This is a genomic window from Vibrio sp. MOR3 (assembly GCF_001557775.1).
Lineage (GTDB): Bacteria > Pseudomonadota > Gammaproteobacteria > Enterobacterales > Vibrionaceae > Vibrio > Vibrio jasicida.
Genome location: NZ_LNRD01000005.1, coordinates 230,686 through 288,356 on the forward strand (window position 1 = coordinate 230,686; position 57,671 = coordinate 288,356).

The following is a 57,671-nucleotide window of genomic DNA, read 5'->3' on the forward strand; positions in this document are numbered from 1 at the left end:
AGAGCGAAACTTTCTACAACCTGTGTGATGAATTAGGCCTGTTGGTTTGGCAGGACATGATGTTCGCTTGCTCGCTGTATCCATCCGATGACGATTTCTTGAAAGATGTGGAACAAGAGTTGCGATTCCAAATCCCACGTTTGAAAGAGCACCCTTCGATTGCACTTTGGTGTGGCGATAATGAAGTGATTGGTGCGATTGGCTGGTATGACGAATCCAAGCACAACAAAGTCAAATACACAGTGAATTACGATCGTCTAAATCGAATGATCGAACAAGTCATTGGTCAGCAAGACGATTCACGCCGTTTTTGGCCGAGCTCACCTTGTAATGGCGAGTTGGATTTTGGCGATGCGTGGCATGATGACAGTAAAGGTGACATGCACTTCTGGGACGTTTGGCACTCAGGCAAATCGTTTAATGCTTATCTAAACATTAACCCGCGTTTTTGTTCCGAGTTTGGCTTCCAATCTTGGCCGTCTTTTGCAGAGGCAAAGAAGTTTGTGCCAGAGCAAGACTGGAACGTCACCTCTCCAACGTTTGAGCAGCACCAAAAGAACCCTCGTGGTAACAGTATCATCACAGAGATGTTTACTCGTTACTTCCGCTTCCCATCAGGCTTCGAGGAGATGTTGTACTTAAGCCAAGTTCAGCAAGCGATGGCAATCAAAATTGCTTGTGACCATTGGCGCGCCATCTCTCCAATATGTCGTGGCATGTTGTATTGGCAGCTTAATGACAACTGGCCAGTGAGTTCTTGGTCTAGTTTGGAGTACAGTGGCCGTTGGAAGCAATTACATTACCATGCGAAACGCTTCTTTGCGCCCCAGTATTTGGTGTTCTCAGAGCACACCGGTAAGCTGAGCCTCCATTTGCTAAACGATGCCAAAGAACCCGTTGATGTGAGTGCGCAATTACATTGGGTGAACTGGCAAGGTGAAGTGAAGCAAACTTGGTCGCTAGAGCACACCGTTTCCAGTGACAGCAACATGGTTGTCTGGCAGTTGGATGGGCAGTTTGATTCGTCTGAATTGAAGTCAGGCTTCCTCTACGTAGAGGGACAAGCAGGCGAAGAGCGAATCACGAACACATGGTTTAGCACTCATGAACTGAAAACCCTGCCGATGCAGAAGGCGAACATCAAAGTGACGATAGAAGCCAACCAAATCACGCTGGTGGCAGATAAGCCAGCATTCTTTGTGCATCTAGAAGCGGACACGGATGGTCGATTCTCCGAATCCAGTTTGACGTTACTTGCTGAACAACCTGTAACCGTGACGTTTTTTGGTAAGGATGTGGCGGCGATGGCAGAGTCACTTCGTGTTTACCATTTAATGCAATAAGAAAGCTTAAGCGAGTCGAAGCACAATACACTCAGCAAAAGGGAGCTTACGGGCTCCCTTTATTGTTTCTTGGGTTTGCTAAAACAAATGACGCTTAGCCCAAGTTATGGCCTGCATTCTATTTTTGACTTCTAGTTTTCGAAAAATGCTATATAGATGAGATTTCACCGTGTGCTCGCTCACAAACAAAGAGTCTGCGATATCCAGGTTCGAACCTCCTTGACATAGTGCGGTCAATACCTGCATTTCTCGCCGCGTGAGCTCAATATCGAGCTTACTGTCTAACTCAGTAACGGTGTGATTTAAGTTCATCAAGTAGCCAATCAATCGATTAAGAATGTCTCGAGATAACCAGTTCTCCCCATTTAAGATTCCTTTAAGACCTTTGATTACTTTGTCGAAATCGTCTTCAAAATAAAATAAACCTTTTAGGTTAGACCAGCTGAGTAAACTCTCCACACCTAAGTTTGGTTCGGCATTGACTAATATCGTAGCGTCGACGTGGTGAAGCTCACTCAATGTGACTTTAACATCACAGAGGTCGGGTAGAGAGCTGTCAACGATCGCGACATAGTGTTCGTCATAGTGAACGGGTAGTTCCACATCCGCCCCTTTGGCTAATAAAACGGGTTGCCCTAAGCGCTGCTCGATTGCGGTTTGTAATCCTCTGCCTTGAATATTGTTGAAGGTGAACAATAAAATAGTGTTGTTGGTTGGATTGTCGTACATCATTAGTTTGCCTCCTGTCGAGACTGCATAAATTCATTTCCTACTTGGTGAAAGCGGTAGAGCACCAGATCGAGTAATCCGTCAAAGCAATGTTTCACCATGGGATTTTCAAATATCCTGGCAGCAGGCGCTTTAAAAAAGGTGACTCGCCGATGGTGGTAGAAATCCCGTATAAAAATGTCGAACAAAAGTTGTTTAATCACGGGCTCATGAACAGGAAAGTGGATGATCGCGTTGCCCATTACTTGAATAATGTCAGAGACCAAAAACTTCAAAATTGAGCGGCCTAAATGCCATAGGCTAAGAATCCTGAATTCAGATCTCAGCTCCTGATAAATCATGTGTCCGACTAACATACCTTTACAGTAATAAAGCCGAGCTTTACTTGGGGATTGGTCGAATTGGTTAAGTGTGTCTTCCACGCCTCCTGGCGTTATCAGTTGCTTATGTACAGCGTTGATTTGCTCGAATTCAGACACACTGATTTGGTTGAGGGAGCAACTTTTTACATCGGTAACTTGGTATTCGTACACAATGTCTTTAAAGCTCAAATAAATACTTTTACTTTGAGAAGCTTTGACTCTTTTATACTCGCTGGAGGTGTATTGATATTGTTCTCCGATGAAGTGTGAAAAGGCCAGTCGCTTTAATAGACTCGGTGTAACTTTACCGCTTTCCCACTGGCTTAATGTTGGTTGATTTAAGCTTTCGAAAGCGCTGTAACTCCTTGCTAACTCATCGGCTAACTGGCCTTGAGTCAAACCCCTTTCCTTTCGAATTGCAGCAACAGCATGCGAAAATTCTAACTTGCTAACCATATATCTACGTCCTGAACTCATTATATTTTTTGATTGCTTGAAGCAGCCCGAGATGGGCCAAATTTCTATGTTCTAGATTTTTTAGTGAGGTACATCATTTGGTCAGCATGCTGGATAAGCGCGTCACTGTTACTCCCTTCATGAGGGAAGCGCGCCATTCCGATACTCAAACCGATGTGAACGTTTTGAAAATGGATGAAAATAGGTGCACTACATGCGTGTTGTAGTAAAGACTGAAATTGTTCTAAATCCTTTGTACTTTCTAGGTTGGGAAGACAAAGGATGAATTCATCACCACCAATTCGTGTAGCAAATTGATCGTTACCCAGCAGTTGTAAGATCCGTTGGGCGGTGACTTTCAAAACCTTGTCGCCGGCATCATGGCCGAACTTATCATTCACGGCTTTAAAGCTATCTAAGTCGATGTACAACAGAGTAAACGGTTGAGCGCGTTGTATCTGATGTTCAATTAACTGATGGCCTTTAAAGCGGGAATAACACCCTGTCAGCTCGTCTATCTCGAGCAGTCTTTCTAGTTTTTCGACCTGTTCGTACTGCATTTGCCAAGCGTTTTGCCAATAACGCTCTATAGAAAGCAATCCTTTGTAAATAAAAAGGTTGAACAGGTACAGAAACGTACTCCGAATGGAGAACTCACTTAAACCCTGTAGTTTAAACGGGTCACTACCTGCAACTATCAAATCTATGTTAAAGCAAGCAGCCATTGATAGTGCGTATGCAATTAGCGACCAAAATACGCCAAATTCAATTAAGGCTAAAAGGAGATTGACCGTCACTAACGACGAAAAGAGAAAATGCCCGCCTAAAAAATAATACAGGTAAAAAGTGAGTGTGAATCCGAGGATAAGAGCAATAACCACCGCTTTGTTTTTTTGTTCGAGAACGAAAAAGCGCCCAGCCCAAAGATAAGTTAGGCAGGCGACAGCGGCGAACAGGTAAGGAAGGTATACAACAAATTCTACCCCTCTAATTGCACAAGCGAATAGGGTAATCAGAATGCCCAAACTCGTAGAGCGCATGTAATAGCGCGTAAAAATTTTGGTGAACTGTGTTCTGTCCATAGTTATGTCTCAAAGGAACAGCAAATAATGGGCAGACTAGGAGAGGATTCTGTATGGATTGAGTGTGGATGGATGACTTGTAAAGACGAAACGACTTACCCCGCATGAGTCTGTAAATGCCAGGCGCATGTGCTTTTTTGGGCGTTTTTCTCGTCTGCAAGCGACACTGCATTTCATAAAGTTGCTCGATACCTACTGCCGTTTTTATAAACTATTCTATGAGGCAGGGTTGCATAAAACTATACGGTTTTCGGGAAAATGCCCCGATCTCAATATGTCCGCATAAAAAGTGGGTAAACGGCAAATTTAGTGAGGTAAAACTAGTACTTACATCCTACTAGTGAATTTAAATTCAGTCTAAAGTATGAGGTGTCTACTTGAGTTTTTGATGGATACGGTAACCCATCGCGTAACCAAGATAAAATAGCGCAGCGAGTGTGAAAAAAGCGGATATATAAGCAACAAGATGATTCAACCCCAATCCGAAGGATAGAGTGAATGCGATACCATTTACGGCTTCTACTGGGATCTTGTACCACGCGGAATGCACAGTTGATCCAAATAGAATTAATGTACCAATTAAAAAAAGTGTGCCGACTGTTAAGCCAACCCATCTGCTGCTGTTCATGCGTCTTCTCAAGGGTTACGACGTTCGTAACAAAATATTACAAGACAAGCATTATACAACTGAGTGAGGGGCAAGGTGGTAGCAATATTTGCACGATTAAATCAAGAGGCCACCGAAGTGACCCCTTTTTAACCGGTTAGCATCTTAATTAGCCAATCCACCGGATGAAGTAAGGGATGATCAGCGCGTTCGCCAAATCGATAAAGAAAGCACACACCAAAGGCACAATAATAAAGGCTTGGTGAGAGTTACCGTATTTTTGTGCAACGGCCGACATGTTCGCCATTGCGGTTGGGGTAGAACCCAAAGAAATCCCCCCAAAACCAGAGCAAACAACCGCAGCGTCGTAGTTCTTTCCCATTAGAGGAAAAACGACGAATATGGCGATGCAAATAGCCACAAAGAACTGCGCGCCAAGAATGATAAAAATAGGTCCTGCTAAATCGACCAAAGCCCATAGCTGCATGCTCATCAGTGACATGGCTAAGAACGCGCCCAACGCCATATCCGCAATCAACGCAACCGCTGGTTTTCTTGCTGGCCAACGAGTACCTGTAAGGCGAGGGTAAGAGGCGGGAATAAGATTAGAAATCAAGATACCGGCAAACAAACAGGTCACAAACAACGGCAATTCCAGTCCTAAGCTGCTTACGCCTTCGTTTAAAATCGCGCCCAAGATGATACAAACATGGATCGCTAACATCGCATCTAAGAAGTCATAAGCATTGATAGACGGTTGCGGTTCATCCTGCGCCGTACCCACGTCCATTTCTTCCACTTTAGCTGGCTTTAGGTTGTGTTTGTTGATCAGGTATTTTGCAATCGGCCCGCCCATCAAGCTTGCTAAGATCAAGCCAAACGTTGCACTTGCGATGCCGATTTCCATTGCGGTATCAAGATCGAATATTTCAGCGATGCGAGGTGACCACGCAATCGCGGTTCCATGTCCGCCGATCAGAGATACCGTGCCGCTCAACAAGCCAACCGCCTCTGGCTGATCTAACATGGTCGCGATTCCAATGCCGGTTAGGTTTTGAATCAACATATAACCGATGGTGACCGAAAGCAGGATCAATAATGGCTTACCGCCTTTGAACAGATCTTGCAGACTGGCGTTGATGCCGATAGTGGTAAAGAAATACACCAACAACAAGTCTCGGGTAGCAAGATCAAATTGGACATCGATTTGAGTGACGTAATGGATAACGGCGAACAACACTGATACTAAGATGCCGCCGGAAACGGGTTCAGGAATACTGAATTCCTTTAAGAAACTGCTGGCTTGGGTTAGGCGCCTGCCTAAAAACAACACGATGATCCCGAGGGTCACCGCGAGAAAAGATTCGACCTGTAATACACCGTCGACAAAGTTCATAACCACTCCTGCTTTGGTAAAACATGATGAGAGAATTAATCGGTACGTTTATCTCTAAACATACTGACATGTTTGTATGACATCCAATTGCATACCAACGAATTTGAACCAAGTCGGATTGTGTTAAGAATCGTATTTTCGTAACCGATAGAAAAGAGGAGTAATACAAGGTCACATGTACCTATGCATGACTCCTCTTGCTTCGATTAAGAACTCGTTAGTGAAATAGCCAGTAGCTTTCTGGATTGTCTGGACATTGATAAGGACCACATTCGGCAAAAGTCCCAATAACATTGAGTGCCACAACAGAAATCGCCAGCAAACATGTGATGCGACCTAGGTTGCTCATTTCGTATGGTTCTGGAGACTCCTCTTTACTGGTGAGCATCAGAATAACGGCGACCGCGAAAATGGTGGCAACAAACAACACAAACGCCCAAGTGTAATAGTGCATCCCGAAGATAGGGCTACCGTATCCAGGCGTACCGGGAATCACGTGTAAAGAGACTTGTCTCAGTGACGTAGCGACGCCATAGAGTGCGCCGATAAGGACCACACCATAATGTCGAGACTGCGGCCCATACACCACGTTCAACAAGAAACCGAACATGATCATGATGAAGCCAATGCGCTGCAATAAACACAAAGGGCAAGGCAACTCGTTCAGTACAAATTGCAGAACAAAGCCAATCAGTAGAACGGCTGTCATGCCCAGTAAACCAAGGGTATTGAGCAAAGCCAGATAGTTTCGATTCATGTGCAATCCCCCTTACAACAAGATGGATAGAGGGTCGGTGGCGTGATGATTGAACCAATACAATCCAATGATCACCGAGGAAGCAAAGAAGGCATAGCCCACCGCTTTCTTACCTAAAAATGCACTGAGCATCGCAATCAATAACAGCAAAAAGATTAATGTCATCATGAGGGAGTTCCTTCCTTACTCTCTGATTTCAATCCTTTTAACTATAGGAAATGCGAGCTAATGCGCGACTTTATACCCAATAAAAAAGAGGAGGGGTTAGATTCGAGGTCCCCGTTGAAGCTAACCCACTCCCCAAAATCGTTACTTAACTCATTCCGTTTAACTTTGTGGAGATTGCTCTAATGCCCAGTCGCCACCCAGTGATTTGTAGAGTGCGACAGTGACCTGAGCCGTTTGCAATTTGGCTGCGATTTGTCGGTCTTGCATCATGCGTTGCTGGCGCTGAGCATCCAGCACCGACAAGTGGTCAATCAACCCTGCACGGTAGAGAGATTTGGCTTTCCCCACGGCTTTATCTGTCGCAACTAGAGCATCATCAATACGGCGCTGATTCTCTTGGCTTCTGCCATAGGCAAATAAGGTGGAATCCACTTCAGCAAAAGCCGAATCTACGGCGTGTTGGTAAGTCAGTGTTGCTGCGTCAAAACGAGCTTGGTTGATGTCTTCTAAAGAATCGCCACGACCGCCATCGAACACATTCCAACTGATGCCTGCCGCGCCAACCCAGCCGAAAGAATCACTGCTAAACAGGTCATCAAAGCTAGAAGCAGACACGCCCGGAGCGCCGGTTAAGAAGAACTTCGGATATTGATTGGCGATACTTGCCGCAAGCTCTTCATTGATGGCTGCAATTTCTCGCTCCGCTAAGCGGATATCAGGGCGTCGCTGCAGTAAGTCGGAAGGTAATCCGATTGGCACGACATTTTGCATTGCAGGTACACCTTGAGTCTCTGCAAGTCGCACTTCGACTTTTGATAAAGGCTCACCAAGTAGTACCGCGATACGATGTTTGTGTACTTGCTGTGCGATTTCCAACTGAGGAATGATTGACTCCATCGCTGCAAGCGTCGCTTTGGCTTGCGCTAAATCGAGATCCGAGCCATAACCGCTGCGAACCACTTTCTCGACCAAGTCCATGGTTTTTCTTTGGTCTTCAAGGTTTGATTTGGCTAAGTCGAGACGCTCGCTTGCACCTTGATACTGCAAGTAGTTATGAATCAAATCCGCAGTAAGCAAAGTCGTCAGCCCGCTTTGATAGATTTCAGCTTGCTCAACACGTATTTTGGCGGCATTGGATTGACGATCAATGCGACCAAACAAATCCAATTCCCAAGCGATACTTGCTCCCGCAAATACACCATCATGCTGGTTGTCTAACAAGGTTGTATTGCCAATTTGTGGTGGCAGGCCAGCGGCGGAATCACCAATCGGATTCAGCGCAGGGCCAAGCAGTGAGTCGTTCTTACTCAGCTGATAATTGACGTATCCGGCACCAACATTGATGGTCGGAACCTTGAATGACTCAACAACGCTCTTATAGCTGTCTGCCATTTTGATGCGCTCTGCCGCGACCTTAAGCGGAATGTTTTGGCTTTGCATATCAAGCACCAAATCGTTCAACGTTGGGTCGTTAAACTCTGTCCACCAAAATGGTTCTGTCTCTGCATTGCGGCTGACGCCATTTTGGTCGGCATACAAATAAGTCTCTGCCATGCTGGTGGTTGGCGTTTGATAGTCTGGCCCAACGGCACAACCGGATAAACTCATTGCCAATACCAGTGGCGCGATAACGAACTTTCTCATGATTACGCCTCCTTCAATTCAGCGTCAGTTTGCGTTGTTGGTGATTTTTCTTTGTATGCCAAGCGATACAGTGCCGGCATGATGAACAGTGACAACACGGTCGCCGCTGCCAGACCGCCGATGATGGTGGCTGCCATTTGGTCGAACAAAAGATCCGAAAGCAGCGGGATCATGCCGAGTGCGGTTGTTAGTGCACCCATCGAAATCGCCATGGTACGGTTAACGGTGGCTTCTTTGATGGCATCCGATAATGGGCGGCCATTCGCACGTTCAAGTTCAATTTGGTCCATCAACACAATGCCGTTTTTAATGATCATGCCTGTCAGGGTGATGGCACCAATCAACGCCATAAAGCCGAATGGTTTATCAAAACCAAGCAGAGCAAAGGTGGCACCGGTAGCCGCCAAAGGCAGTGTGGCTAGAATGATGATCGGTTGCTTAAAGCCGTTAAACATTGCGACCAGAATGATCACCATGATCAGCATGGCTTTTGGTAGCTGTTTAAAGATGTCAGTAACCGCTTTGTGTTCATCGTAGTATTCGCCGCCCCATTCCAAGCTGTAGCCGATTGGCAGAGGAATCGCTTCGATTTGATCTTTCACCGCGTTGCGTACTCTTGCTGGTGTGGTTGAACGCTCAACACCTGCTTGTGCTGTGATGGTTTTGACGCGATTGCGACGCCAGATCATGCTCTCTTCTGGTACTAGCTCAAAGCCATCAACCACTTGGCCGAGAGGCACACTGTGCATGCCAAGCAGCGAACGTACTGGCAGAGTTTCTAGTGAGGCCATATTTTGCGAAGTGCCACGCAGCTGAATTGGAATCAACTCGTCATTAAGGTTCATCTGACCTAATGGCATGCCATCAGAAGCGCGTTTCAGAGCAAAAGCGATGTCCGCACGGTTGATGCCAGCTTGGCGCATCTTGTCTTGGTTGATGATGGGTTTGAGCACCTTGCTTTCTTGACGCCAGTCATCACGAACGTATTTGGCATCCGGGTGAGTAGCAAAGATGGCTTTTGCTTGATCCGCCAGTTGGTGCAGCACCGCTTCATCAGGGCCAGAGAAGCGCGCTTCTACCGCATACTTGTCTGAGGTCGCCAGTTTTAGTGCTCTAAAGCGAGGTTCGGCATCTGGGAAAGTGTTTTGCAACCACTTATCACCACGTTCAACAAGTTGGCTGATGCTTTCGTAATCCTTGGTGTTAATCAATATCTGCCCGTATGCAGGATCAAGCGGCTCTGGTTCTACGGTCACCGAGAAGCGCGGTGCACTTGCGCCCATGTAGCTAGAGATGCTTTCTACTTCTGGCTGCTTGAGTAGCCACTGTTCGACTTTGCGCATGTCTGCTGAGGTTTGCTCGATCTTGGCGCCATTCGGTAGCCAGTAATCAAGAAACACGATAGGGCGATCCGATTGCGGGATAAAGTTCACCGCCACGTAAGGTACAGTCACGGCAGTCACTAAAAGCAGGGGAATCAATGCTGTCAGTGCTTTCATTGGGTTATCAACCGTCCAAAACACCAACTGCTTGTAGCGGCTTGGCTTTGCGTCTTCATCGACAGGTGTTGCTTTGATGAACATCCAACACATCAGTACGGTGAAGGTCATCGCGACCAACCAAGACAGAAGAAGCGAAGACGCGACGATGTAGAATACTGAGCCCGCAAATTCGGCTGAGTCAGTTTTGGAGAACAGGACCGGGCTTGCACCCATGATGGCAATAACGGTCGCGCCAAGCAGAGGGACTGCGGTTTCCTTGACCGAATCAATAGCAGCACGTGTGCGCTCGATACCTTTGCCCAGTTTTACGATCATCATGTCAGTGATCACGATAGCGTTGTCTACCAACATGCCTAAAGCAAGAATGAAGGTACCTAACGAGACTCGATGCAAATCAATGCCCGCGATATTCATGTAGATCAGCGTGAGCAGGATAGTCAGCAATAAACTCGAGCCCACAATTGTCGCGCTCTTAAAGCCCATGAAGACCAACAGCACCACAAACACAATGCCGACACTTTCGAGCAGGTTACCGACGAAGTCATCAATCGCTTTTTGCACTTCTTCAGGTTGGTAAGCCACAGTAGAAATATCAACGCCAAGCGGCAGTGTTTGTTGGTAGTTTTGTATGATGTCGCGAATCGTGTCGCCGAGCGAGACCACATTAATGCCTTCCACAGGGCTGACCGCTAGCGTCACCGCAGGCTCACCATTAAATCGGCTTTCTGTTAGTGCTGGTGTTTGGTAGCCCATGGATACGTCAGCGATGTCACCTAAGCGAATCAAGCCTGTACCTAGCTCACTCACGCCACCTTTGATGACCAAGTTACGAATATCATCTAATGATTGAAATTCACTGGTTTGAGTGATGCGAATGCGCTCGGTACCAGCATCGAACTTGCCTGCTTCAAAGGTCATGTTCTGTGTGCTGAGTTGGTTCCACACCTGCGCGACAGACAAACCATATTGAGCCAGACGTTCGTCAGGCATATCAATGTAAACTACTCGTGGTTGCACGCCGTGTAGCTCAATCTTTTTGATGCCTTTTACAGCTTTGATTTGGCGTTGCAGTTCTTCTGCATAACGGCGTAACTCTTCTGGTGCGGCGTCTTGGCTATGGATAGAGAAAAGCATGCCATACACTTCAGAGAACTCATCCTGAACAATGCTGATTTGCGCTGTAGACGGCAGTTGCAGTTTCACGTCGTCGACTTTGCGGCGCAGTAAGTCCCATTGCTGCGGAAGTGCTTTGGAATTGAGGCTCTCTTTCAGGTCGACAAATACCATCGACATCCCCGGACGAGACAAAGAACGCAGGCGATTCAACTCGGCCATTTCTTGCAGCTTGGTCTCAATGGTATCGGTGACTTGTTGTTCTACTTCTTTCGCCGAGGCGCCCGGATACAAGGTGACAACGACGGCGGTTTTAACCGTGAAGCTAGGGTCTTCCAACTTGCCTAAATCGAAGTAAGAATACAGCCCTGCCACCACACTTAAGGCGATAAAGAACAACACGAAAGTGCGCTGTCTTATCGCGAATTCAGCTAAATTGATCATGATTCGAGCCTATAGCGTTTTGATGGTTAAATTCGGCGTGTTGTCGCCAGCTTGCAGATAATGGGTGCCGCTGATGACCACATAGTCGCCTTGGTGGAAAGCGCCAGAGACACACGCTTGATGAGAGTCGATGGACTGCAAACTCACTGGCTCGGTGTGCACGATAGCGTCACGAACGACATTGACGTGTAGCGATTTCTTTGCACCTAAAATCGCAGAATAGGGGAAGCAATGACTGGATTGATCGGGCTGAAATGAGGTTGTGACCGTAACGGCTTTGCCATTGAACAGTTCGCTAGAAATTGAATCGATAGCTAGAGTGACAGGGTAAGTTTGTTTGATGAGATGCTTTTTAGGCGCGATTTCAGCGACGTTAGCACGGTATGTTTGCTCTGAAGCATACCAAGACAGTGCCGCTGTTTGCCCAAGATTAAACTGACGAATCATGTTCTCAGGCACATCGATATCCACTTCCCATTGACCGTCTTGTTGAAGAGTGGCGACGCTTACGCCCGGCAATGTCTGCTCGAATGCGTCGATTCGTACCTCGCCAATGCTGCCAGAAAATGGTGCACGCAGCGTAGTGTAAGCCAAGGCATCTTGCGCGCGTTGAATATTCTTCTCTACCACTTTAACCGCAGACAAACTGCGCTCATAACCGCTGATGGCTCGATCCAAATTCACACTGGCAATCGCGTCATCATCGGTGGCTTGCTTAACGCGTTTTAGCTCAGCCTTCGCCAGTTTATGCGCAGACTTCGCTTCCAGCATGCGCGCTTGCAACTCTTCCAATGAGACTTGGTAATCGTGTGGATCAAGCGTAGCAATGATCTGTCCTTTCTCGACATGATCGCCTTTCTTCACCAAAACGCGGTCAACCGTGCCAGGAACGCGAAAAGAAAGGGAGGCGGTCTCTTTTGCTTGAACAATGCCACTAAACGATTTGTTCAACGCCGTATTTTCACCCGTTACTTCAACAACTTGAATTGGGCGAGGGGACTCTGGTTCGGTGAACGTGTTTTGGCTTTGATTACAGCCAAACAGTGCCAATGTTGCGGCACCTAATGCAGTAGTTTTGAATAGACGATTCATACGATGGCTCCATAATTTTGGTGCCATCATACAATTGTACAATGTTCAGATAATCACTCGGCAATGAGACTCACTGTCTCAAAAAACGAGACAATGCATTCAGCTAAACGAGTTTTGGGATTTCTTTAATGAGGTGGTCAATAAGTAGGCGGCTCGCCTGACTCAATGTCTTAGGCTGCGGGTAAAGCAACCACCCCGATTCTTCAGTGACAGAATATTGTGACAATAGCTGCACCAAGCTGCCGGATTCCAACTCACGCTTCACCAGTAGCTTAGGCATAAAGGTGATGCCGCGATCTAAAATCGTCGCGTTTTTAATAAAGCCAATGTTGTTGGAAATAAGCTTCGGATGCAGCTGTACACTTTGCTCTTGGAAGTGCCATACATTGTCCACCTCGCCATTTGGCCAACGAAAACAGACACACTGGTGCTCCTTCAATTGTTCTAGGTTCTCTGGCATGCCGTGTGTTTCAAGGTAATTGGGAGAAGCAACTAAACAACGGTCGAGTGTCAAAAGCTTACGGGCAACGATGTCGGAATCAAATAGGGCGCCACCATGAAAGGCGATGTCCAAGCCCTGTTGGAACATGTCACTAAAGCCATTGTTGATGTTGCGAATATCCAACTCAACGTGTGGGTATTTATCGTGGAAGTTAAACAGAATTGGGCGAACCAGTTCATCGGTTTCCGGCAATAACCCAAGTTTGATGCGGCCGCGAACTTCATTGGTATCGTTGCTGACTTGTTCGTTCGCCGAATCGAGCATCGTCAGCGCTTTTTGTAGGTTCTCGTAGTAGGCTTCGCCATTATTAGTTAGCGATAAACTGCGTGTGGTGCGATGGAATAACTGAGCACCTAAAGATTGCTCTAATTCGCCAATTCGTCGACTCACATTCGCGCGCGGCAGATCCAATGCGTTTGCCGCGGCGGTAAAGCTTCCTAGCTCGACCACTTTAATGAAGAGTTTAAGATCGTCGATTTTCACACTGGCGCTCCATGCTTATTGAACACTGTACTAAACCGTGACACTCTAAAGCATCATTACGTTATGCACAAAATATAACGTGACTTTTGATAACCGATACTTTTTTGAAAAGAGAAATAGGGAATTAATGTGCTAAGAGTCATTCAACGTCGTCGAATCAAGAAGGTCATTAAGTTGCTTTCTGCCAGATTGATTAAGGGCTATGGAAGTCGCGAGTATTTCTCTATTGGACAAGTACAAAGCAGCACAAGCGAGTTGAGCAAGCGCCAACAACAGATCGCTTTGGCTCTGTATGCCGATCCTCAAGAACTGACCGCAGAAGTTAGAGCTGAGCTTAGTTCCTTCCGTGCTGATGTCTCGAATGACTTTTTTGATGGTGGAGATTACACCGCACAAGACGTGCTGAATCTACTTGGTTCGGGTGGTTGGAAAGGCGGTCGTATGGACGATGACATGTCGCACCGATTCGGAATGAATAGCCGATATTAAACAGGGTTGTATTAGGGAACGAATCACGATGAAGCAACTGGATCTCAACTTACTTCGCATCTTTCTGGTGTTACTTGAAACCAAGAACACGCGTATTGCGGGTGACCAATTAGCGTTGAGCCAACCTGCAGTCAGCAAAGCGTTGGGAAGGCTGCGTGATTACTTTGATGATGAGTTGTTTACTCGTGTTCACTCTGGCTTAAAGCCAACGCCTCGTGCACTTGAGTTGGGTGACAAGCTGCCGATGATCATGGAGAGTTTGGATGAGGTGATTCTTGACTCGCCAACGTTTGAACCTGCCGACTACCAAGGCAACATTACCATTGCGATTAATGGCTTTATCTCCAATTGGCTCGGTGCACGCTTGTGTCTCGCGGTGATTGAGGAGGCACCAAACGCACAAGTAAACATAGTGAATTGGGGTTCTCAAACACTCAAAAAGTTGCTCGATGGCGAAATTCAAGCGGCCATCAACTATTCGCCGATCGACACCAATAAGCAATTTACCCACCAAGTGATTGGTGAAGATGATTTTGTTGGGTTAGTGAAAATCAACCACCCGTTGGCAGGAAAGACCTTGTCTCAAGCTGAAATCAATCAAGCAGAATACGCCAGTTTGGTGGTGCCGGGTTGGAATGATACTCAGCCCTTTATTGCTAAGCACCTTTCAAGTGAAGTGTTGAAAGTAAAAGCGCGTAGCTCCTATTTGCATACCTTGCTCGATGTGGTTAAGCAGAGTGAGATCATCTTGCCTTGTTCTCGACAGCTTGCTTATTATCTGCGCGGTGAGTTTGAGTACGTCTCTTTCCCTAATCACACCCCAGATGAGCTTAAAAATATTGTGCTGGTGGAATCGCACAATAAACGCATGCACCCTATGCATCAGTGGCTCAAAAGAAAAATCATCACCACTTCCCAAGCTATCATCCAAGAAAAACAATAAGCCTCTCCATCGAGAGGCTTGTTCTTAGAGGTGTGTTCTCAGAGGCTTGGTCTGAAGAGATTAAGCCTGTTCTGCGTTATTTTGCCGTCACGTTCGGGAAGTTGTGCATTTCTTCAATCGCTTTAGCTTTGTCACTTGGACGATAAGCACGCAGCGCGAAGTTCCAACCCGCATCGTTCACTTCAATTACGTTACTCGCGGCACCACAGGTCTCGCCTTTCGGTGCGAAGTGAATGGTGTAAGAGCCATCTTTGTTTGGTACAGCGGAGGTTGAGTCTGCGCTGTTGTTATCCGTCATCAACCAGCCTTTGCCTGAGTATGCCGTGATAGACCAGTAACCGCCTTTTTCATAACTTAGTGACGGTTTATCGAAGGTGATGTCAGCACACTCAACTTTGCCAGTACCTGCTCGTGAAGAGTACACAGCGTACTCTGCTGGTAAGCCAGCCCAGCCCACAGCGGTACCAATCATAAATTGCTTGTTATCTGGCGTTGCAGTAATGCCAGTAGTGAAGGCTTCTTCAGTCTTAATCGTGTTGACTTGCTTCTCCCATTTCGCACGCACCGCGTCGCGAGAGGCGCTGTCCCAATCTTGCGCTGGCTTAAATGGTTTTGCGGATTTTGCATCAATCACGGCGGCATCTTGTAAGCGATGTGCTTCTTCCATGCCTGCCGTCGTAGCGGTACGCATTAAGATGTAAATGTAATCCGAGCCTGCAATTTTCGAATCAATGTAGATCTCGTCACCACCATAAATCGCCATGTGGTTGTCGTGATTGTTGTTGAAGAAATGCATGATTTGGTAAGCATCACCTTTCGCTAAACGGAAAGTGGCCCCTTTCGACACATCGACCACGGCTGTCGAGTAGAGCAAGTCGGTGTTTGAGCGAATGATCATCTGATTATCAACGGTGACGCTGTCTCGGTTGTGGTCAAACACATTGATTGGTTGGCGCTCTAGTTGTTGAGTGAAGTACAGATCAGTTTCTGCGCGGGCGAAGTTTTCGTCGGTCACTTTAACGGCTGCCATGGTCTGCATAGAGGTGATGGCAATAAGAGTCGCTAAGATGGTCTTTTTCATGTCGCTTACCTTGAGGTCGTCATTAAGAGATGACCTCACTTTATCGATATGATTGTGATGACAGAAATGAATTGATGTAATTTAGATAATAACCAAATCGAATTGCAAGCTTGGATTGCTAGCCGTCACACGCAATGCTGTTTTCGATATTGCAAAGGGGTGATGCCATTGGTGCGTTTGAACTGGCGGATAAAAGAATCGGCAGAAGCGTAGCAAAGCATGTCAGCAATGGTGCGGATTGGATATTCGCTGTTGGTGAGTAGCTTCTTACTCTCTGTGTCGCGGACTGAATTCACGATATCTCGGTAGGTGAGGTTATTTTTGTTCAACAAGTTCTGCAATGTTCTGGGGTGGATGCCGAGCATTTTGCTGACCAAGGTTTTGCTGATATCACCGAGAGGAAGCAATAACAGAATCGAGTTGGTGGTGATTTCCAATAGCGTGTTGTGATGTTGAAGACCGTGAGAGACTTTGCGTCGCATTTGATTGGTGATGGTCATCTCCAAATCGGGCTTTTCTGCGTGTAGGGCTTTGGGGAACTCAAAACCATCGAACTGACTACCCAATATCACTTTGCATCCAAAGAAACGTTCAAGACGTTCTATCTGTGTTTGCTGCTGTACTCCTGATTCACCTTGGTAGCGCGCTTTAAAATGCACTCGATGCAACTTCAGTCGTTCGCCCAGTACCATCTTGAATGTCGTAATGATACCTCCAATGGAAAGCAAGGCGTGTTGGCTTGTATCGACGTTGGGTTCGAATAAGAACTGGGTAAAGTGACGAGCAATGTCGTCACGGATATCAAGTTGATGGCGTGAAGCGCGCTGTTGATAGCTGTATAGACCAAACAAAACTGGATAGATGTTTGCGAGAGATTCCTGGCTGGCAATCAGCAACATAGCGATGTCCAAAGACTGGTAGTCAATCAAGGTACTGAGCTCTAGGGCGAACAGCGGGTCTTGGGTCTCTTTGGCAGCCAAGTTCAGCAGTTCTGCAGTTTGCTGGTGGCTAAGCTCTTGGTTTTCATCGTGTAAGGTTGAGATTTGAATATTGAGCTTTGAGGTTAAGGTTTGAGGCTCCACACCATATCGTCTGCACAATCTAGGAAAAGCAGAGAGGTATAACGCACTCAATCGATATTCGTTTTTCACTCAAATATTCTCAAAATGTCAATTTTAGGTCTTGGCTTGTTTTTATACTGCGCCACATTGAGTTGGTCAAGAAATGGCTGATTTCAACCTCATCCCGATACCGCCTGAAACGACGAGTAGAGAATAGACATGAAAAAAGTAACGAAAACCCTTATCTCTGGTTTGATATTTGCCGCTTTAACCAGTAGCGCATACGCAGACAACAACATCAAGATTGAGAACATGCACACCCGCTCTGGTGATTTTGCTTTTGAAACCAGCGTGCTCAACGGCATTCCAACAGAGGAAAGCTCAAAGAAATTGTTTGATCTGATGGATTTTCAGCGCGCTACACAAGCTTACATTTGGTCTATTCCGCTGACGTCTAACTACGCGTGGAAGGCGGCGTATGAAAAAATGGGCTCAGAAGATGGCCAAATTACTTATGTGGCGTCTCACCAGTCTAAATTAGGCGGCTTAACTTACAACACCTCAACGCCTTACGCCATTACATGGTTTAACGTAGAGAAAGAGCCCGTAGTGGTTAACATCCCGACCGATGAACTGCGTGGTGCGGTGCATACCATGTGGCAGATTGGCATTGCACAAATGACTAAGCCAGGCACATACGTCATAAAAGCTAAGGGCAGCGAAACACCAAAGAACCTCCCAAAAGATGCGGTGGTACTTGAATCTGATACCAACTATGTCTTCTTTGGTGTGCGCTTAATGGCGAAAACCGAGAAACAGCGCATGACGGACTTGGAGTCGATGTCAATCACGCATCTGGATGGCAAACCACTCAGCGATCGAGGTGTTAACTTCCCGAAAAAAGGTCTCGATGCGAAACACCCACGTGGTATGGAGTTTTGGCAAGTGCTCAACGAAGCCATTCAAACAGAACCTGTTGCAGAGCGCGATCGCATGATGCATGACATGTTGCGTCCATTGGGCATTGAGAAGGGTAAACCGTTCGAACCAAATGCCGAGCAAGTGAAGATCATGAAGGAAGCGGTAGTACTTGGTGAGGCCATGACTAAGAATATCGACTTCAACAAAACGGGTCGCTTACATCAATCAGAATACGGGCCTGAAGGGAACCGTTGGGAAGTTGCAACAGCATCAACACCAAACCAAGATCGCGCTTATGGCATGGATCTCGATGGTCGCGCGGCATGGTTTTATGAAGCGGTGACGAACGACATTGCGATGCATGGTTTTGAAAATGGTGGCTGGGGTCAGATATACCTTGATAACTATCGTGACGGCGAAGGCTATGGCCTAAATGGTAGCAATCACTACACGCTGACATTAGATGGCGATGTGAACTACGCCGATCTGTTCTGGACCATCACGGTGTACAACGTGGAAAACCGCGCCATCATCGATAACGACATTCAACGTGCGGATGTCGGCTCAAACGTTCCGGGCACAGTGAAAGACGCAGACGGAAACTACACGTTCCATTTCTCACCAACCAAGCAGAAGGTGTGAATGAAGCAAACTGGGTACAAACTCGACCAGATGAAAACTGGTTTGTGTATTTCCGCGCTTACTCACCAAGCAAAGCGTTTGTTGAACAGAAACCAGAAACGATTCTGCCAAACTTTAAACACGTGAAATAACCCGAAAAGCCACCATGATGAAAATTGTCGTGGTGGCTTTTTAATTGTCCGAACATTCACCTGAGAGAGTCAGATTTCGTAATCAAACACGATGATGTCTTCAAGCAGTGGTCTAAATACCTCTTTCAATACATCATGCTCTGGGTGAGGTAGGTAGTTCTGACGACCCGCTTCATCGGCAAACGTCATCATCACAGCGTGCGTGTAGTCTTTGTTCTTTCCCTCTGGGCTGTTGTTTAAGCCCCATTCAACGTCGGTGACGCCCTCCACCTTAGTTGGCATGGCTTCGAATAGCGCTCGAAGTTGTTGGATTTTATCGCTGGCGGCAGAAGCTTTAAATTTGATGAGTAGAATGTGTCTGACCATGGTTTTGAGCTGTTGTTATATTTTGTTGTGTTTGAAGAACAACACTATAACGGGCATCCACTCTAAAGTTAGCTTTTGGCTTCACAAAATAGGGAATCAAAAACGCGAGCACTTTGGCTCGCGTTTTTGTTGGTCTAGCTAGGTCGTTAGATGGGAACCGTTAACCCTCGACGCGTTTCACCAAGTAGAAATGCTTTTTACCGCGTTGAAGCAACCAGTACTGATCGAACAACGGGAAGTTCAAACTTGGGTTTTCTGCGTCAACTTTCTCGCCGTTCACACTGATGGCGTTGTTGCCAATCAGTTCACGAGCAATACGCTTTGAGTTGGCTAAGCCTGATTCAACCAGAAGCTCGACCAAGTCTTGCTCAGCACTTTGCATGCTCGGTAAGCCATCGAGCTCCAACTGTTTTAGCTCGCTCAAACTTAGCTGCTGCACATTGCCACTAAATAGCGCTTGAGTGATTCGCTCCGCACTTGCTAAGCCTTCTTCACCGTGGACAAAACGCGTCATTTGCTCTGCTAGGATACGCTGTGCTTGTGGTTTGCCTTTGCTCTCTTTGTCTTGTGTTTCAATCGCTGCAATCTCATCACAACTCAAGAAGGTGTAGTAGCGCAGGAAGTGGTAAACATCGGCATCTTCCGCGGATAACCAGAATTGGTAGAAAGCGTAAGGCGAGGTCTTACTTGGATCTAACCACACTGCACCACCTTCGGTTTTACCAAACTTAGTGCCGTCAGATTTGGTGATCAAAGGTAAGGTTAAGCCAAATACTTGTTCTCCATTTTGACGGCGAGTAAGGTCAATGCCGCTAACAATGTTGCCCCATTGGTCATTGCCACCGATTTGCAGACGGCAGCCGTACTGACGATTTAATTCTGCGAAGTCGTAAGATTGCAGCAGTGCGTAACTGAACTCGGTGAATGAGATGCCTTGGTCTGGACGTTGTAAGCGTTGCTTCACCGACTCTCGGCTGATCATGGTATTCACGGAGAAATGCTTACCTACATCACGGAAGAAGTCGATCACGTTAATCTGCTTCACCCAATCCGCATTGTTTACCATGATCATTGGCTTGCTGACTTGGTTACTCATCAACTGTTGAATTTGATTTGACAGATCTTGCACCCAACCCGTTACGGTCTCTTCAGAGTTTAAGCTTCGCTCTGTGGCTTTAAAGCTTGGGTCACCAATCATACCGGTCGCACCACCAATCAGAGCAATGGCTTGGTGTCCTGCGTCTTGAAAGCGCTTGAGCATAATTAGTGGTACAAGGTGGCCAATGTGCAGGCTACCTGCGGTTGGATCGAAACCGCAGTACAAGGTTTGTGGCTCAGATAGCAGTTGTTGAACTTGGTCTAAATCGCTCGCTTGGGCAATCAAACCGCGAGCTTGTAAATCTTCAATCAGTGTCATCGTCTTATCTTTATCTGGTTTGGTTGTATTCAGATTAAAAGGCGATGCGGAATCGAGATATATCCCTAAAGGGACAGTTTGTTATCTTGATTGAGTGATCAGGTGGTTGAGAAACAACTGAAAGAACTCGCTTAACGACGCGACATTTAACTGTGCGTAGATGCGTTTACGGTGGTTCTTAACGGTGCCCTCTGCCACATCTAGCTGCGTTGCAATCTCTTTGCTGTCATAGCCTTGCGCGATCAATGCCGCGATTTCTTGTTCTCGTTTGGTGAGTACAGTTTCGCCAAAAGATGCCAGTGCGGATTCAATCGCTGCACGCATTTGTCCCGAGTAGGCGTTAGGGCTGAATACTGGTTCGGCGAGTGTAAACTCGGTTTGTTTCCAGTGCTGTTGGCACAAAGACTGAATAATCGCGAAGTAAGATTTGAGCTTGGTGACTTGAGCCTTGGTGAAGCGCTTATCGTCCTGCATAAAACCGAAGTAGAGCATCACCCAACGTGTCGGCTCGATTTCGATCAGCATACTGAGTTCATCCTTCCAGCCCGTTTGATGGTAAAACTGCTCACAGTAGGCTTGGTAATCGAGATCGTTACGTACGAGGTCTTTGCTTACGACATCTTTGAGCGTAAAAATGCCTTGCTCTTTGCTGGCGTTAAGCTTCTGGTAAAACGGGTCGTTTTGAAAAGAGGTGGTGAGATAACGCTGGAACAAAAGCTCGCGCTCATTCTCAATCGAATCATAAAGATAGATAGGGTGTTTGCCTTCGCGGTAACCGAGGATCACCGCGCAATCAAAACTCAATAACGAAGCAATAACGCGCATGAGTTTAGGCGTAAAGCTTGGTGAGTTAAGGGCAGAAATTGTTTCTGCAAGTTGAGTGTTGAATGCGTCGTTAGGCATGGGAATTCGAGCGTGCGATAAAGGTTGAGATAAGCATAACGCAACAGACAGTGATCCCAAAGTGATCAAAAAGGGGAGCGTTGTGCTCCCCATCAATAAATCATTGTAACCAAGCGATTACTGCGAATCGGTCAGCTCTTTGTTGACCCAGTATTTCGAGCCAGAAACGTTCGCATCAACCAACAAGCCAGTGGTGTTTAGCTGATACACGGCCACGCCGCTGTTGAATTGCGCTGTCATCTCTTCGCCATCCTCACCAGCGACTAAAGAAGCTTCGCTCGATGCTTCCCAGCCTTCTTCGACAAAGGTGTTGAAATCTTTTTCATGTTCGAACAACACCACTTGTTGGTAGAACTTACCGCCAACACCAAGGGCAACACCCGCACCAAACATATTCATGTAAGTGCGTTTGTCCGTCGACTTGTTCACTGCAACACCAGAGCCGGAGTTGGTATGGAACATCAGCGACAGTTTGCGAGAATCAAACACCGCATAACCGTAAGCTTTATCGTAAAGATCTTTCGCTTCTGGTTTCTCATTGAAGAGCTTTAGCAGAGTGCTATCCGCCATTAAATCAATTGCTTGGCGCGCTTCTTCTGGCGTATCACCTTCCATCAATTCATCGATTTTCTTATCGGCATCGTCGATCCACTTTTTACTGGTCTCAATACTGGCATCAGTCCATTCACCCGCGGTGTTGATCGCATCTTCAGACCAGTTAGTGAAATCTTGCCAAGCTTGTTTAGAGAACGCCTTGGTGTCATCCCATGTGTCTTTTGCAGTATCAGAGACGGCGTCACCAAGGTCTGAGAGACTGTTAGAAATGTCGTCCCAATCTGCGTAAGCCGGAGAGGCGAGTAGCGTTAAAGCGGTAACAAGTGCAAGTGGCTTTTTCATAGGTCCATTCTTTTATGAAATCAGATTCTTTCATTCTAGGTGAAAAATCTCAGAGGGAAAATTAGCACGCCGTTTAGGTTGGGATTGCCGTCACGAACTCACAGAGCTTTGACATGATAGACAAAGAAAAAGCCCTCAAACCGAGGCTTGAGGGCTTTGCATTGCGAGTTGGAAAGGAGCGTATTACTTGCTCACTTTACCTAGCTTCAACCAAGTATCGATAACCGTATCTGGGTTCAATGACACAGAGCTGATGCCTTGTTCCATCAACCATTCCGCTAGGTCATCGTGGTCTGATGGGCCTTGGCCACAGATACCGACGTATTTGCCAGCTTTGGTTGCCGCATCGATGGCCATTTGCAGCATGGCTTTCACTGCTGGGTTGCGCTCATCAAATAGGTGAGCAACGTCGCCAGAGTCACGGTCTAGACCAAGCGTAAGCTGAGTCATGTCGTTTGAGCCGATAGAGAAGCCATCAAAGTACTTTAAGAACTCTTCAGCAAGTACTGCGTTTGACGGTAGCTCACACATCATGATGACTTTCAAACCTTGGTCGCCGCGGCGTAGGTCGAACTTGGCTAGTAGGTCGATAACCGATGCCGCTTCGCTTGGTGTACGCACGAATGGGATCATGATTTCAACGTTCTTCAGACCCATCTCGTTACGAACGCGTTTGATTGCTTGAGTTTCTAGCTCGAAACAGTCTTCAAACACTGGAGAAATGTAGCGAGACGCACCACGGAAGCCCAGCATAGGGTTCTCTTCATGTGGTTCGTAACCTTTACCGCCCACCAAGTTGCTGTACTCGTTCGATTTGAAATCAGACATACGAACGATCACGCGCTTTGGCCAGAATGCAGACGCGATAGTCGCAATGCCTTCGGTTAGCTTGCTAACGTAGAAATCGATTGGATCTTTGTAGCCACTGATACGCTCAGTGATTTCAGCTTTTAGCTCATCGCTTTGAGCATCAAAGTTCAGCAAGGCTTTCGGGTGAATACCAATCATCTTGTTGATGATGAATTCAAGACGCGCAAGACCGACACCTTCGTTTGGAATTTGAGCGAAGTCGAATGCACGGTCTGGGTTACCCACGTTCATCATGACTTTGGTTGGAAGCAGCGGAAGCTCATCGACTGCAGAGCGTTTGATTTCGAAATCCAGCTCGCCTTGGTAAACGTAGCCCGTTTCACCTTCTGCACAAGACACAGTCACGGTCTCGCCGTCCGTCAGTTTGCTGGTTGCATCACCACAACCAACGATTGCAGGAATACCAAGCTCACGTGCGATGATCGCTGCGTGGCAAGTACGGCCGCCACGGTTAGTGACAATCGCAGACGCCTTCTTCATCACCGGTTCCCAATCTGGGTCAGTCATGTCTGTCACCAGCACATCACCATCTTGCACCAATGACATTTGGTCTAGAGAGTCGACTAAGCGCACTGGGCCTTTGCCGATACGTTGACCAATCGCACGACCTTCAACCAAAACGTCTGCTTTGTTGCTTAGCTCGTAACGCTCAATCACGTTTTGCTCGCTTTGAGAACATACTGTCTCTGGGCGTGCCTGTACGATGTAAAGCTTGCCGTCGATGCCATCTTTTGCCCACTCAATATCCATAGGACGTTTGTAGTGCTTTTCGATGATCATCGCTTGTTTGGCTAGCTCTTTGATCTCTTCATCATTCAGAGAGAAGGCGTTGCGCTCTTCTACTGAAGTATCGATGATCTCCACTTGCTTGCCGATCTCTTGACGGTCTGAGTAGATCATTTTAATCTGCTTAGAGCCAAAGGTCTTCTTAACAATTGGGTGTTGACCCGCTTCTAGCATTGGTTTGTGAACGTAGAATTCATCAGGGTTAACCGCACCCTGAACCACCATTTCACCCAAGCCCCAAGAAGAGGTGATGAATACGACTTGGTCGAAGCCAGATTCCGTATCTAGGGTGAACATAACGCCAGAAGAGGCTTTGTCCGAGCGCACCATGCGTTGAATACCTGCCGATAGCGAAATGCCACGGTGGTTAAAGCCTTGGTGTACACGGTATGAAATTGCACGGTCATTGAACAAAGAAGCGTAAACGTGCTTGGTCGCTTCTAATACTGCATCAATGCCTTTTACGTTTAGGAACGTCTCTTGCTGACCAGCAAATGACGCGTCCGGTAGATCCTCTGCAGTTGCAGAAGAGCGAACGGCAACAGAAATCTCAGGATGATTGTCTGTCAGTTCTTTGTAGTTATCACGGATATCTTGTTCAAGATCCGCAGGGAATGGCGCTTCTAATACCCATTGACGGATTTTTGCACCTGTCTCACGCAGTGCTTCTACATCCTCAACGTCTAGTTCATCAAGTAGTTGGTGAATACGTTCATCCAAACCTTCGTGGTCTAGGAATTGATTAAACGCATAAGAGGTGGTCGCAAAACCGTTTGGTACTGATACGCCAACATTGGCTAGGTTAGAAACCATTTCGCCAAGTGAAGCATTCTTACCGCCGACTTTGTCGACATCATCCATGGATAGGCCATTGAACCAGAGGGTGTTCTTTTGCATGTCTTTCTCCAGAAACATTGCAGCAATTGTAGGGGGACTTAAAGGCAAACGATTACGTATTGACTAAAAAAAATTCTCAAGGAATTTTCAAAGCTGTGGGGAACGTAATTGCAAGCCAAATTGATTTATTAATATTATGTAAACCATCCTACTCAAATGAATTTGAAAAAATAAACAAAAATGCAAATAAATAGCCAAAGTCGTGATGTATTCTATGTTTCTGACGGAACAGCCATAACATGTGAGACATTAGGGCATGTTGTTCTGGGTCAGTTTCCTTTCATTGCTAATGAAAAAACCTTTCCTTTTGTCGAAACGCCAGACAAAGTTGCCGATGTTATTAAAGAAATTGAAATTTCCTACCAGCGAGAAGGCGTTAAGCCATTGGTATTCTTCTCAATTGTGGTACCAGAACTTCGTGAATTGCTTCGCAAAGCCCCTGCAAATTGTTATGACGTGTTAGAGAGCATTGTGCAGAAAGTAGGAGACGACATTCAAATGAAGCCACAACCAAAGCTGCAACGTTCACGCAGTGTTGGTAAAGATTCTGATACTTATTTCGACCGAATTGCTGCGATTGAATACACGCTTGCTCATGATGATGGCATCACTTTAAAAGGCTTAGAAGAGGCCGATATTATTTTGCTGGGTGTGTCGAGAAGTGGTAAAACGCCCACCAGTCTATACATGGCGATGCAATTTGGTATGCGCGTAGTGAATTACCCGTTTATCGCCGAAGACGTCAAGATGATGCGTTTATTACCGGAGTTTGAAATCCATCGTCATAAGCTGTTTGGTTTAACCATCAACCCTGAACGGTTGAATGAAATCCGCGAGAACCGCTTGTCAGGCAGCGAATACGCCAGCACTGAGCAATGTAAGTTGGAGCTTGATACGGTAGAAGCGCTGTTCAGAAGAGAAGCTATCCCTTACATCAACACGTCATCGCTGTCGGTGGAAGAAATCACCACGCGTATATTAGAAAGAGCAGGAATGAAACGTCGCCTATTTTAAGGACATTTCCGGATATTACTTGAGTACAGAACTTAACAAGGTGCCGATAGCCAATATCGGCACCTTGTTTTCTTATGGGTGTGTCTTTTTATGGAGATCTTGCCTCAATTCATAGCGTTGATACTAAGTAAGCTGGGAGCCTTAACGGGTTTTGATCATTTGTGGTTTGCCTGCAATGAAAGCGATGCCAGTCCATACCAAGGAAATCGCAAATAGGAAAATCAAAGGCTCTTGCCAAGAATGAAAGGATTCATGCAAAAAGCCGAAAATCATCGGGCCGGTGGCGGCAAATAAATACCCGACGCATTGCGCCATACCGGACAGCGCAGCCGCTTGGTGTGCGTCGTGCGTGCGTAAGCCAACAAAAGACAGGCTAAGAATAAACCCGCCACCAAGACTAAACCCGATCGCAATGACCCACACCACAGCAAGCTGAGGCAATAGCATTAACCCGATAAGCCCCAATGCAGCACAAGCTGAAATCATGCTGCTTAAACCGCGTTTGTCTTTCATTCTGGCCATAAGAGGGATAAGAACCAAAGCAGGAACAGCAGTGGCAAGTTGAAGCACCCCATGTAAGACGCCGGCTTCATTTTCTGAATAACCTTTTTCAAGCAATATGCTTGGTAACCAGCTTACGAAGATGTACATCATAAAAGAATTAAGCGCGAGGTAAGCCGTGACCTGCCATGCTGCGAGTGTGCGCCAAAGGTAATGATGGCCTTCCAATGTGGTGGTATCTGCCGTTGGTCGAGTATGTTGGTGTACTTGCGGTAGCCACAGCACAATCGCAAGAACTGGGAAAATCAAGACGCTAGCCAATGACAATCCCCAGTGTGGGATTTGGTCAATATGCCATTTGGTTGCCCAATCCATAATCGGATACGCTGCGCTTGCACTGAATGTTGATGCGACGCCCATCATCAAGACATACATAGAGGTGAGTGTCGTGACCTTATGAGGAAAATCTCTTTTCAGTAGGCTGGGTAAAAGTACATTCCCAAAAGCAATGCCAATGCCAATCAACAGAGTGCCAAGGTAAAGCATAGTAACTGCCCCAAGTGAGCGTAGGATAATCCCGAAAGAGATAACCACGAGCGCAAACATCAATGCTGGTTCTAGCCCTACTTTACGCGCAACGCCTGACGACACCGGAGAAAATACTGCAAAGGCGATCAAAGGCAAGGTTGTAATAAAGCCTGCGAAAGTGGGGGAAAGTCCTAAGTCTTTAGAGATGAAATCAAGAATGGGACCAACCCCGGTGATTGGTGCTCTTAGCGTGCTCGCGATAAGCATAATGCCAAGAATCAGGAGCAGAGGATGATTGAGCTTTACTTTATTTTTATGTGACATAATGTCGCCTCCTAGATAGTGGCGTCATAGTACGTCTTCGATTAGAATCTGAATTTATTGATATTGACATATTATTGCTAAAAACAGACAAATATGGCGAACCCCCTTCCTAGCTCTTACTTTGACTCCGATGACTATCACCAAAAAGTGGTTGCGCTACGGATGCATGAAATCGAGCAAGATGAAGTGCCTTACCATCAGCATCGCAAGGGGCAATTGATCATGCCTTTGACCGGATTTGTAAAGAGTCAGATAGAAGATGCGATTTGGATGGTGCCAAATCATTGCGCGGTGTGGATTCCGAGCCACATTCCCCACAATAATGATATTGCGGCAAATACTGATATTTGCATGCTGTTTGTCGATCCGGTTATTCAAGGTTTACCCAATAAAACGTGCACCTTATCGGTTTCTCCTTTATTGCGAGAGTTAGTCATAAAGCTTGCCAGCGAAGAGAAAGATTATGATGAAGCAGGACGAGTTGGGCGTTTAGCTCAAGTTTTAATCGATGAACTTATTAGCATGCCGACAGAGCGGTTTGATTTTCCAATTCCGATAGAGCCGAGACTCAATAAATTAGCGTATTGGATGATTGATGATCCGAACAATCAAATACACATTGGTCAATGGGCGAAATCATTGGCGATGAGCGAGCGCACTTTAGCAAGGTTGGTTCAACAAGAATTGAGTATGACGTTTGGCCAATGGCGAGCGCAATTACATGCGATTGTCGCGATACAAAAACTGTCGAAAGGAGAAAGTGTTCAGCGAATTTCCGAAGATTTAGGCTATGAGTCGGTTAGTGCGTTCATCACTTTTTTCAAAAAATTATTAGGTAAACCTCCTGCTCAATATATGAAAGATTTCCGTTGATGTCAGAGAGCAATTCATATCAACGAGATAGTGAGTAAGCCTTGAGGAGGCATAGTATTCGCCCCCTCATTGGTTGCAGATTATGTCATGCTTCTATTGACCTTTTACTTAGGTGATCAGTAAAACTCAAACATCTTTTGCACGGCTTGATAATCTTTAGTTTGTGTCAGAGACAACATCAATAAAATACGAGCTTTCTGTGGGTTCAACGTGCCAGATGCCACGAAACCGTATTTATCGTCGTCTATTTCTGCGTCCAAGGTAGTAGACCCAGTAGGCGTGCGAGAGCTGCGAACAACCATGATGCCATCTTTACTCGCCTTTTCTAACTCATCAAACACGCTATGGTATAAGTTCCCATTGCCCACACCAGCACTGACAATACCATCAAACTTCGCATCAACTAACGCTTTGACTGGCAAATTAGACGCGTTGGCGTAGTTATAAACAATGCCCACTTGAGGCAGTTTATCAAGTTTAGATACGTCAAAAGTGGTTTCAGTAGTGTGTTTGCGCTCTGGACTTCTTTGATATTTCGCGTCGCTGTTATGAATGTAGCCAAGTGGACCAAAGTTCGGTGATTGGAACGTGCTGACCGAAGTGGTGTTGGTCTTAGTGACATCACGGGCATCAAATATGGTGTCGTTCATTGCGACTAAAACGCCGCGGCCTTGTGAGTCTTCATCTGTTGCGGTCACAACGGCATTGTAGAGGTTCACTGGGCCATCTGCGCTCATCGCGGTAGAAGGTCGCATCGCGCCAACGATGACGACGGGTTTGTCGCTTTTTACGGTGAGGTCAAGAAAGTAGGCTGTCTCTTCTAATGTATCCGTACCATGAGTAATGACGATACCGTCGACATCATCTTGCGCGAGCAATTCATTGACGCGCTTCGCTAATTTCAACCATACCTCGTCATTCATATCTTGAGAACCGATACTGACAACCTGCTCACCAGAGATATCTGCAATCTTTGTCATGCTAGGCACCGCGTTGATCAGAGAATCTACTCCGACCTTACCAGCTGTGTAGCTGGATTCAGTGGCTGATTGTCCAGCGCCAGCAATCGTACCACCAGTCGCAAGAATCTTTATATTCGGAAGATCCGACTGAGCAAATGATAAAGAGCTGAAGCACAAACCAAGTGTTATCGCACTGAGGCGGAAAAGATTTTTCTTCATAGGGATCACCTGTTTTTGGGTTAGATGTTGGGGGAAGCGTTATCTATCCTAAAAACAGTACGGTAGATTTTTTGAGCGCAACCTCACCAATTTACAGATAAAAATAGTGATCAACCAAGCACTTAAAGAATATCAAATCAGATGGTTAACGTAATCGACGTGCTTGATTAACAAGTGAGCCTTTCCAGTAATCTGGTCAACAATTGATTAATCGTAATTGATTCATTAGTAAATAAAGAAGCGCCGTTGTACCACTGGTCGGGAACAGGAAGTGGTAGAGCAGTTCCGCCTAACCAAAGTTCCGTGTAGTTCTAATGGTCTGTGCTTCAGTTAAATACAGGTTGAAGTTTTTGCAATTGGGATGACTGGCTTGATTGTACGTACTCAAGGAAGTCTTGTTTTGGTATAGGCTTTGAAAAGTAGAACCCCTGAATGTTATAGAACCCAAGCTCATGTAACACTCTCAGTTGAGAAGGATCTTCCACACCTTCGACTATGACCGACATATTTAAGGTTTGCGAAAGAGTATGAATGGCTTCGAGCAAAGGCTGGATGGTATGTCCGTTACTCAAGTTGTTCACAAAGACACGATCGATTTTTATGATATCAAATGGGTACTGAGTGATGAAATCTAAGCCTGAGTAACCGGTACCAAAATCATCAACAGCAATTCGGATACCGAGCCTTGATAGGCGGTCCAAGTGTGCACGCAAGGTCAAGAATTCGTCATCATTGAATATAGCCTCTTCGGTAATTTCAAACACCAAACGTTCACTAGCTAGATAGTGATACTTCAATCGAGACTCGACTTCATTAATAAAATCTCCTCGAAGTATCAAAGAGCGACTCACGTTTACACTGATATAGCGCTCACTGAACATGATTTTGTTTTCGCTGATCATGGTGATTGCATTGTCTAAAACCAAGTAAGTGATTTGGTCTATCAAACCGACTTTTTCTGCCAAAGGAATAAAAATACCCGGAGAGATAAACCCTTGTACTGGATCGTTCCAACGGACTAATGATTCTCCACCAATTACAGTTCTATCTCGCTGATCGACAATTGGTTGGTAGTGCACGCTCAAATTACGGCCTTTTATAGCTTGTGTTAGTGAGAATTCTAAACTGTTTTTGGCAAACTTCTTTGATGAGAAAAATAGGTGTATGACCAGAGCACAAGCCATGCCTAATAGTCCGATCCAGAGTTTGCTTGCCAAGTATTGCCAATAAAATGGAAAGCCTATTGTTGAGTAGACGGTAAATGGTAATAGTTTGGATGTGGCTTGCTCTTGCCTAAGTTCATTTTGAGTGATGGTGTTTATCGCCGTTCTATCAATGATGTCGATACGATAATGCATGTCACCAAAGCGGAAGATATCGGCAACCAATATTTGCAAGACTTGTTTTGGAAAGACGACGCTGATACCTCGATCTTTTTGTTCAGTGAAGAAAAGGATCAAGGCTTGATTGTTGGTAAGTGCCCTTTGAGTAAATGATAACGTAGCATGTATGTCGCTATCTCCCAAACGATTCAATATGCTGGAATAGATACGAAAAGAAGGATGTCGTTCACTACTGGTACATAGAGCATTGCCATTCTGATCGAACGTAGAGATATCTTTCGCCATTCCTAAGCTAAAGATGCTTGTTCGTAAGTCATGAATTAGTTCATCGCATGATTTAAGGAAGTATTTGTCATCTAACAAAGGGAGCAATTGCTGCACATTATCGCGCAACTCAGTTTCGATCGCCGAAACTGCTTGTTCTGTGAGCTTTTTATGATGTTGATTTGCGAGGGGGATAAAAGCCAACATTGAAATCGTAAATGATAGTAGGCCAACACCGACCAACTGAAAATTATTATTCCACTTCTTAGACATTGTTTTAAAGAATTGATTGGTCACAGAATTAAATCGTGCAAGCAGGTAATGACATAAAACTATCTTAACCGTCTCAGTTTTAGGATTTGGTCAGCGTAAACTGTGATCGCTATCTTATAAAATATAGCTAAGTTACTATTTTAAAATAAAAAATGTCGATTTCATTCACCTTTTTTTAAAGCTTAATGCATGTGCATGCATGAACGCTTTAGAGCGGTTTTTACCATTTCATTCAGTAGATAATCATCAAAAAATGACTTACACAAAATGCGATGGAAACGCACATTTTTTCACGAGTGCTCTGACAATGTCCTAACGAAAACACAAATAACTTCGATTAATTTAGTCTCGGCAAACGTTTTCGTTGTGTGATATTCCACTATCAAGAGGTTAGAGAAATGATCGCGAAAATTTACTCTGTTAAAGTGACTTGTCCGTGCTGTGGTGAGCTGCATACTCAACAATCGAAAGATTGGTTTATTGACCGAACTACACCGTTCTTAGTTGGGGAGGGATATGACTTCCACTGCGGCTGTGGGCAGGAAGTTGAATTTTCTTTTTTGGCTCAACAACACGGTTCGATTGTCAGGCCGATGAGTGATTTAGGTATTTGATACGAGAAACCTACAAGCATTCTTTTCTGCAACACTGGTTCGATGTATCTAACGATAAATAAGTTAAAAAAAAGCGGCTTTACCCCGGAAAAGATAAAAAGCCGCTTGCTAATATAACCAAGTACTTAATGTGACTTGGATATAGACGTGTTAATCCACGTCTTAACGCATAATCATTTGCTCGCGACCAGGACCAACAGAAACCATTTTCACTGGCACGCCCATTAGTTCTTCAATACGTAGAACGTATTTTTGTGCCGCAACTGGTAGCTCTTCGAATTTACGACAACCAGTAATGTCTTCGCTCCAGCTTTCCATCTTCTCGTAGATTGGTGCTAGAGCAGCCGTTTGAGGCCAAATTGGGTTTTCGCTGTGCTCGCCTTCGTAACCAACACAGATTTTTAGATCTTTAAGACCCGTTAGACAGTCTACTTTGGTCAGAGCGATTTCAGTCGCTGCTTGAAGCTCAACGCCGTTCTTAGTCGCGACTGCATCAAAGTAACCCATGTCACGTGGACGACCTGTTGTCGCGCCGAATTCACCCGCTAGTTCACGGAATGCATCTTGCTCTTCCATTGCAGTGATTAGCGTACCAGTACCTACTGATGAGCTGAACGCTTTTGCTACTGCAATAACACGCTCTGGACGCAGAGCAGGAAGACCACTACCGATACCAGCGTACATAGACACAACGTTTGAAGATGTTGTCCATGGGTACTCACCGTAAACAAGGTCACGGCCCGCACCTAACTGTGCTTCGAACAGTAGAGTTTGGTCTTTTGCTTGCAGCTCTTTTAGTGGAAGCGTTACGTTGCAGATAGCATCACGCCAAGGAGCTGATACTTCTAGCAACCAGTTCGCCATCTCTTCTGCGGTTTGCTCGAATTCGAACGTTGGGTAAAGTGCACGTAGTTGTGGAAGTTTCCAGTCCATCCAGAACTTGATGCGTTCTACTAGAACTTCTGGTTGTTTCAACCAACCAACTAGGATGCCTTTTTTCATCACACGGTCGCCGTATGCAGGTGCAATACCTTGACGAGTTGAACCGTATGCTTTGTCGCCTAAGCGTTGTTCTTCTAGCGTATCTTCTAGTGCGTGCAGAGGTAGGCACAGTGTTGCGCGATCAGAGATGCACATGTTCACTTTAACGCCCGCTTCCGCGACTTCCGCAATCTCCTCAGACAGCGACGCAGGGCTGATAACCATACCCGGACCTAAAACTGCCAAACAGTCAGGGTTGAAAACGCCACTTGGTAGCTGGTGCAGTTTGAACGTGCCTAGGTCGTTAACTACGGTGTGACCCGCGTTGTTACCACCTTGGAAACGAATGCTTGCAGAAGCTTGCTCTGCCAAAAAGTCAACGATGCGGCCTTTGCCTTCATCACCCCAGTTTGCACCCACAACAACGATAGACGACATAATTCATTCTCCAAAAACAGACCGGAAAATCTTAGGATGCTCGCATAAATAAGAGAAATTAATTATACTCATTAACTTGATAAGAAAGTCATATCGGGTAATTTTCTATGTTGGATTTGAACTGGTTACGTACGTTTGTCACCTTGGCAGAAGTAAAACATTTCGGAAAAACAGCGATTGAACTGCACATGACGCAGCCAAATGTCAGTCTTCACATCAAGCAACTAGAACAAGCAACTCGTACCAAGTTGATAGAGCGCAACCCTGTACAACTGACTCAGGCGGGTAAGCGGTTATTAGACACTGCCGAACACATGTTGAATGAGCTACAAATCTGCCAATCCGATCTCAATGCCATTAATGACTTAACGCAAGGAACGCTCTCGATTGCGGCGAGTGACATTGTCTCGCGTTTGTTACTTATCAAGCCATTCCAGCAGTTCAAAAACGAGTATCCTGGTATCGACTTAGCACTGTTCAACACCACTTCATCGCAAGCGGTGGATTTGGTAAAAAGTGCTCGTGCTGACATCGGTTTTGTTATTGCGCAGAAAGAGAGTCAACCACTGCACTTTACGTCGCTGACCCAGATTCATTGGTGTGCTTTCGGCGATAACATTTTCGATTGGCGAGATAACAGCGAAGAGAACCAAACACTTATCTTGCTCGGTCACGATACCCGAACGCGTGAGTTGATTGACGCGTCTCTGCCAGAGCTAAACCTGCCAAAACATAGAGTCATGGAAGTGGGCAGTGTAGAGGCTCAAATTGATTGGGCAGAAGCCGGTTTCGGAACGGCAATTGTGCCTGATTTCTCCCTCGATCCAAGATTGAAACTATCAAGAAAAGTGACGCCATTACCCAGCTTCCCCAACACCGATTTTGGCTATATTGTTCGCCAAAACCAAGTGCTGTCTAAAGCCGCAAAACAGCTTCTTAAATGGGTAGCTGAGAATGTCTCTGTGGTGGGGTAAAGCTTAATACAGTTCTTCGAGGTTAAGCACGTTAAGTTCACAAACACTATAGATTTCATTAGTGATGGGTTCCGTTTTTGTTGTCGGATAAGTGAAGACTTTGAGTGGGGCGTCCAAGTTGCAGGTCAAGTTTTCAAGAGAAATGAACAGAAGGGGAGACGGGTGAAATGAATGGACTTTTGATTGCCATATCGTTATCTCATTACCTTGAAATTGGGTGCTGAGATCCAGCTTTACTCGAATATCTTACAATGACTGATGTTGATGTTTTGAATCTAATAGCACGGCTTCAAAAACAAAGTACCCTTCCGCATTAGATTGTGTCGAGTCAGATACAACACCTTTGAAAACAATCGTCCTTTCGATATTGATGCCCTCAACGGGCTTGCCATTTAAACGCAGATAGCCAGATATATAAGGACTTAAAACACCTTTCATTTTTCATGTCACCTCTTGCTGAAATATAAAAGGTGTCAGAATCTTTAAAGTTTATTGAGCGAGCAAGAATAAACCTTGTATTTTCGACTAATATCACCACGCTTTGAAAACGATTAAGTTTTCTCGATGAAAAAATGAGGCGAGCTGTTTATCATAGGCAACGAAATTAACCATGCCACTATTGTGATGACTGACAAGATTATCTCCATCCCTCTACCATCTTTGATTCACCGAATTGGTGGTGATCATGCTAAGCGAGCCAAAGCTATCGCCGCAGAGAACAAGTGCGAACTGAAGCGTATTCGACGCTCGCGTAATTGGGAAATTGCAGGTGAGGCTTTGGATTTGAAAGCGTTCCTCGATCATATCAAGGCAGAAGAATCTGAGCCAATGCGATTTGTGATCAACAAAATGGAAGTTGGTCTTGCCAAGCACAGCGATAAGCTTGAACCTTTGGAAGCCAAGCTGATTCGATTCGTCTTGGAGAATCCAAACATTACTTTGGCGGAGCTAATGTCGGAAACCAACTGTACCATCGCCCAAGCTCGAACGGCGCGTTTCGATGCTGAGATGCTATAAACCTGAAAGTTTCTTCTCCTATTCCCTGTCTATATAGGTAAGCGATTGATTATCAAACATCGGATAACGTAGAGAGGGAAGGTTATGAAGCTGATATTGAAACTGTTGAGTGTATTCTTCATTTGGGGGAGTTTGACGCTTCCTGCTTTCGCTCTTGATCCTGTTTATAGCGACTTTCTCGGTAAAGCGATTCGTGGTTATGACCCTGTCGCCTACTTCACTCAATCAAAACCAGTCAAAGGTGACAGCGATTTCACTTATCGTTGGAATGATGCCAAATGGTACTTTTCATCGGCTGAAAATCGGGATGCATTCGTGAAAAACCCTGAGAAATTTGCACCGCAATATGGCGGCTATTGTGCTTGGGCAGTGAGCAAAGGCTATACCGCCAAGATAGATCCTAATGCGTGGAATATTCACGATGGAAAGCTCTACCTAAACTACAGCAAATCCGTTCAAGCCTCTTGGCAACAGGACATTCCGGGCAACATTGCGAGCGGGGATAAAAACTGGCCGAAGTTACTTGCAGAATAACGAAGTCTAACAAGATAAAAGGTCGCTATTACAGCGACCTTTTTCAATTTTGGTTCCATGAAATGGAGCATTACCACATCAGATCGTCTGGTACTACGAAATCTGCGTACGGGTCATCTTCTGCAGGGATATCCGCTTCTGGTTCTTTCTGTTCGATGATCACAGACTCGTCACGTTGAGCAATCTTGTTCGCAACAGGACGAGGAATGACCACATAGCTTTCACCAACGATGGCGATTGCCAAGATGCCTTTGATCAACTGATCACGGACAAGTGAATCGACATAGAGAGATTTCACTAGCGTGCCGTGAGTGAAATTGTATTTGATGTCACCATCTTTCAAATCAAGCTTGTTCATTTCGATTAGCTGAATGATTTGCGCTTTAACTTCTTTGCTCAAACGCTCGTTGTTTTGCTGCTCGCTAAGTTGCTTGTCACGTTCTAACTGCTGACGTTTGTTCTCTTCAACCGCCGCTTTAACTTCGCGGGCTTGAACGCGTGATTTTTTAGAGCCTTTCTTAGCTTTCTTCAGTTTTTTCTCGTTAACCAAGCCTGCTTTTAGCATCTGCTCTTGAAGGGTAAGTTTTGCCATGTTCTATCCGGTTAGTGCGCAATTTTGTGCATTTTAACCAGTCAGAAGACGCAAAGGAAGAGGGGGAAGTCCTTCTCATTGATATTGAGTTCGCTAAGGTAAGGAGAACAATGGAAATGAGTAATGGTTAAAATATAGAACTTGATTCGATAAAAATAGTAGAAATAAAGAGACTATCATTCTGTAATATAATTGAGTAATTATTAGATAATTCCAACGGCCTTTACTTTAGTGTGCTTATTGTTATTTATTCTTCAATTTATTGCGAGGCTGATAATATTAGTAATCATTGATGTAGTTGATTTTTATTTTATTGGTTTTAATTTTGTCGATGTCAGTCACAAAAAAAAGTCAGAGGAAAAAAACTCAATTTATGATCCTTTACCATAACTCGATAACCCTCACCGTTGAAATCTATTATTTGTAATGATCGATATATTGCTGTCCTTTCCGACCAATGTGTTCTTTGTGCCGTTTGTTTTTCTTCTTTTGATTATGTGCATTGATCTCATCTTTAATGTTGTTGATGTGGCGGTCGCAGATATCGATTTATTTGAATCGGGAAGTCTATTTAGTGGTGGGCTCTTATTGCCCCCTATATTATCTAAAGTCCCACTAGCGGTGGGCCTGTGCGTGAGTTTCTTCTTTGCCACTATTCTGTCTTTCTATTTTTCTTCTTTTATAGATCAATACATTAGTACTACTACAGCGATGATTGTGAAAGTCGTTTCTATCCCTGTTAACTTCTATTTGTCTTTGTATATTAGTGCCAAGCTATTAAGCCCATTAGCGCCACTCTTTGATAAGAGTAAGGCGTTTGCAAAGGTCGATTTTGTAGGGATGAAAGCAAAAGTGCACAGTGGTGAAGTGAATGCTCAACGCGGTGAAATTATTGTCCATCATAATGGCAGTGAATTCTTACTGGATGCCCGAATATTAGAGTCGGATGCACCCATTGAATATGGTAACGATGTCGTAATCGTTTCTCTAAATAAACAAAAAAAATATTACATTATTAATCAGTAGCTAGAAAATTAAGGAGCAGCTATGCAGATTTCTCCAAGTCTGATATTCCTTGGGATTGGTATCGGGATTTTTTTGATTATTCTTGTGTTTCTTACCACCCGATATAAAAAAGTTCGAGGTGAAGGCGACGCGCTTATTGTAAACGGACTGCATGCTACTCGCGCTTCTTTAACTGGTACTTTTGTATGGCCAGTGATCAATAAATTTGAGTTTATGGATATTACTCGTAAAAAAATCTCTGTCGTTAGAAGTGGTCGTAAAGACCAAGAAGGCGAAGAATATGAGGGCCTGCATTGCCGAGATAATATTCGTGCGGACCTTAAAGTCGATTTCTATATCGGTGTGAATCATGAAGAAGAAGACATTGTTCGTGTTGCTAAACTCTTTACTGCTCATGATGCCTCTAACCTGGACCGCTTAAAAGAGCACTTCCAACCTAAGTTTTCTGAAGCTCTTAAAACGGCGGTAAAACAGTTTGAATTCGAAGAGCTGTTAACTAATCGTCGTGCGTTTCGTGATGCCGTTGTTGATGTAATCGGTAGCGAAATGGATGGTTTTAAAATCTATGATGTTGTGATCGATAAAGTCGACCAAACGGCTTTAGATGCGCACAGCCCAGGCAATATTCTCGACGTAGAAGGCATTCGTAAAATCTCTGCTATTACCGCGCAAAAGAACACGGAAACTAACGCGATTCGTCAGGATGAGCAAACGACCATCAAGAAGAAAAACGTTGAGGCCGAAGCGAATCGTCTCCAGCTTGATAAACAAGAGAAAGAGAGCATAGCTCGTACTCAGCGTGAAATCGATATTATCAAAGCGCAAGAAGAGGCGTTGGCCGCTGAAAAACGTGAAGAATATGAGCGAATTACTAAGCTAGCTGAACTTGAAACCGAGGAAGAAGTTGCTAAGAAACGCGAAAGTGTCGAGATGGAAGTCGAAATGACACGTATTGCAAACCAGCGCCAAGTGGCAATTCAACAAGAAGAGCTCAATCGTTCCGTCGAGACTGAACGAGTTCGCACTTCAGCGGAAGTCGCTGAAAAAGAAATGCAGAAAGAGACGACGGTCGAAGAAGCGATGAAGTCTGTCGCAGAGACTCGTTCTCAGCGCGTTGAAATCGAACGTAAGATTGCGCGCGAAGAGGAAGAAACGGAAAACTTGCGCGTGAATGAGCGTGTAAACCGTGAAAAACGCATCAAGCTGACGGAAGCAGAAGCGGTTGCGGAATCTGCTCAGATCGAACTATTGGTTGCAGCTCGTGCAGAGAAAGACGCAGCTCGTGAACGTTCTGAACGTATCTTGATCGAAAACGAAGCTGAGATGAAAGTGAAGACTCGTGACGCGGAAAATGAGTTGGCAGTGAAGACTCGCCAAGCTGAAGCGGAACAGGTGGTCACAACCAAACGTGCGGAAGCAGAATTTGTGGCGAAAGATCGTGAAGCCGCAGCGAAAGAGCGCATGGCACAAGCAGAGAAAGAGTTGATTAGTGCAACAGGTCTTGCTGAAGTGGAAGTAGAGCGTGAGCGTGCGCTTGCGATAAAAGAGACGGGTGAAGCAGAAGCTTACACCTTGCAAAGTGCCGGTGAAGCCGAAGCTCAAGCCCTACGTGCTAAAGGCCTGGCAGAAGCTGAAGCTCAGACAGCTCGCTTCGAGGCGGCTCAGCAATATGATGATCACACACGTGAACACGACAAGTGGGTGATGCAGTTACAGCAAGAGAAAGACCTTGAATTGGCGCGTATTGATGCTCAGAAGACTGTGGTCGGAGCGAATGCTCAAGCCTTGGGCGAGGCGCTATCGAAGGCAGATATCCGTTTGTTTGGTGGTGAAGGGATGGAGCAAATCCGCCGCACTATCATGGATGCTGCTGTCGTTGATGCGAAGTTTAACGAATCAGAGGTTCTTAACCCACTGGTCTCAGATTACGTAAATGGCAACCGTAGCTTGCCGCAAGACATCAAAGACGTGTTAGAGAGTACGGAACTGAAAAGTAGTGATTTGAGTAACGTTGCTTTAGCGGGTTTGCTGAATTCACAAGGTGGCGCCGCGGAGCTGATGAAGAAAATTCAAAGCTCATTAGACACAACAACCAGCGATAAATCTTAACCTTTCATTCTCTCTAAAAAATCCCGCTTCATCGTAAGCGGGATTTATAGGTATTAGCATGTCAGATATGACTCAAAAAGCGGTGAGTGATGTTGGTGCATACGATGTTTTAAAGACGCGTTTGTTGCAGCAAGGCAGCCAGCTAAAGTCTCTCTCCCAATCCTTCAATCAGCAACGTCAAGAAACGTTTGGCGGTCAAGATTTCAAGTTGATCGGCAAGGTCAATGTTCAAACCGATGCCAAGTGTATTCCGATCGACATGGCTCAGGTAAACCAGCATTTACTGTTCGGTTATCATGTCCAAGTCGGGATGAAAGCGACCCCTTCGTTAGATGATGTCTTCGGGCTTTATCAGCTTCACGAAAATGAAGGTACGTTCCGTGTAGAACGCCTTCCACTTGAATCCAGTTTTTTATCGGATTCTCGTTTTACCCATGAATTGACGGAACTGTTTACTTACTACCGAGACGCGAGGCTTTCTCAAATCTCTCGTCAAGAAAGCACGCTTTACCTCGCCTTCCAAATCGGAATGCGCCCGGAAGACAGGAAAGTATTTCGTTTTCAGATCAACGCCCACTCTATCGAGTACATTGATTCTTTGGGGCAAAACGCGCTAACCAGTGTTCCTCAACATGATTTTGATTGGATCCCAACAACGCGAGATGATCATGTGCTTGGCGATCACCCGCATGTATCTATTCAAGATAAGCTGTTTGTTGAATGTGTGGGTGGGGACTTAACCATCAAGGTGGAAGACAACACCAAAGATGGCAAAGGTATTTACAGAGAGGACGTTGAAGATCCTCACCAAAGCGTTGCTGATGCACAGATCGACTACGCGTTTGTCGGAGACTTAATCGCGCTTCGAGTAAAGCCAAACCGAGAAAAACATGCTCGATACTTCCTCTACAATTCAGTGAATCAGTCCGTCGTAAGGGCTGATGCATTAAGGGCAAGTGCAAAAACGTTACCTGAAGATCATGGTGTGCTTTACGCTAATGGTTATGTTTTATCAAATGGCGAAGACAAACAGTTCGCCTTTGAAGCTGACCAGCTCAAGTTTTTCCAACAGATCACGTCACCGAATGGTGAAGACATTCTTTATATCTTTTTCAACGCCGTTGAAGGTTATTACATCGCCTACACCTACAACTTGATTGAAAAGAAATTTGAAGCGCCAATGGAAAGCCACGGTTACAGCTTATACCCAGATGGCCGCTGGTTAGTCTTTCAACTGTCAGAAAATGAAGAAGCGTCTACCATCCACCCAATGAGAATTTGGGATACGCCATTTTCTACATCAGAGCACTATGCGAAGGTAAATGCGCAAACTCAAGGCAGCAGTCCACTGTTCAATCTTGGTAATACGGAGCTAGTGCGAGCACTGTCTTCTGTACTTTCGATTTGCCAATTAGCACAGAGTGAAGAGGTGACTCAAGCAGCCTATGAGGTACTGATAAAGCAGTGTCGTTCAACGCTCGATCACTACACCTGGCTCAATCATGATTACGCTTGTGGAATAGGCAGTGCGATCAATGAACTCATGGGGACTACCGATAAGATCATCGATGAGTTTGCCAAAGTTCAACAGCTACAAAAACATGCAGCAAGCAGTCTTGATAAGCAAAAATCTGCGGTTTCCGAGCTTATCGGGAAAATAAAACTGGCACCCAAAGAGCAAGCGAACACGCTACTGAGTTTACTTAGTGAGGTAAAAGGGCAAGTTGGCGTGACTATGTCGCTCCGTCAGCAGCATTATATTGATGAGGTTCAAGTCGACCGTTTGCTTGAAGAATTACAGGCACAGCGTGAGTCACTTAACCTACACTTGCTCACTCTTCTTCAGGACGAAAAAGCGTATGTCCCGTTCAAGAAGCAAATTCAGAAAATCGAGTTACAACTCGAAGAAGTGAGCAAAACGGCGGAGATTCAGAAACTAAGCGAAGAAGTTGAAACACTTCGTCATGAGCTTCAAATAGTGACGGAAGAAGTTACAGACATCGAAACCGAAGACCCGACACAAGCAACTCGGATCTTAGACCTTACGACAGAAGTAACGTCGCTGCTTAACACTGTTTCAGCCAAGCTAAGAGCAAAATCTCAAGGCTTACAAAGCGAAGAAGCTCAAGCGGAATTTAGTGCTCAATTTAAGCTACTCAGCCAGTCGGTGAGCAGTGCAATGGAGCAAGCGTTAACGCCAGATGATTGTGATACCCAGCTTGCTAAGCTCGTTGGGCAATTGGATAAGTTAGAGTCGCGTTTTGCAGATTTCGACCAGTTTTTGACCGAAATATATTCAAAGCGTGATGAGATCCAATCGACACTGGATAACCACAAGCAACAGCTCATAGCGGGTCAACAACGTCGAGTTCATAACTTGCTCCAAGCGGCGAATGTCACTATGAGCAGCGTAGAAAAGCGCGTTGAACGATTTGATGATGTCGCAGGGCTAAATAGCTACTTTGCTACTGATGCAATGGTACTTAAGCTACAACAGTTGTCTCAGACTATTCGTGAGCTTGGCGACAGTGTGAAAGCTGACAGTGTTGACGCAAAATTGAAATCGCTTCAAGACCAATCTTTGCGTGCGCTACGTGATAACCAAGACATCTTCGAGAAAGGTGGAACCGTTCTGCGTTTGGGCAAGCATAGGTTCAGTGTGAACCAGCAACCACTTGACCTTAGTTTGGTCGATCAAAGTGGTGAATTGGCGTTACACATTTCCGGTACGGATTTTTACCAAGCAGTTGAAGATAAAGCATTCCTCGACTTGCAAACCGTTTCTCGTTTAGACGTAGCCTCAGAAAGTGAAGATGTCTATCGAGCGGAATATCTGGCGTATTTGATCTTGCATCAAGCTTCTATCAATCAAGATGGGCAGAGCCTAGAAACGCTTTATGAAGCTTTGAAAGAAGATAAGTTGAATGAACTCGTTCAACGCTTTGCGGCGCCACGTTATCGAGAAGGGTATGTCAAAGGTATCCACGATCATGATGCGGTCAACATTTTACGTAAAGTGCTGCCTGTTTATCAGCAAGCGGGGTTACTGCGTTACAGCCAAACCGCGCGCTCGAAAGCCATCTTATGGTTATTAGAGCAAGATGCTGATCAAATAGATCACTATCAACAACAGGCGCAAAACGCGAAGTTATTACGAGAGCATTTAAATGCATCGCAAGCGTATCAAGAGCTGCAAAAACAACTGGTTGATTCCCTAAATGATGATCAACATGAAGCCGCTGACTACCTTGCGCAGCTATTGAGTGAGCAAGATTGGCAAATTGAAGTGAGCCAGGATTCTCTTTCTCTCTGTGAAGATTATTTGCAATTTAGACGCAGTTTGGGCTGGCAACCTCAACTGCTCAGCTTTACCGAATCATTTAACGATCATCATCAGTGGTTAAGCGCGTACACTGCGAAAAAGCAATACGGTCAGGCATTCGCATGCGAAGCGGCGACGGTTGCTGTCGTGAATACCATGTCTGAGCAAAGGCTAGGTAGTGTCGACTTTTCATTGGTGTGTCATGTCGAGGGGTTATTGGGAGAACACACTCGAATAAACAAGGGCAGTGTAGAGCTCGTGTTGGATGATTTTATTCAAAGAAACGAACATCATCGAAGCTCGGTAGTTCCGAACTTCGAAGCCTATCTATCCCAGCGTACCCAGTTGTTGAGTTCTGCCAAAGAAGATTTCCGTCTTAGTGAGTTTAAACCTCGCCCATTAACGTCATTTGTGCGCAATAAGCTGATCAGTGAGAGTTACTTACCTCTTATTGGCGACAACTTTGCTAAGCAAATGGGCACGTTAGGCGATAAAAAGCGTACTGACTTGATGGGGATGCTACTTCTTATCTCTCCGCCTGGTTACGGTAAAACGACGTTAATTGAGTATGTTGCACACAAATTAGGTTTGGTGTTTATGAAGATCAATGGCCCATCCATCGGTCATCAAGCGACATCCCTCGATCCAGCCGACGCCCCTGATCAAAATGCGGCGCGTGAAATTGAAAAAATTAACCTCGCGTTCGAGATGGGCAACAATGTGTTGCTGTACTTGGATGATATTCAACATACTCATCCTGAATTTTTACAGAAATTCATCTCACTCTGTGACGGTACTCGCCGCATAGAAGGTACATGGAAAGGGAAAACGAAAACTTACGACATGCGTGGTAAAAAGTTTGCTGTCGTCATGGCGGGTAACCCGTACACCGAGAGTGGTGAAGCGTTCCGAATCCCAGATATGTTGGCTAACCGTGCGGACATCTACAACCTCGGTGACATGCTGTCCGACCAAAAATCGATCTTCGACTTAAGCTTTATCGAAAACTCCCTCACCTCCAACAATGTTCTTGCGCCTTTAGCAACGCGAGATCTGAATGATTTGTACCGCTTTGTCAGAATGGCAGAGGGAGAAAATATCGCCCTGAGTGAGATGAGCCATTCGTACTCAGCAATCGAATCTGGCGAGATCGTGACAACCCTACAAAAATTGATCATGGCTCAGCAAATTGTGCTGAAGGTGAATCAGCAGTACATCAAGTCAGCCGCAACAGCGGATCAGTATCGTGTCGAACCGCCATTCAAGCTGCAAGGCTCGTATCGAAACATGAATAAACTGGCGGAGAAAATCTCGTCAGTGATGACCGACCAAGAGATGAACACGCTGCTTCAAGATCACTATCAGGGTGAAGCGCAAACGCTGGCTGCGGGCACTGAAGAGAACCTACTTAAGCTTGCAGAGCTACGTGGTGACATGACGGATGAACAGCGAGCTCGTTGGTCTGAAATCAAAGAAGGGTATCAGCGTCAGCAAATGATGGGTGATTCCGAAGACAGAGCCGGACAGGTGGTGCAGCAACTTGCCATGCTGAATCAGCACGTTGCTCGCTTTGGTAACCATGAACAGGAGGGCAACTAAATGAATCGACAGAAATGGTCTGCATGGTTGGAGGCCTCGATACAAGATTACCGCCTAGATGATAGTGAGCGAAGAGAGCTCCAATCGGAGCTGCAGGATTCGGTATTAAGTCATGAAGACCGTTCGTACCTGCGGAATTTTAGCTTTAAGCTTGTACAACAAGAAATACAAAACCAAGGTGATGCAGCCGCTTTGGTTCGCTGGTTAGAGCGAGTAGTCAAAGTCTTAGACAATGTAATGAGTGCGAATTCGGCAGATACCGCGTCGAGTTGGTTTTCACCGGGTAGAGCGTGCGCATCCGGCATTATTGAACAGCTGAAACTGGCCCGTCATTCAGTGGATATCTGCGTTTTCACGATTGCAGATAATGACTTAACCGATCAGATCCTTGCGGCGCATAAAAGAGGCGTGGCGGTCCGAATCGTGACCGACAACGACAAAATGTACGATAAAGGCAGTGATGTTGAATATCTTGCAGCACAAGGTGTGGCGGTTAAAATTGATACCACTCGATATCATATGCACCATAAGTTCGCGATATTCGACCAACAGCGGTTGATCAATGGCAGCTTTAACTGGACACGCAGTGCTTCTAAATACAATCAGGAAGATATTACGCTTACCGACGATCGCAGGTTTGTTTCTGCGTTCTCAAGACAATTTGAAACGTTATGGCAAAAGTTCCCTTGTCATAAGCCGTCATAAACATAGGGAGATCCCATGACCGAATTGATGAATTCTGAACATCAGGTACTTGAGGTGGACGCTACTCCTCAAATCGTCGCGCTAGCAGAGCAATTTGATGCGTTTGACAGTGTAGCGACGATCACTTTTGGTAAAGAAGCACTAGAAAAAATCACCGCTTTCTCTGACGAAGTGTTAGAGCAAGTCCGTGTTCGCGACAGCGGTGAAGCGGGCGATATTTTGCATGCAATGGTATCGTCCATGGACAGCGCTGAATTCTCAAATCTAGGCAAAACCAGCTTATTATCGAGACTTCCTCTAGTCGGTGAGCTTTTTGATTCATTCAAAAAATTCTCGGCAAGTTTTGATTCAGTGAAAAGCCAATTGGAACAGCTTTCAGGGCGTTTAGAAGCACAAGAGATGAAGTTGGCTCATGATATTACCCAGCTCGATACGCTCTATGATCATAACTTAGATCTGCTTGGCGGATTAGAGCAGTACATCGCCGCTGGTAGGTATAAGTTAAATCAACTTACTCAGAATGTGTTACCAAGCTTACTGGCACAATCTGAGCAAAGTGGCGACGCGTTGGATGCTCAGAAATATCGGGATGCGACCCAAGCTGTTGCGCGTTTAGAAAAGCGCGTGCATAACCTTGAGCTTACTCGCCTTGCTGCCATCCAAACTGCGCCCCAGATTCGATTGTCTCAAGAAGGCAATAAAATGCTGATGGAAGACATTCAAGATATCGTTCACAACACCTTCCCATTGTGGAAGCGCCAATTCTTGATTGCGATTTCCAATTACGAAAAAGAGAAAGCGTTAAAGGTAACGCGCGCGGTGAAGGATTACACCAATAAGCAATATGTGCAAAACGCGGAGAAACTGAAGGCGTTAGAAGAACAAATTGCAGAAAACTACCAGCGTGGCATTCTCGATCTCGATTCTCTAGAGACCGTGAATCAACTGACGATAGAAACGTTGAACAATACACTATCTCGAGTGAAGGAAGGCAGAGCGCAACGCGAGCAGGCTCAGCAAGTGATTGAGCGAGCAGAGGCGGAACTTAAACAAGCGCTTCAGCAAACCTTGTAAGGTGAATCATCGAGAAATCACTCCCTTACTTATTTTTTATCTACTTGTAACTAGTAATAGAAAATAGGGAGTGATTTTTTTGGTAAAAGAGACAGCGTGGTTTCATGCCGAGTTTACAGAACCACATCAGCGGTGATTGCGCTTACATGTGACCAGAACCGTGGAACATGCCACCGAACATTCCACCAAATATCATCCCTAAAATGCTGAAGATGATCCCTAGAATGATCATCGCCGGGATTGAAGCGATAGCGAACTTGACCATAAAGATCACCATCGACATAAATGGCATCTTAATATCAACAACGGTGACTTCTTGTTTTGTAGTTTCATCAGACACGAGCGTTCTCCTAAATTTGCATTCTGAATATGCAGCCAGTTTATTACATTCAAACTTAAGAAAACGTTGAGCTGCGTTGCGCTTTTCCCTTTATGGGATAGCAACTGATTAATCTGAGAAATACGGCACGCTATGAATCGCTATTAGAAGCGGGTAAAACCTCTCAACCAAGCGCTGGATAATCGGTATAGCCGTGTTCATTGCCACCAAAGAGTGTTGAGCCATCCAGTTCTGCCAGAGGTTGTTGGTGCTGTAAGCGCGCCACCAAATCTGGGTTAGACACAAATGGGCGTCCAAACGCGACTAAATCCGCATAGCCTTTCTCAAGTACCTCGTCAGCACGCCCTTGGGTGTAACTGCCTGCGACGATAATCGTATTGGTGAAGTATTCGCGCAGTTCGATGCGGAAGCTTTCTGGAATCACTGGTGCGTCGTCCCAATCCGCTTCAGACAGGTGTAAGTACGCAATATCACGAGCTTGAAGTTGTTTCGATGCATCGAGGATGGTTGGCACAATGTCTGGGCAGTTCATGTCCTTGAAAGTGATGAAAGGTGCGAGTCGTACACCCACTTTGTTGGCACCAATGGCTTCGCTCACCGCATCGACCACTTCTAACAAAAAGCGAAGTCGGTTTTCGCGAGTTCCGCCGTAGTTGTCGGTTCTGTGGTTTGAATTGGTACGTAGGAACTGGTCAATCAGGTAACCATTACCGCCGTGGATTTCGACGCCATCGAAGCCTGCTTCCATCGCACGTTTCGCGGCATAGGCAAAATCACTCACAACGCGGTCAATATCGGCTTGAGTCATGGCTCGGGGCTCTACACAATCGACCATGTTGCCATTGCCTTGTTCGTCGGCAATCCACACTTGGGTTTCTACAGGTTTTAGTGCTGATGGGGCAATAGGCTGTTCGCCTCTTTGGAATGTCGGGTGTGATACACGGCCAACATGCCATAACTGACAAAACATCGTTGCGCCTTGCTCTTTTGCTGCTTGAGTGACGGTTTTCCAGCCTGCCACTTGTTCATCAGTGTAGACGCCTGGTGTGAACGAGTAACCTTGCGAATCGTCTGAAATCTGGGTGGCTTCAGAGATGATTAAGCCTGCGCTAGCGCGCTGCTTGTAGTAAGTCGCCATCATTTGGTTTGGAATGTTTCCCGGTTGGCTGGTGCGCGCTCGGGTCATTGGTGCCATGACGACGCGGTTTTGTAGATCCAGTTGTTTTAGTTGTGCTGGTTCAAATAGCTTGCTCATGATCGGTTCCTTACTTGAGTAGTGGTACTTGGGTTTTGTTGCTTACCGATTCCATCCAATCTTTCACGGTGTTGTCCCATTGGATTTCTGCGGCACTGAAGAACCCGCGCAAAATAGAAAATAAGATCGCTTCGTCTACCAACGTCACATGCTGGTAGGAATCGAGATTCAACACACTTTTCGCACGTTCGATGAGCGCTTCTACCTCTTTGGCAATGTTTGGTGTGTCTTGCAGAAGTGCGTCAAAATTGAGTGCTTCAGTTTCCTTTTTCGCGCGCCAAGCGAGCTGTGCAGACTGAGTGGCAAACTCTGGTAAATCCATGTTTGACCACCGTGGGTAACCCACTTTCTGCAATGGAAGAAACGCAATTTTTTGCCAATCCAGCGCTTGCTGAGATGGTTGGCTTGTTTCACTTGATGTAGCCAGTTCAAGGAGGTAAGCGATGATATCTAGGCTTTCTGCCATCGCTTCACCGTTGTCTTTGATAAGAAGTGGTACTTGCTTGGTTCCAATCAGGTCTGTTGTGGTTTTGCCATCGTCATAAGCAATATTGATGACGTCGAGTTGGATATTCAGCATGCCAGCAACGTAGCGGGCGCGAGCACTGAATGGGCAATGTTCGTAAATGTAGAGTTTCATAGTGTTTTCCTGGTGATTTGTATTGGGTAGCCCCGCTTGTTCGGGAGGCGTTAAGTCAGGGCTACCAGTAGGGATGAAATTAGTTGTTGAAGCTTGGTGTTAAGTCGGTTTGTTTGCTTTCTTTGCGGTTCGCCTTGGCGATGAATAACAAACCAATCAATGGAACAATGATGGCTGCGTAAGGGATCATGCCTGCGCCCATTTGGCTATCGAGCACCATGCCGCCTAAGAAACCACCAAAGGCATTGGCTAAGTTGAACGCAGAGATGTTTGCCGTCGCTGCTAACTCTTGACCTTCACCACCGTGGTTCATTACTCGAAGCTGCATTGCTGGCACGTTAGCGAATGACGCAATACCAAATACAAAGGCGGTGGCAATAAACAGAACTTTGCTGTCGACAGCTAGGCCGACCAGTACCAGTGACACAATCATCGCGATAGCCCAGAACATGGACGCTTTTTGTAGGTTTTTATCTGATGAGCGACCACCCATGGTGTTGCCGACAATCAGACCGACGCCAACGATAACCAAAATCCAAGTCACGGCACTTTCACCAAAGCCAGTGATGTGCATGGCGATAGGGGCGATGTAGCCATACAAAGTCATAAACCCCGACCAAGCAAATACGGTGATCGCAAGGCTAATAAGTAGCATTGGGTTTTTGAACGCAGCCAATTGCGCTTTGACATCTTTTGCTTCGCCATGACCAGTCGATTTGATCACTGAAGTGATGAAGAACAGAGCCACTAAACCAAAAGCGGCAACGGTTAAGAAAGTGGTGTGCCAGCCGAATTGCAAGCCAATCCAAGTACCGCCAGGCACACCTAAAACGTTAGCCAGTGTTAGGCCCGCGAACATCTGTCCGACCGCACGGCCTGCCATTTTTTCTGAAACCAAGTTGGTCGCCACCACGGCTCCGATACCGTAGAAAGGACCTTGAACCAAGCCCGTGATCACTCGGCTGACCATCAACACAAAGTAGTTCGGTGCGAAAGCGGACATTACGTTGCCGAGAATAAACAGCACCATTAGCCCAGCCAGTACGGCTTTCTTGTTAAAGCGTGCTAAGTAAATCGTAAGTAGCGGGCCGCCAAACACAATGGCAAGCGCGTAGGCACTGATTAGGTAACCCGCTTGCCCTTCCGTGATGGACAAAGAGTTGGCGACTTGAGGAAGAATTCCTGCAATAACAAATTCCGCGGTACCGATAGCAAAAGCTGCAAGCGTTAGGATCCATACCTGCAGTGGCATTTTTTCTTTATTCATGGGGGAGTCTCTTTTTTTATTTCGTTTGAACCCATTGGTGCCATTCTTTTGTATTGCTCTGACACCTTGTTTTTATTTGCGGTTAGCTAAGCGTGTGTTGTTAGCCAAGCAGTGCGCCACCATCAACATCAATCACGGCGCCAGTCATGTAGCTGTTTTCAATCAGAAGTAAGTAAGCTTTTGCAACGTCACTGGCTTCGCCAACTTTGCCTACAGGTAAGCTATTTTGTGTGCGTTGGTACATGGCATTTCTGTCGTCTTTGCTCATGCCTTGATACGCCTCAGTTTTAGTCAAACCAGGGCTGACCGCATTCACTCTGATTGGAGCCAATTCTTTCGCCAGTACTTTCGTGGTCGCTTCAATGGCTGCGTTGATGGCAGTTTTGACGTAGGTGTTAGCAACAACTTTGCGCGATAACATGCCAGACGTTAGCGTAATTGAGCCGCCTTTCTTGATGTAGCGTGCGCCATGTTTCGCCGCGTTGATTGCGCCCCAAAATTTGGTATCGAACGTGTATTTTGCTTGGGAAACTTCTACATCCACCACTTTGCCTGCCGGAGCATAAGAGCCTGCTGTGACGATCAGGTGGTCAAAAGCACCAATGGCTTCGAAGTAGTGGTAAACCGACTGTTCATCGCTGATGTCTAACCCTGTTTTGCGGCTTGCTACGTGGACAACCGCATTCTCGCTTGCAAGTTGTTGGCTAAGTTCAGCACCAATACCTGATGTGCCACCGAGTACGACGTAAACGGTTTTTTCTGTTTTCATGATTTGTTTCTCCAATCTTGTTTCGTTGGAGCCAGTATATTGATTGGAAGAAATTTGATAATTGGGTAATATTTGAATTTATTATTCAGCTCAGTCGAATAATGAGGTTTTAGGAGGGAATGTGGACAAGTTTTCGGATATGACGCTGTTTGTCAGCATAGTGAAGAACCAAGGGCTGGCGGCGGCTGGCAGAGAGCTCGGCTTATCGCCAGCAACAGTAACGGCAAGATTGCAGTCGCTGGAAGACCGTTATGGGGTGAAATTACTTAATCGTAGTACGAGGCATATCTCACTGACGGACTCTGGTGCTATGTACCATCAGGCATGCTTGGAAATCATCGACAGTGTCAAAGAGACGGAGAACTTACTCCAAACTGGCACCAAAGAAGTGCGCGGCACACTTAAAATCTCGGCTCCTCGTGATATTGGTAAGCAATACATTTCGCCAATACTGTCGGAATTTAGTCAGCTCTATCCTGATGTGATCCCTTATCTGTATTTGAACGATAACTTATCCAACTTGGCGGAGTCCGGTTTGGATATTGTTATCCGATATGGAGAGCTAGCCGACAGCAACCTTATCTCTCGCAAACTGGCGTCCAGTCGCCGAGTGCTTTGTGCTTCTCCTCAGTATTTGGCAAAGAAAGGCACGCCGATCACGCCACAAGATTTAGCACAGCACGATTGTTTAGCCATGGTTCGCAGCAATGAAGAGTTGAAAACATGGCACTTTCAAGATGAAGAGCAGCACAATGTAGTTACTGTCGTACCGAAGCGTTTTTCTGATGATGGCGAAGTGATTCGTCAATGGGCATTAGATGGGGCGGGGATTGCGTTGAAATCGATTCTCGATGTACAAGAGGACATCAAACAGCAGCGTTTAGTGACGGTGTTAAATGGCTATATGAAGAACTTCAACGCATCGACCTCTTCTGCAGGCGCAGATTTGAATGTGATTTACCTGAGTCGCCAATATCAACCCAAGCGACTTCGTTTGTTTTTGGACTTCTTGATTGAGCGTTTTCATAGCCAGTTTCCGGAATAAGCAAGACTTAGACTGCAACCCGTAATTGAGGCCATGTGATTAGCCAGTTTTTGGATTCTACCCGAGATTGAAACAGCGCCCATGTTCGCTTGGGGTTGTAAGTAATCTGGCCTTCAAACAAAGACTCAAATCCGAACGCAGAAATGCACTCTATCTGGTTCTTTTCGTTCAATCTGGCCGCAACCGCCGTCTCTTTTTCTGGCCAGTAACTCATCGAATCTAAGGTACTTTGGTAAGGTGTATCACCATTCCTTAGGTGCATGTTTGCTTGATTGCGCACTTGCCAGTTGAGCTCTGGCATTAAGGCGTTTAACTGCGCTTCGTATTTGAGGTAGGTTTGTTCGTCCAACTCATTCGGATCGAAATAAACAACATCTAGATCGTTTAATGGTGTTGGATTTTGCTTCTGGTGAAGGTGATCCCAAACTAAGTTTCGCACAAAGCCCGCAGCAATGTAGCAATCTGGCAAAGCCAGTGATCGAACACACTCCAATGCTTGAATGCGAAGTGGATCCTCTGCCAACAACTGGGCAAGTTTTCCTTCAAACATCGGTATTACTTCGCTGGTGGCAGTTCAATGCCTAGTTCATCGCGTTTTCGCTTACTCAAGCCAAGTGCAACCAAACGATAAGATTCTGATAAATAGTACTTTAGATCTTCGTCTAGGCGTCCGGAGGTTTCCGTTTGCTGAATCCATTTCATGCCTCGGTTAGCGAAATAAGGGGCAGGAATATAACCCTCATAATCGCTTAAAAAATCGAAGTTTAAAGGGGAAGTCTTAAACGTAAATGCAGGCTGCTTGTCTTTACTCCAGCCACCAATAGCAAACACCTTTCCGCCTACTTTCCAAACGTGCGCATCACCCCATTGAACAACATGAGAAGTGGCAGTGAATGAGCCGCAGAATTGATTAAATTCATCGTATGTCATTGGGTTACCTCAATAGTGATTAGCTTAAATTTTGGGCTAGCTTAGTGATGTGTGCAATCAAAGCCAAGTGAGATTCTGAGGTTTCCCTTCTATGGCGATAGATGCCGACAGTACCCGGCTTGGGCTGTGATTCCACGGTTAAGATTTTCAACCCTAACGATTGTAAGTAATCGCTCAGGTGGCTGGTATAAGACATCACAGCTATGCCACTTTTTAGTACATCAATACTCGCAAGTAACGAATCGACTTCGTAAGTTGGACGGTTATCAAGTTGCTGACGTTCCCTTTCGTTTTGCTTGGGAATTGGGTTGTCTAAAACATGGTTAAACTTTTTTGCATCATAGGTGACGGATAGGGCGGGGTATTCATGGAGCATTTGTTTCGTCACCATTTTACCCAAAAGTGGATGATTGGGAGAAACAAAGTATGCGTCAACAGTCTGAAATAAAGGAATAAAAGTAACATCACACTTTGACGACAACCCTACAATTTCATGACCAATGAAGAATTCAATTTGCTCATTAATCAAAGAATCCATTAAACCCAAATGATTGCCAAATTCGACGTGTGTGGATGCGGATGGTTGCTGAGACAAATGTTCATCTAAGGCTTGCTTTACGAACAAAGGCCACCACGCGTCTCCAGTTCCTATTTTTATTTTGCCGACTTGATACTGCTTCCTCTCTTCAATGCCTTGCATCATTTGATTGTATTCGTGCTGCATCGCATCGCTATGACGATAGAGAATACGACCAAATTCGGTTAGAACCATACCGCTTTGGTGGCGTTCAAAGAGTGTGACGCCAAGAGACTCTTCCAGCTTTTTTAAATTACTCGTCATTGTTGGTTGGCTTAGTCCGGCCATCCTTGCGGCGGCACTTATGCTTTGACAACGAGCAATCAGTAAAAATTGCTGTAGAGATTTGTCCATTGTTATTCCCCTTTTTGAAACAAGGTTTCTTGGGGGTATTGTGCACAATTTCTTTTATAAATCACAAATCTGCTATCTGACATAATTGAATTTATTAGTGTTTCATAGATCTAAATCACTATTGGTGAGCAACATATAGATGTTGTCTATAAAGCTTGCGATGTTACCTATTTTTCTCTGAAGAGCGTCTTCCTTAGACTGTCGCCAAAATAACAATCTAAGGGATGAACATGAAACCAAGTTTTATAGCGCTTGCTGTTGCTGCAACGATGGGGTTAGTTGGATGTGGTTCAGATTCTGATACCACGGAGGTGGTCGATAAATCGATTATTTCGGAAGACCTTTACTTACGCGGATTGAATGGCGATTGGGGGACTGCAGAACACGCGAAGCTGAACTATTTAGGGAACAATGAATATGAAACGGTGTTGCGTGTAGCGCGAGGCAGTAACCAGTTCAAGATTGCCGATCCTGGCTGGCAAATCCAATACACTCATTTTGAACAGCCTGCGATGTTTGATGAGGCTCAGGATTACTTACCAAAACCAGAAACGAATGAAGCATGTATGAATGACGACTGCAATTCGGAAATCACGTTTGAAGATAAAGGTTACTATAAGTTCTCTGTGAGTTTTGCGGATGAAAGCAGCGCGACGATGACCGTAACAAAAGCCACGCAGGAAGAGGCAGAGAAGTATTACTCAGATGCTATTTTGGATCCTGAAATGGTGCATGAGGGGCATCAAAATAAAGAACTAAAACTGTTCCGAAACTATGATGACAGTAATGAAACTGTGACATTTTCAGTCAAGGATCCTAAAGCAGAACTGCGTGAATTTGGCATCTCAACTACGACGGAACTGCGAGACGCTCTGGATCAAGGCATGGTGATTACGGAGAAAGAAGGGCCGCGTGTTGTATCTGGCGATCTCGCGTTTGATGCACTGTTCGCTTTGACTATGAAAGAGCTCGATCAACTTGCGGTGTCTGAGATCAAAGACGGCAATTACAACTACAACAAACCAATAAAGGCAGAAGTGTTTGAGACAGGTGCCAAGTGGCATTACGTTTGGACTCGTGATTTGGCATATGCGGCCGACCTTTCCCTTGCATTGATGAATCCTACGCGTGTTGAAAACGGTTTGGAATTCAAGTTATCAGCCTTCCGAGACTCAACAGATCAACAATACGATGGTGAGCAAATCGTCCAAGATACAGGCACTGGTGGCAGTTGGCCGATCAGTACCGATCGAACAACATGGGCGTTAGGGGCAGAACGTTTACTGTCGGCACTGGATGGCGAAGCTTACAACCAATTTGCAGAGCGCGCTTACAACGCAGTTAGCAACACGCTAGAAGCCGACCGTTTAGCGGCGTTTGATCAAGATTCAGGCCTTTACACGGGTGAACAGTCTTTCTTGGACTGGCGTGAACAGACATATTCTACTTGGACGCCAGATGATGTTAATGCGATTGGTAGTAGCAAGGCGCTATCAACAAACGTGGTTCACTATCGAGCAATGCGCTTAGCGGCGAAGTTGGCAGAACAATTTGACTCAAAAAACGCGGTGAAATACGCAGATTGGGCTGAGCAGTTAAAAACGGCAATCAATACTGAGTTTTGGAATGAACAGCGTGGTATGTACGTGAGTTACTTGTTCGATAACGGGCAAGATATTGCTGTCGACAAATATGACATGCTCGGGGAAGCGCTGGCGATCATAAGCGGTATTGCAAGCAATGAACAAGCGAAGCAAATCATGGAAAACTACCCTCATAGTGAGTTTGGTGTGCCAGTTTATTTCCCTCAACAGCCAGGTGTTCCGGTTTATCACAACCGTGCGATTTGGCCATTTGTCACCGCATATAGCTTGCGTGCTGCACATCGTACTCAAAACGTGGCAGCGGCTAACAATGCGATTCAATCCCTAGTTCGCGGTACCGCAACGAACCTATCAAATATGGAAAACTTGGAGTGGTTGTCTGGCAAATCGTTCATTATTCACAGTGATCATGGTGCAGATGCTTCTTTAGATGGCCCTGTGATCAACTCGCAGCGCCAGCTATGGTCGGTAGGTGGTTACCTCAATATGGTGGTCGAAACTATCTTTGGTATTCACACTGAAACAGGGCAATTGGAAGTTAAACCGTTCATTACAGGATGGGTTCGCAATCAACTTTTTGCTCAATCAGATCAGATTACATTGGAGAACTTTAGCTTCAAGGGTAAAAGCTACTCTGTGACGGTTCACTTGCCAGAAGTACAAGATGAGTCAAACGGTTACTATCCAGTGGAAGAGGTGACGGTTGATGATAATGGTCACTACCAAGTCACCTTGGGTAGCCTTGCTGCTGACGACAGCAGTATAAAAGTGGTTGATGGAGTTAAACCTTACGCAACGGAGAGCGAAAAAGTCTTTTCTCCAAAAGAGCCTGAGCTCGATGTCGCTCGCACCAATAATAATGTGACGATTGGTGTAACTAGTGACTACAACATTAACTTGTACCGCAATGGTCAACTGATCCAAAGTAATGTTAACGGAAAAGAGTACAGCGATACCTTAAGCGGTTTTGCGTGTTATTTGGCTGAGAGTATTAATGAACAAGGCTTCCGTTCTAACCCAAGTGAACCGGTTTGTGTTGGCGAAGATATTCGCGTCAAACTCGAGGGTGATTACCAACCGCTAAAAGACGATGTATCGGTAGTCACTGTCAGCAAAGATAGTGGTGATGTAAATGGTCTGAGTGCTTTCACCGTCCCTACCAACGGGCAATACCAATTGGCGGCGTGGTATAACAATAACCTAGGTCAACTAAACACCGGTATTACTAACGCAGTGAAAGAGCTCGAAGTTCTCGACGAATCTGGTCAGTCAGTTGGTAAAGGTTACATTCAAATGGGCCATATTGGTGAGAACAAAGGTATGCGTTACTCAACACCGATTGAAGTTTCCTTGGAACAAGGCAAATCATACCGACTGGTTCTCAAAGACCATTTCAATATGAGTTACTTGAAATCTAATGAAACCTACATTTACTCAGGTGGCGTAGATGGCGAGATGAATGAAGCGCAGATTGCTGATATCCGCATCACACCGCTTCAATAACGTGAATTGAAGTTCTAAGAAAAAGCCGCTGAGATGATCAGCGGCTTTCTATTTAAGTAACCACTGGATGTTCGTTTTAACGTGAATGTTCAGAAAAGTGCTCACCAGCGTTTGGATTCCGACATGCTAGTGGAGAGATGGTCGATAAAGGCTCTTAATAACGGTGTGACTTGTTTACGCGTGCCATAGATGGCATGAACGCCTAACGTTTTTGGGTGCCATTCCGGTAACAACTGAATCAACTTACCCTCAGTGAGCATATCCTTCACTGTTGGGTAGGGCTGTAAGCTGATTCCGTTACCATTTAAGGCGGCAGCAAGCAGTACTTCTGGGGTATTCGCGCTGATATTGCCTTTGATGGAGACTGATTCATCACCGTTTGGCCCAGAGAATATCCACTCAGAACGACCAAAATAGCTAAAGGAAAGACAATTGTGGTGTCCTAGGTCTTGGGCGTTTAACGGTGCGCCTTTTTGTTCTATGTATTTGGGGGACGTACATATCACCGAGCGGCATTCACCTAATTGCTTTGCTACGACATTAGCAGGTAACTCATTGGTGATACGTATGGCAAGATCAATGCGTGATTCCACGAGGTTTACGGTTTCATCTGTCGACACAATATCAATCGCCACATCAGGCCACTGTTCAACAAAGCTTGTGATTGCGTCAATTAGGAAGCTACTCACAATGGAATAGCTCGCGGTAATACGCAATTGACCTTTTAGATTCACTCGATTTTGATTTCGGATTCCGCTTAGGGATTCTTCAAGTGCAAGTAACTCTCGTGCAATCTCAAGCGTCTCTTTCCCTGCACTGGTTAAACTGAGGCTTCGAGTTGTGCGGTGGAGCAGACGAGTATCCATCCACTTTTCGAGCTCACCTAAATAACGTGTCACTTTAGTTCGCGAAAGATCGAGATGCTCAGCGGCAGCACTTAAGCTTCCTCGCTCTACGATCGTGACAAAGACATTCATTGCCTCAAGTCTGTCCATTCTGTTGCTTCACCTTAAGAAA

Annotated in this window: 49 protein-coding genes and 1 pseudogene (1 of these 50 running past the window's edge); 17 read left to right on the forward strand and 33 right to left on the reverse strand. The window is 45.6% G+C overall.

The features are described 5' to 3' along the window. Positions 1–1,343: the 3' portion of a glycoside hydrolase family 2 protein gene (locus tag ATB76_RS12870; protein ID WP_061035392.1), read on the forward strand. Its footprint begins 1,066 nt before the window's first position; only the last 1,343 of its 2,409 coding nucleotides appear in the window; its start codon lies off the left edge, out of view; it ends in the stop codon at positions 1,341–1,343. Between the two features lie 78 nt (positions 1,344–1,421). On the opposite strand, the gene ATB76_RS12875 is transcribed toward ATB76_RS12870, so the two are convergent. The 11 genes from ATB76_RS12875 to ATB76_RS12920 all read right to left on the reverse strand — a co-directional run bounded on the left by ATB76_RS12875 (position 1,422) and on the right by ATB76_RS12920 (position 13,680). Beyond that, on the reverse strand, positions 1,422–2,075 hold the full coding sequence (locus ATB76_RS12875; RefSeq protein ID WP_038865010.1) for a LuxR C-terminal-related transcriptional regulator: 654 nt from the start codon (positions 2,073–2,075) through the stop codon (positions 1,422–1,424). Continuing rightward, entirely contained in the window at positions 2,075–2,890 is an 816-nt protein-coding gene (locus ATB76_RS12880; protein ID WP_038865011.1) for a helix-turn-helix transcriptional regulator, read from the reverse strand. Before ATB76_RS12880 ends, ATB76_RS12875 begins: the two co-directional genes overlap by 1 nt. Before the next feature lie 65 nt (positions 2,891–2,955). Beyond that, positions 2,956–3,972 (reverse strand): GGDEF domain-containing protein, encoded by a 1,017-nt coding sequence (locus ATB76_RS12885; RefSeq protein WP_038865014.1) that lies wholly within the window; start codon positions 3,970–3,972, stop codon positions 2,956–2,958. A gap of 373 nt (positions 3,973–4,345) precedes the next feature. Next, on the reverse strand, positions 4,346–4,600 hold the full coding sequence (locus ATB76_RS12890; RefSeq protein WP_038865015.1) for a hypothetical protein: 255 nt from the start codon (positions 4,598–4,600) through the stop codon (positions 4,346–4,348). A gap of 148 nt (positions 4,601–4,748) precedes the next feature. Next, positions 4,749–5,975 carry a sodium/glutamate symporter gene (gene gltS, locus ATB76_RS12895; protein WP_038876636.1) on the reverse strand — a complete coding sequence of 409 codons (1,227 nt, stop codon included), beginning with the start codon at positions 5,973–5,975 and terminating at the stop codon, positions 4,749–4,751. A gap of 217 nt (positions 5,976–6,192) precedes the next feature. Then, entirely contained in the window at positions 6,193–6,732 is a 540-nt protein-coding gene (locus tag ATB76_RS12900; protein ID WP_038876637.1) for a disulfide bond formation protein B, read from the reverse strand. 12 nt (positions 6,733–6,744) lie between these two features. Next, positions 6,745–6,900, reverse strand: coding sequence for a DUF5993 family protein (locus ATB76_RS28450; protein WP_005429588.1), 156 nt, complete (start codon positions 6,898–6,900; stop codon positions 6,745–6,747). A gap of 159 nt (positions 6,901–7,059) precedes the next feature. After that, a complete protein-coding gene (locus ATB76_RS12905) occupies positions 7,060–8,544 on the reverse strand; it encodes an efflux transporter outer membrane subunit (protein ID WP_061035393.1) in 1,485 nt (494 codons plus the stop codon). 2 nt (positions 8,545–8,546) lie between these two features. After that, on the reverse strand, positions 8,547–11,603 hold the full coding sequence (locus ATB76_RS12910; protein ID WP_061035394.1) for an efflux RND transporter permease subunit: 3,057 nt from the start codon (positions 11,601–11,603) through the stop codon (positions 8,547–8,549). A gap of 9 nt (positions 11,604–11,612) precedes the next feature. Beyond that, the gene (locus ATB76_RS12915) at positions 11,613–12,695 is read right to left on the reverse strand and encodes an efflux RND transporter periplasmic adaptor subunit (protein WP_061035395.1); all 1,083 of its coding nucleotides are present in this window, start codon (positions 12,693–12,695) and stop codon (positions 11,613–11,615) included. Between the two features lie 103 nt (positions 12,696–12,798). Beyond that, positions 12,799–13,680, reverse strand: a complete 882-nt coding sequence (locus ATB76_RS12920; protein ID WP_005441424.1) for a LysR family transcriptional regulator — start codon at positions 13,678–13,680, stop codon at positions 12,799–12,801. A gap of 129 nt (positions 13,681–13,809) precedes the next feature. On the opposite strand from ATB76_RS12920, the gene ATB76_RS12925 reads away from it, so the two are divergent. Both ATB76_RS12925 and ATB76_RS12930 read left to right on the forward strand, forming a co-directional pair. Next, positions 13,810–14,169 (forward strand): DUF6559 family protein, encoded by a 360-nt coding sequence (locus ATB76_RS12925; RefSeq protein WP_038865028.1) that lies wholly within the window; start codon positions 13,810–13,812, stop codon positions 14,167–14,169. A 28-nt stretch (positions 14,170–14,197) separates the two neighbouring features. Further along, the gene (locus ATB76_RS12930; RefSeq protein ID WP_061035396.1) at positions 14,198–15,112 is read left to right on the forward strand and encodes a LysR family transcriptional regulator; all 915 of its coding nucleotides are present in this window, start codon (positions 14,198–14,200) and stop codon (positions 15,110–15,112) included. 76 nt (positions 15,113–15,188) lie between these two features. On the opposite strand, the gene ATB76_RS12935 is transcribed toward ATB76_RS12930, so the two are convergent. Both ATB76_RS12935 and ATB76_RS12940 read right to left on the reverse strand, forming a co-directional pair. After that, positions 15,189–16,193 (reverse strand): DUF1214 domain-containing protein, encoded by a 1,005-nt coding sequence (locus tag ATB76_RS12935; RefSeq protein WP_061035397.1) that lies wholly within the window; start codon positions 16,191–16,193, stop codon positions 15,189–15,191. 125 nt (positions 16,194–16,318) lie between these two features. Then, a complete protein-coding gene (locus tag ATB76_RS12940; protein WP_061035398.1) occupies positions 16,319–17,344 on the reverse strand; it encodes an AraC family transcriptional regulator in 1,026 nt (341 codons plus the stop codon). 396 nt (positions 17,345–17,740) lie between these two features. Here ATB76_RS12940 and ATB76_RS12945 point away from each other — a divergent pair. Next, a pseudogene (locus tag ATB76_RS12945) lies at positions 17,741–18,948 on the forward strand (DUF1214 domain-containing protein). A gap of 69 nt (positions 18,949–19,017) precedes the next feature. On the opposite strand, the gene ATB76_RS12950 reads toward ATB76_RS12945, so the two are convergent. The 5 genes from ATB76_RS12950 to ppsA form a co-directional block, all read right to left on the reverse strand. Then, entirely contained in the window at positions 19,018–19,314 is a 297-nt protein-coding gene (locus ATB76_RS12950) for a Dabb family protein (protein WP_061035399.1), read from the reverse strand. Between the two features lie 160 nt (positions 19,315–19,474). Next, positions 19,475–20,731: a tyrosine--tRNA ligase gene (gene tyrS / locus ATB76_RS12955; RefSeq protein WP_061035400.1), complete on the reverse strand. Its 1,257-nt coding sequence runs from the start codon at positions 20,729–20,731 to the stop codon at positions 19,475–19,477. Positions 20,732–20,812: 81 nt separating this feature from the next. Continuing rightward, on the reverse strand, positions 20,813–21,634 hold the full coding sequence (locus ATB76_RS12960; RefSeq protein ID WP_061035401.1) for a LuxR family transcriptional regulator: 822 nt from the start codon (positions 21,632–21,634) through the stop codon (positions 20,813–20,815). 117 nt (positions 21,635–21,751) lie between these two features. After that, the gene (locus ATB76_RS12965; protein ID WP_039975510.1) at positions 21,752–22,531 is read right to left on the reverse strand and encodes a lipoprotein; all 780 of its coding nucleotides are present in this window, start codon (positions 22,529–22,531) and stop codon (positions 21,752–21,754) included. A 183-nt stretch (positions 22,532–22,714) separates the two neighbouring features. Continuing rightward, a complete protein-coding gene (ppsA, locus tag ATB76_RS12970) occupies positions 22,715–25,084 on the reverse strand; it encodes a phosphoenolpyruvate synthase (protein ID WP_061035402.1) in 2,370 nt (789 codons plus the stop codon). Positions 25,085–25,264: 180 nt separating this feature from the next. On the opposite strand from ppsA, the gene ATB76_RS12975 reads away from it, so the two are divergent. Further along, on the forward strand, positions 25,265–26,098 hold the full coding sequence (locus tag ATB76_RS12975) for a pyruvate, water dikinase regulatory protein (RefSeq protein ID WP_038865048.1): 834 nt from the start codon (positions 25,265–25,267) through the stop codon (positions 26,096–26,098). 141 nt (positions 26,099–26,239) lie between these two features. Here the strand turns inward: ATB76_RS12975 and ATB76_RS12980 are convergent, their stop codons facing one another. Further along, positions 26,240–27,451 carry an MFS transporter gene (locus ATB76_RS12980; RefSeq protein WP_045483720.1) on the reverse strand — a complete coding sequence of 404 codons (1,212 nt, stop codon included), beginning with the start codon at positions 27,449–27,451 and terminating at the stop codon, positions 26,240–26,242. A gap of 93 nt (positions 27,452–27,544) precedes the next feature. Between ATB76_RS12980 and ATB76_RS12985 the strand changes: the two genes are divergently transcribed. Continuing rightward, positions 27,545–28,324, forward strand: a complete 780-nt coding sequence (locus tag ATB76_RS12985; protein ID WP_061035403.1) for a helix-turn-helix transcriptional regulator — start codon at positions 27,545–27,547, stop codon at positions 28,322–28,324. 116 nt (positions 28,325–28,440) lie between these two features. Here the strand turns inward: ATB76_RS12985 and ansB are convergent, their stop codons facing one another. Both ansB and ATB76_RS12995 read right to left on the reverse strand, forming a co-directional pair. Beyond that, on the reverse strand, positions 28,441–29,505 hold the full coding sequence (gene ansB, locus ATB76_RS12990; protein ID WP_038865054.1) for an L-asparaginase 2: 1,065 nt from the start codon (positions 29,503–29,505) through the stop codon (positions 28,441–28,443). 326 nt (positions 29,506–29,831) lie between these two features. Next, positions 29,832–31,319 carry an EAL domain-containing protein gene (locus ATB76_RS12995; RefSeq protein ID WP_038865056.1) on the reverse strand — a complete coding sequence of 496 codons (1,488 nt, stop codon included), beginning with the start codon at positions 31,317–31,319 and terminating at the stop codon, positions 29,832–29,834. Between the two features lie 464 nt (positions 31,320–31,783). Here ATB76_RS12995 and ATB76_RS27230 point away from each other — a divergent pair, with 464 nt between their 5' ends. Beyond that, entirely contained in the window at positions 31,784–31,999 is a 216-nt protein-coding gene (locus tag ATB76_RS27230; protein WP_080774341.1) for a hypothetical protein, read from the forward strand. 162 nt (positions 32,000–32,161) lie between these two features. On the opposite strand, the gene ATB76_RS13000 is transcribed toward ATB76_RS27230, so the two are convergent. Then, on the reverse strand, positions 32,162–33,418 hold the full coding sequence (locus tag ATB76_RS13000; RefSeq protein WP_005439252.1) for an adenylosuccinate synthase: 1,257 nt from the start codon (positions 33,416–33,418) through the stop codon (positions 32,162–32,164). 107 nt (positions 33,419–33,525) lie between these two features. Between ATB76_RS13000 and ATB76_RS13005 the strand changes: the two genes are divergently transcribed. After that, the gene (locus ATB76_RS13005; protein ID WP_009706318.1) at positions 33,526–34,392 is read left to right on the forward strand and encodes a LysR family transcriptional regulator; all 867 of its coding nucleotides are present in this window, start codon (positions 33,526–33,528) and stop codon (positions 34,390–34,392) included. A 246-nt stretch (positions 34,393–34,638) separates the two neighbouring features. On the opposite strand, the gene ATB76_RS28645 is transcribed toward ATB76_RS13005, so the two are convergent. Then, complete coding sequence (locus tag ATB76_RS28645; protein ID WP_240538038.1) at positions 34,639–34,830, reverse strand: DUF6795 domain-containing protein; 192 nt, start codon at positions 34,828–34,830, stop codon at positions 34,639–34,641. A gap of 186 nt (positions 34,831–35,016) precedes the next feature. Here ATB76_RS28645 and ATB76_RS13015 point away from each other — a divergent pair, with 186 nt between their 5' ends. Together ATB76_RS13015 and ATB76_RS13020 are read left to right on the forward strand one after the other, a co-directional pair. Beyond that, positions 35,017–35,409 (forward strand): ribosome recycling factor family protein, encoded by a 393-nt coding sequence (locus ATB76_RS13015; protein WP_061035404.1) that lies wholly within the window; start codon positions 35,017–35,019, stop codon positions 35,407–35,409. An 84-nt stretch (positions 35,410–35,493) separates the two neighbouring features. Next, positions 35,494–35,943 carry a YHS domain-containing (seleno)protein gene (locus ATB76_RS13020; protein ID WP_020194663.1) on the forward strand — a complete coding sequence of 150 codons (450 nt, stop codon included), beginning with the start codon at positions 35,494–35,496 and terminating at the stop codon, positions 35,941–35,943. 70 nt (positions 35,944–36,013) lie between these two features. On the opposite strand, the gene ATB76_RS13025 is transcribed toward ATB76_RS13020, so the two are convergent. Beyond that, entirely contained in the window at positions 36,014–36,535 is a 522-nt protein-coding gene (locus ATB76_RS13025) for a DUF2058 domain-containing protein (RefSeq protein WP_038865060.1), read from the reverse strand. A gap of 468 nt (positions 36,536–37,003) precedes the next feature. On the opposite strand from ATB76_RS13025, the gene ATB76_RS13030 reads away from it, so the two are divergent. The 5 genes from ATB76_RS13030 to ATB76_RS13050 are packed head-to-tail and all read left to right on the forward strand — an operon-like array spanning position 37,004 to position 46,370. Beyond that, a complete protein-coding gene (locus ATB76_RS13030) occupies positions 37,004–37,561 on the forward strand; it encodes a DUF1449 family protein (protein WP_104029994.1) in 558 nt (185 codons plus the stop codon). 21 nt (positions 37,562–37,582) lie between these two features. Continuing rightward, complete coding sequence (locus ATB76_RS13035; protein WP_038865062.1) at positions 37,583–39,670, forward strand: peptidase; 2,088 nt, start codon at positions 37,583–37,585, stop codon at positions 39,668–39,670. A gap of 58 nt (positions 39,671–39,728) precedes the next feature. Further along, entirely contained in the window at positions 39,729–44,591 is a 4,863-nt protein-coding gene (locus ATB76_RS13040) for a DNA repair ATPase (RefSeq protein WP_061035406.1), read from the forward strand. Further along, positions 44,592–45,296: a phospholipase D-like domain-containing protein gene (locus tag ATB76_RS13045; protein WP_061035407.1), complete on the forward strand. Its 705-nt coding sequence runs from the start codon at positions 44,592–44,594 to the stop codon at positions 45,294–45,296. A gap of 15 nt (positions 45,297–45,311) precedes the next feature. After that, complete coding sequence (locus ATB76_RS13050; RefSeq protein WP_038865067.1) at positions 45,312–46,370, forward strand: toxic anion resistance protein; 1,059 nt, start codon at positions 45,312–45,314, stop codon at positions 46,368–46,370. Positions 46,371–46,512: 142 nt separating this feature from the next. Here the strand turns inward: ATB76_RS13050 and ATB76_RS13055 are convergent, their stop codons facing one another. The 5 genes from ATB76_RS13055 to ATB76_RS13075 all read right to left on the reverse strand — a co-directional run bounded on the left by ATB76_RS13055 (position 46,513) and on the right by ATB76_RS13075 (position 50,641). Then, positions 46,513–46,710 (reverse strand): hypothetical protein, encoded by a 198-nt coding sequence (locus ATB76_RS13055; RefSeq protein WP_038876674.1) that lies wholly within the window; start codon positions 46,708–46,710, stop codon positions 46,513–46,515. Positions 46,711–46,873: 163 nt separating this feature from the next. Further along, complete coding sequence (locus ATB76_RS13060) at positions 46,874–47,965, reverse strand: alkene reductase (RefSeq protein WP_061035408.1); 1,092 nt, start codon at positions 47,963–47,965, stop codon at positions 46,874–46,876. Between the two features lie 10 nt (positions 47,966–47,975). Continuing rightward, positions 47,976–48,605, reverse strand: coding sequence for a GrxB family glutaredoxin (locus tag ATB76_RS13065; protein WP_061035409.1), 630 nt, complete (start codon positions 48,603–48,605; stop codon positions 47,976–47,978). Positions 48,606–48,684: 79 nt separating this feature from the next. After that, positions 48,685–49,872, reverse strand: a complete 1,188-nt coding sequence (locus tag ATB76_RS13070; protein ID WP_061035410.1) for an MFS transporter — start codon at positions 49,870–49,872, stop codon at positions 48,685–48,687. Between the two features lie 100 nt (positions 49,873–49,972). After that, positions 49,973–50,641: an SDR family oxidoreductase gene (locus tag ATB76_RS13075; protein WP_061035411.1), complete on the reverse strand. Its 669-nt coding sequence runs from the start codon at positions 50,639–50,641 to the stop codon at positions 49,973–49,975. A 121-nt stretch (positions 50,642–50,762) separates the two neighbouring features. Here ATB76_RS13075 and ATB76_RS13080 point away from each other — a divergent pair, with 121 nt between their 5' ends. Beyond that, positions 50,763–51,686 carry a LysR family transcriptional regulator gene (locus ATB76_RS13080; protein ID WP_009706305.1) on the forward strand — a complete coding sequence of 308 codons (924 nt, stop codon included), beginning with the start codon at positions 50,763–50,765 and terminating at the stop codon, positions 51,684–51,686. Between the two features lie 7 nt (positions 51,687–51,693). Here the strand turns inward: ATB76_RS13080 and ATB76_RS13085 are convergent, their stop codons facing one another. The 3 genes from ATB76_RS13085 to ATB76_RS13095 are packed head-to-tail and all read right to left on the reverse strand — an operon-like array spanning position 51,694 to position 53,547. Further along, on the reverse strand, positions 51,694–52,236 hold the full coding sequence (locus tag ATB76_RS13085) for a nucleotidyltransferase family protein (RefSeq protein WP_061035412.1): 543 nt from the start codon (positions 52,234–52,236) through the stop codon (positions 51,694–51,696). Positions 52,237–52,241: 5 nt separating this feature from the next. Continuing rightward, entirely contained in the window at positions 52,242–52,616 is a 375-nt protein-coding gene (locus tag ATB76_RS13090; RefSeq protein WP_038876689.1) for an MmcQ/YjbR family DNA-binding protein, read from the reverse strand. Between the two features lie 19 nt (positions 52,617–52,635). Then, the gene (locus ATB76_RS13095; protein WP_061035413.1) at positions 52,636–53,547 is read right to left on the reverse strand and encodes a LysR family transcriptional regulator; all 912 of its coding nucleotides are present in this window, start codon (positions 53,545–53,547) and stop codon (positions 52,636–52,638) included. A 230-nt stretch (positions 53,548–53,777) separates the two neighbouring features. Here ATB76_RS13095 and ATB76_RS13100 point away from each other — a divergent pair, with 230 nt between their 5' ends. Further along, a complete protein-coding gene (locus tag ATB76_RS13100) occupies positions 53,778–56,654 on the forward strand; it encodes an amylo-alpha-1,6-glucosidase (RefSeq protein ID WP_061035414.1) in 2,877 nt (958 codons plus the stop codon). 101 nt (positions 56,655–56,755) lie between these two features. On the opposite strand, the gene ATB76_RS13105 is transcribed toward ATB76_RS13100, so the two are convergent. After that, positions 56,756–57,649 (reverse strand): LysR family transcriptional regulator, encoded by an 894-nt coding sequence (locus ATB76_RS13105; RefSeq protein WP_038865081.1) that lies wholly within the window; start codon positions 57,647–57,649, stop codon positions 56,756–56,758. Between the last annotated feature and the right edge of the window lie 22 nt (positions 57,650–57,671).

Excerpts from the sequence above, each read along its gene's own strand:
- ATB76_RS12875 (WP_038865010.1), bottom strand. The coding sequence starts at position 2,075 with ATGATGTACGACAATCCAACCAACAACACTATTTTATTGTTCACCTTC.
- ATB76_RS12880 (WP_038865011.1), bottom strand. The coding sequence starts at position 2,890 with ATGGTTAGCAAGTTAGAATTTTCGCATGCTGTTGCTGCAATTCGAAAG.
- ATB76_RS12885 (WP_038865014.1), bottom strand. The coding sequence starts at position 3,972 with ATGGACAGAACACAGTTCACCAAAATTTTTACGCGCTATTACATGCGC.
- ATB76_RS12890 (WP_038865015.1), bottom strand. The coding sequence starts at position 4,600 with ATGAACAGCAGCAGATGGGTTGGCTTAACAGTCGGCACACTTTTTTTA.
- gltS (WP_038876636.1), bottom strand. The coding sequence starts at position 5,975 with ATGAACTTTGTCGACGGTGTATTACAGGTCGAATCTTTTCTCGCGGTG.
- ATB76_RS12900 (WP_038876637.1), bottom strand. The coding sequence starts at position 6,732 with ATGAATCGAAACTATCTGGCTTTGCTCAATACCCTTGGTTTACTGGGC.
- ATB76_RS28450 (WP_005429588.1), bottom strand. The coding sequence starts at position 6,900 with ATGATGACATTAATCTTTTTGCTGTTATTGATTGCGATGCTCAGTGCA.
- ATB76_RS12905 (WP_061035393.1), bottom strand. The coding sequence starts at position 8,544 with ATGAGAAAGTTCGTTATCGCGCCACTGGTATTGGCAATGAGTTTATCC.
- ATB76_RS12910 (WP_061035394.1), bottom strand. The coding sequence starts at position 11,603 with ATGATCAATTTAGCTGAATTCGCGATAAGACAGCGCACTTTCGTGTTG.
- ATB76_RS12915 (WP_061035395.1), bottom strand. The coding sequence starts at position 12,695 with ATGAATCGTCTATTCAAAACTACTGCATTAGGTGCCGCAACATTGGCA.
- ATB76_RS12930 (WP_061035396.1), top strand. The coding sequence starts at position 14,198 with ATGAAGCAACTGGATCTCAACTTACTTCGCATCTTTCTGGTGTTACTT.
- ATB76_RS12935 (WP_061035397.1), bottom strand. The coding sequence starts at position 16,193 with ATGAAAAAGACCATCTTAGCGACTCTTATTGCCATCACCTCTATGCAG.
- ATB76_RS12950 (WP_061035399.1), bottom strand. The coding sequence starts at position 19,314 with ATGGTCAGACACATTCTACTCATCAAATTTAAAGCTTCTGCCGCCAGC.
- tyrS (WP_061035400.1), bottom strand. The coding sequence starts at position 20,731 with ATGACACTGATTGAAGATTTACAAGCTCGCGGTTTGATTGCCCAAGCG.
- ATB76_RS12960 (WP_061035401.1), bottom strand. The coding sequence starts at position 21,634 with ATGCCTAACGACGCATTCAACACTCAACTTGCAGAAACAATTTCTGCC.
- ATB76_RS12965 (WP_039975510.1), bottom strand. The coding sequence starts at position 22,531 with ATGAAAAAGCCACTTGCACTTGTTACCGCTTTAACGCTACTCGCCTCT.
- ppsA (WP_061035402.1), bottom strand. The coding sequence starts at position 25,084 with ATGCAAAAGAACACCCTCTGGTTCAATGGCCTATCCATGGATGATGTC.
- ATB76_RS12975 (WP_038865048.1), top strand. The coding sequence starts at position 25,265 with ATGCAAATAAATAGCCAAAGTCGTGATGTATTCTATGTTTCTGACGGA.
- ATB76_RS12980 (WP_045483720.1), bottom strand. The coding sequence starts at position 27,451 with ATGTCACATAAAAATAAAGTAAAGCTCAATCATCCTCTGCTCCTGATT.
- ATB76_RS12985 (WP_061035403.1), top strand. The coding sequence starts at position 27,545 with ATGGCGAACCCCCTTCCTAGCTCTTACTTTGACTCCGATGACTATCAC.
- ansB (WP_038865054.1), bottom strand. The coding sequence starts at position 29,505 with ATGAAGAAAAATCTTTTCCGCCTCAGTGCGATAACACTTGGTTTGTGC.
- ATB76_RS12995 (WP_038865056.1), bottom strand. The coding sequence starts at position 31,319 with ATGTTGGCTTTTATCCCCCTCGCAAATCAACATCATAAAAAGCTCACA.
- ATB76_RS27230 (WP_080774341.1), top strand. The coding sequence starts at position 31,784 with ATGATCGCGAAAATTTACTCTGTTAAAGTGACTTGTCCGTGCTGTGGT.
- ATB76_RS13000 (WP_005439252.1), bottom strand. The coding sequence starts at position 33,418 with ATGTCGTCTATCGTTGTTGTGGGTGCAAACTGGGGTGATGAAGGCAAA.
- ATB76_RS13005 (WP_009706318.1), top strand. The coding sequence starts at position 33,526 with ATGTTGGATTTGAACTGGTTACGTACGTTTGTCACCTTGGCAGAAGTA.
- ATB76_RS28645 (WP_240538038.1), bottom strand. The coding sequence starts at position 34,830 with ATGAAAGGTGTTTTAAGTCCTTATATATCTGGCTATCTGCGTTTAAAT.
- ATB76_RS13015 (WP_061035404.1), top strand. The coding sequence starts at position 35,017 with ATGACTGACAAGATTATCTCCATCCCTCTACCATCTTTGATTCACCGA.
- ATB76_RS13020 (WP_020194663.1), top strand. The coding sequence starts at position 35,494 with ATGAAGCTGATATTGAAACTGTTGAGTGTATTCTTCATTTGGGGGAGT.
- ATB76_RS13025 (WP_038865060.1), bottom strand. The coding sequence starts at position 36,535 with ATGGCAAAACTTACCCTTCAAGAGCAGATGCTAAAAGCAGGCTTGGTT.
- ATB76_RS13035 (WP_038865062.1), top strand. The coding sequence starts at position 37,583 with ATGCAGATTTCTCCAAGTCTGATATTCCTTGGGATTGGTATCGGGATT.
- ATB76_RS13040 (WP_061035406.1), top strand. The coding sequence starts at position 39,729 with ATGTCAGATATGACTCAAAAAGCGGTGAGTGATGTTGGTGCATACGAT.
- ATB76_RS13045 (WP_061035407.1), top strand. The coding sequence starts at position 44,592 with ATGAATCGACAGAAATGGTCTGCATGGTTGGAGGCCTCGATACAAGAT.
- ATB76_RS13050 (WP_038865067.1), top strand. The coding sequence starts at position 45,312 with ATGACCGAATTGATGAATTCTGAACATCAGGTACTTGAGGTGGACGCT.
- ATB76_RS13060 (WP_061035408.1), bottom strand. The coding sequence starts at position 47,965 with ATGAGCAAGCTATTTGAACCAGCACAACTAAAACAACTGGATCTACAA.
- ATB76_RS13065 (WP_061035409.1), bottom strand. The coding sequence starts at position 48,605 with ATGAAACTCTACATTTACGAACATTGCCCATTCAGTGCTCGCGCCCGC.
- ATB76_RS13070 (WP_061035410.1), bottom strand. The coding sequence starts at position 49,872 with ATGAATAAAGAAAAAATGCCACTGCAGGTATGGATCCTAACGCTTGCA.
- ATB76_RS13075 (WP_061035411.1), bottom strand. The coding sequence starts at position 50,641 with ATGAAAACAGAAAAAACCGTTTACGTCGTACTCGGTGGCACATCAGGT.
- ATB76_RS13085 (WP_061035412.1), bottom strand. The coding sequence starts at position 52,236 with ATGTTTGAAGGAAAACTTGCCCAGTTGTTGGCAGAGGATCCACTTCGC.
- ATB76_RS13090 (WP_038876689.1), bottom strand. The coding sequence starts at position 52,616 with ATGACATACGATGAATTTAATCAATTCTGCGGCTCATTCACTGCCACT.
- ATB76_RS13095 (WP_061035413.1), bottom strand. The coding sequence starts at position 53,547 with ATGGACAAATCTCTACAGCAATTTTTACTGATTGCTCGTTGTCAAAGC.
- ATB76_RS13100 (WP_061035414.1), top strand. The coding sequence starts at position 53,778 with ATGAAACCAAGTTTTATAGCGCTTGCTGTTGCTGCAACGATGGGGTTA.
- ATB76_RS13105 (WP_038865081.1), bottom strand. The coding sequence starts at position 57,649 with ATGGACAGACTTGAGGCAATGAATGTCTTTGTCACGATCGTAGAGCGA.